This is a genomic window from Globicatella sulfidifaciens DSM 15739 (assembly GCF_900167405.1).
GTDB classification, from domain to species: domain Bacteria; phylum Bacillota; class Bacilli; order Lactobacillales; family Aerococcaceae; genus Globicatella; species Globicatella sulfidifaciens.
In genome coordinates, this window is record NZ_FUWO01000003.1 from 118,914 (window position 1) to 163,316 (window position 44,403).

Annotated in this window: 35 protein-coding genes; 29 read left to right on the forward strand and 6 right to left on the reverse strand. The window is 34.6% G+C overall.

All coding sequences use genetic code 11. The features are described 5' to 3' along the window. Positions 1-512 precede the first annotated feature (512 nt). The 8 genes from B5D12_RS02675 (at position 513) to recD2 (ending at position 12,447) form a co-directional block, all read left to right on the forward strand. Positions 513-1,310 (forward strand): hydroxymethylpyrimidine/phosphomethylpyrimidine kinase, encoded by a 798-nt coding sequence (locus tag B5D12_RS02675; RefSeq protein WP_078755373.1) that lies wholly within the window; start codon positions 513-515, stop codon positions 1,308-1,310. Continuing rightward, positions 1,300-1,806, forward strand: a complete 507-nt coding sequence (locus B5D12_RS02680) for an ECF transporter S component (protein ID WP_078755374.1) — start codon at positions 1,300-1,302, stop codon at positions 1,804-1,806. The genes B5D12_RS02675 and B5D12_RS02680 overlap by 11 nt, the downstream gene beginning before the upstream one ends. 15 nt (positions 1,807-1,821) lie before the next feature. Continuing rightward, positions 1,822-2,379: a TIGR01440 family protein gene (locus tag B5D12_RS02685; RefSeq protein WP_268762600.1), complete on the forward strand. Its 558-nt coding sequence runs from the start codon at positions 1,822-1,824 to the stop codon at positions 2,377-2,379. A 333-nt stretch (positions 2,380-2,712) separates the two neighbouring features. Continuing rightward, on the forward strand, positions 2,713-4,158 hold the full coding sequence (gndA, locus tag B5D12_RS02690) for an NADP-dependent phosphogluconate dehydrogenase (protein WP_078755375.1): 1,446 nt from the start codon (positions 2,713-2,715) through the stop codon (positions 4,156-4,158). Between the two features lie 169 nt (positions 4,159-4,327). Then, positions 4,328-5,029: a response regulator transcription factor gene (locus tag B5D12_RS02695; RefSeq protein ID WP_078755376.1), complete on the forward strand. Its 702-nt coding sequence runs from the start codon at positions 4,328-4,330 to the stop codon at positions 5,027-5,029. A 2-nt stretch (positions 5,030-5,031) separates the two neighbouring features. Continuing rightward, positions 5,032-6,549, forward strand: coding sequence for a sensor histidine kinase (locus tag B5D12_RS02700; protein ID WP_078755377.1), 1,518 nt, complete (start codon positions 5,032-5,034; stop codon positions 6,547-6,549). A gap of 137 nt (positions 6,550-6,686) precedes the next feature. Beyond that, a complete protein-coding gene (locus B5D12_RS02705) occupies positions 6,687-8,837 on the forward strand; it encodes an ATP-binding cassette domain-containing protein (RefSeq protein WP_078755378.1) in 2,151 nt (716 codons plus the stop codon). Positions 8,838-9,846: 1,009 nt separating this feature from the next. After that, the gene (gene recD2, locus B5D12_RS02715; protein WP_159443840.1) at positions 9,847-12,447 is read left to right on the forward strand and encodes an SF1B family DNA helicase RecD2; all 2,601 of its coding nucleotides are present in this window, start codon (positions 9,847-9,849) and stop codon (positions 12,445-12,447) included. Between the two features lie 94 nt (positions 12,448-12,541). On the opposite strand, the gene B5D12_RS02720 is transcribed toward recD2, so the two are convergent. After that, a complete protein-coding gene (locus tag B5D12_RS02720; protein ID WP_078755380.1) occupies positions 12,542-13,477 on the reverse strand; it encodes a diacylglycerol/lipid kinase family protein in 936 nt (311 codons plus the stop codon). A 315-nt stretch (positions 13,478-13,792) separates the two neighbouring features. On the opposite strand from B5D12_RS02720, the gene smc reads away from it, so the two are divergent. The 11 genes from smc to B5D12_RS02775 all read left to right on the forward strand — a co-directional run bounded on the left by smc (position 13,793) and on the right by B5D12_RS02775 (position 28,636). Beyond that, positions 13,793-17,350 carry a chromosome segregation protein SMC gene (smc, locus tag B5D12_RS02725; RefSeq protein WP_078755381.1) on the forward strand — a complete coding sequence of 1,186 codons (3,558 nt, stop codon included), beginning with the start codon at positions 13,793-13,795 and terminating at the stop codon, positions 17,348-17,350. Between the two features lie 24 nt (positions 17,351-17,374). Continuing rightward, a complete protein-coding gene (locus B5D12_RS02730) occupies positions 17,375-18,184 on the forward strand; it encodes a Cof-type HAD-IIB family hydrolase (RefSeq protein ID WP_078755382.1) in 810 nt (269 codons plus the stop codon). A gap of 14 nt (positions 18,185-18,198) precedes the next feature. Next, positions 18,199-19,218: a signal recognition particle-docking protein FtsY gene (gene ftsY, locus B5D12_RS02735; protein ID WP_078755383.1), complete on the forward strand. Its 1,020-nt coding sequence runs from the start codon at positions 18,199-18,201 to the stop codon at positions 19,216-19,218. 777 nt (positions 19,219-19,995) lie between these two features. Continuing rightward, entirely contained in the window at positions 19,996-20,919 is a 924-nt protein-coding gene (locus B5D12_RS02740; RefSeq protein WP_078755384.1) for a metal ABC transporter solute-binding protein, Zn/Mn family, read from the forward strand. A gap of 65 nt (positions 20,920-20,984) precedes the next feature. Next, the gene (locus B5D12_RS10605) at positions 20,985-21,362 is read left to right on the forward strand and encodes a pneumococcal-type histidine triad protein (RefSeq protein ID WP_407645204.1); all 378 of its coding nucleotides are present in this window, start codon (positions 20,985-20,987) and stop codon (positions 21,360-21,362) included. A 481-nt stretch (positions 21,363-21,843) separates the two neighbouring features. Then, positions 21,844-22,713: a ZinT/AdcA family metal-binding protein gene (locus B5D12_RS02750; RefSeq protein ID WP_078755386.1), complete on the forward strand. Its 870-nt coding sequence runs from the start codon at positions 21,844-21,846 to the stop codon at positions 22,711-22,713. Between the two features lie 191 nt (positions 22,714-22,904). Next, the gene (locus B5D12_RS02755; RefSeq protein WP_078755387.1) at positions 22,905-24,653 is read left to right on the forward strand and encodes a M3 family oligoendopeptidase; all 1,749 of its coding nucleotides are present in this window, start codon (positions 22,905-22,907) and stop codon (positions 24,651-24,653) included. Continuing rightward, positions 24,646-25,152, forward strand: a complete 507-nt coding sequence (locus B5D12_RS02760) for a GNAT family N-acetyltransferase (protein WP_078755388.1) — start codon at positions 24,646-24,648, stop codon at positions 25,150-25,152. The genes B5D12_RS02755 and B5D12_RS02760 overlap by 8 nt, the downstream gene beginning before the upstream one ends. Before the next feature lie 599 nt (positions 25,153-25,751). Then, positions 25,752-26,546: a pyruvate formate-lyase-activating protein gene (gene pflA / locus B5D12_RS02765; protein WP_078755389.1), complete on the forward strand. Its 795-nt coding sequence runs from the start codon at positions 25,752-25,754 to the stop codon at positions 26,544-26,546. Beyond that, positions 26,533-26,994: a PTS sugar transporter subunit IIA gene (locus tag B5D12_RS02770; protein WP_159443841.1), complete on the forward strand. Its 462-nt coding sequence runs from the start codon at positions 26,533-26,535 to the stop codon at positions 26,992-26,994. The genes pflA and B5D12_RS02770 overlap by 14 nt, the downstream gene beginning before the upstream one ends. A gap of 334 nt (positions 26,995-27,328) precedes the next feature. Continuing rightward, the gene (locus tag B5D12_RS02775; RefSeq protein ID WP_234982896.1) at positions 27,329-28,636 is read left to right on the forward strand and encodes a nucleobase:cation symporter-2 family protein; all 1,308 of its coding nucleotides are present in this window, start codon (positions 27,329-27,331) and stop codon (positions 28,634-28,636) included. A 131-nt stretch (positions 28,637-28,767) separates the two neighbouring features. On the opposite strand, the gene B5D12_RS02780 is transcribed toward B5D12_RS02775, so the two are convergent. Continuing rightward, on the reverse strand, positions 28,768-29,451 hold the full coding sequence (locus B5D12_RS02780) for a GntR family transcriptional regulator (RefSeq protein ID WP_407645205.1): 684 nt from the start codon (positions 29,449-29,451) through the stop codon (positions 28,768-28,770). Between the two features lie 222 nt (positions 29,452-29,673). Between B5D12_RS02780 and citG the strand changes: the two genes are divergently transcribed. Beyond that, complete coding sequence (gene citG / locus B5D12_RS02785; protein ID WP_078755391.1) at positions 29,674-30,543, forward strand: triphosphoribosyl-dephospho-CoA synthase CitG; 870 nt, start codon at positions 29,674-29,676, stop codon at positions 30,541-30,543. Between the two features lie 30 nt (positions 30,544-30,573). Continuing rightward, positions 30,574-31,839 carry a DUF1576 domain-containing protein gene (locus tag B5D12_RS02790; RefSeq protein ID WP_078755392.1) on the forward strand — a complete coding sequence of 422 codons (1,266 nt, stop codon included), beginning with the start codon at positions 30,574-30,576 and terminating at the stop codon, positions 31,837-31,839. 201 nt (positions 31,840-32,040) lie between these two features. Here B5D12_RS02790 and citC read toward each other — a convergent pair whose 3' ends face one another. Next, positions 32,041-33,081, reverse strand: coding sequence for a [citrate (pro-3S)-lyase] ligase (gene citC / locus B5D12_RS02795; RefSeq protein WP_078755393.1), 1,041 nt, complete (start codon positions 33,079-33,081; stop codon positions 32,041-32,043). 200 nt (positions 33,082-33,281) lie between these two features. On the opposite strand from citC, the gene B5D12_RS02800 reads away from it, so the two are divergent. From B5D12_RS02800 to queA, 8 genes are all read left to right on the forward strand, one after another. Continuing rightward, the gene (locus tag B5D12_RS02800; protein ID WP_234982897.1) at positions 33,282-33,536 is read left to right on the forward strand and encodes a hypothetical protein; all 255 of its coding nucleotides are present in this window, start codon (positions 33,282-33,284) and stop codon (positions 33,534-33,536) included. Between the two features lie 407 nt (positions 33,537-33,943). After that, the gene (locus B5D12_RS02805) at positions 33,944-34,759 is read left to right on the forward strand and encodes a TIGR00282 family metallophosphoesterase (RefSeq protein ID WP_078755394.1); all 816 of its coding nucleotides are present in this window, start codon (positions 33,944-33,946) and stop codon (positions 34,757-34,759) included. 22 nt (positions 34,760-34,781) lie between these two features. Next, a complete protein-coding gene (mutS, locus tag B5D12_RS02810; RefSeq protein WP_078755395.1) occupies positions 34,782-37,346 on the forward strand; it encodes a DNA mismatch repair protein MutS in 2,565 nt (854 codons plus the stop codon). 38 nt (positions 37,347-37,384) lie between these two features. Continuing rightward, positions 37,385-39,424 (forward strand): DNA mismatch repair endonuclease MutL, encoded by a 2,040-nt coding sequence (gene mutL / locus B5D12_RS02815; RefSeq protein ID WP_078755396.1) that lies wholly within the window; start codon positions 37,385-37,387, stop codon positions 39,422-39,424. Positions 39,425-39,437: 13 nt separating this feature from the next. Continuing rightward, positions 39,438-39,875, forward strand: coding sequence for a peptide-methionine (R)-S-oxide reductase MsrB (msrB, locus tag B5D12_RS02820; RefSeq protein WP_078755397.1), 438 nt, complete (start codon positions 39,438-39,440; stop codon positions 39,873-39,875). Between the two features lie 6 nt (positions 39,876-39,881). Beyond that, positions 39,882-40,493 carry a Holliday junction branch migration protein RuvA gene (gene ruvA, locus B5D12_RS02825; protein ID WP_078755398.1) on the forward strand — a complete coding sequence of 204 codons (612 nt, stop codon included), beginning with the start codon at positions 39,882-39,884 and terminating at the stop codon, positions 40,491-40,493. Between the two features lie 15 nt (positions 40,494-40,508). Beyond that, entirely contained in the window at positions 40,509-41,522 is a 1,014-nt protein-coding gene (ruvB, locus tag B5D12_RS02830) for a Holliday junction branch migration DNA helicase RuvB (RefSeq protein ID WP_078755399.1), read from the forward strand. A gap of 3 nt (positions 41,523-41,525) precedes the next feature. Next, complete coding sequence (gene queA / locus B5D12_RS02835) at positions 41,526-42,560, forward strand: tRNA preQ1(34) S-adenosylmethionine ribosyltransferase-isomerase QueA (protein ID WP_078755400.1); 1,035 nt, start codon at positions 41,526-41,528, stop codon at positions 42,558-42,560. 304 nt (positions 42,561-42,864) lie between these two features. Here queA and trhA read toward each other — a convergent pair whose 3' ends face one another. The 3 genes from trhA to B5D12_RS02850 form a co-directional block, all read right to left on the reverse strand. Beyond that, positions 42,865-43,518: a PAQR family membrane homeostasis protein TrhA gene (trhA, locus tag B5D12_RS02840; RefSeq protein ID WP_078755401.1), complete on the reverse strand. Its 654-nt coding sequence runs from the start codon at positions 43,516-43,518 to the stop codon at positions 42,865-42,867. Further along, positions 43,499-43,960 (reverse strand): DUF1836 domain-containing protein, encoded by a 462-nt coding sequence (locus B5D12_RS02845; protein WP_078755402.1) that lies wholly within the window; start codon positions 43,958-43,960, stop codon positions 43,499-43,501. Before B5D12_RS02845 ends, trhA begins: the two co-directional genes overlap by 20 nt. A gap of 233 nt (positions 43,961-44,193) precedes the next feature. Continuing rightward, on the reverse strand, positions 44,194-44,403 hold a 210-nt coding region (locus B5D12_RS02850; protein ID WP_143412026.1), incomplete at its 5' end, for a zinc ribbon domain-containing protein.

Sequence of the window (44,403 nt, forward strand, 5' to 3'; positions counted from 1 at the left end):
AAATTTTGTTAAGAATATTGTTCATTAATTAATAGCGCAGTGGTTGAGTGGCCTCAAACTGCGTCTTTAATGAGGTTAAAGATAAATTTGGTAAACTTAATCAAGTTATTGTTATTAAATTAAAAGCGCAGTGGTTGAGTGGTCTCAATCTGCGTCTTTAATGAGGTTAAAGATAAATTTGGTAAACTTAATCAAGTTGTTGTTATTAAATTAAAAGCGCAGTGGTTGAGTGGCCTCAAACTGCGTCTGAATGACTTGTTTGAGGCTTACTCAACTTTGCGGGGGTAGGCCGACGAAGCGAAAATCATTTGATTTCCTACTTTTGGTCCACTCCCAACTTTGCGGGGGTGGACAGACAAAGCGAAAATCATTTGATTTTCTACTTTTGGTCAACTCCCAACTTTGCGGGGGTAGGCCGACGAAGCGAAAATCATTTGATTTTCTACTTTTGGTCCACTCCCTTAAAAGAAAATGTGCTATAATGAAAATATTATTTACAAAGGGGGGAGAGAATGGATACAGTAGTCTTAACAATAGCTGGTTCGGATACTTGGGGTGGTGGCGGTATTACTACAGATATCAAGACCATTGAACAAGCAGGGAGTTTTGCGGTTAATGTGATTACTTGTATCGCAGTTGAGAGTCGTGATAGTTCTTTTGAAATTGTTTCTTTGCCTGCTAGTTTAATTAAGCAACAGCTTCAAACGATTGCGAATTCGTATCAATTATCAGCCATAAAGATCGGTTTATTAAACGATGCCATAACGATTGCGATAGTCAAAGAATTTATTGAAACTCAAGATTGTCCGATTGTGATTGATCCTGTAATGGCTTTTAAGGAGTCATCGAAGGAAATTAAGCAAATTAGATTAGAAATGATTGACTTAATGAAATCAGCGACAGTCATTACACCTAATTTAACGGAAGCAAAGATTATTGCTGAAAGTGGTGACATTGAGAATCAATTGATGCTGGCAGATGAAGCTAAGAATATCTACTCGATTGTGAAAACTCCAGTATTGATTACCGGTGGTGCGCGCTTTCCAAGTGAAAAAGCTGTGGATGTTTTATTTGATGGCGAAAAGGTGCACTTTTTTGAATTACCTAAATTAGACACCTTAAATATACATGGAGCCGGCTGTGCATTATCTTCAATGATTGCAGCTCAATTAGCAAATAATGAAAAACTCGAGCAAGCAATCGAAAATGCTAAACACTTTGTATATCAAGGAATCAATCAAGGTTTATCTTTACCATCCGGTGATGGGGGAAATATTTGGAATAGAATAGGGGATATAAATGAGAAATAAATTTGATGTTCGTACATTAACATATTTAGCAGTCATTACAGCAGTAACTTTAGTTTTGTCATTATTAATTATTATACCCGTTCCTGCTACTAATGGATTTGTTACAATATTAGATGCCGGAATTTATTGTGCAGGTTTAGCCTTTGGTTCATTGGGTGGGGGAGTCGTAGGGGGGCTCACTGGCCTATTAATCGATTTAATTTCAGGATATACTATTTGGGCACCGTTCTCACTTGTTATTCATGGATTACAAGGATTGGTTTATGGCTTGATTATTGAAAAATATGGAAACGACAATAAAAGCATGTTGTTTGCTTTAGCAATCGCTGGCTTGATTATGGTTGGCGGCTATGCTATGGCCAATGAATTCTTATATGGTGGCGGCGTAGGATGGGTTTCAATCCCAAGTAACATTGTACAAGTTGGCTTTGGTAGTGTCGTTGTGATGCTTGTAAAAAATAAATTTTTATCGATATTAAAAGTATACTCTCATTAGGAAGCAGGATCAGAATTGAACTTAGAACAATTACAAGAAAACTTAAATGAAATTATGGACAATATTATTGAAAAGGCAAATTTAAAAGAAAATGATGTCTTTGTTTTAGGATGTTCAACAAGTGAAGTGATGGGGCATCAAATTGGTAAACATTCTAGTTTAGAAATTGGTGAGTTGATCGTTCAAACACTTTTAAATAAGTTAAATCCATTAAACGTTCATTTAGCGGTTCAAGGCTGCGAACATTTAAATCGTTCATTGGTTATTGAGTCAGAGGTAGCTGAAAGTAAAGGCTATGAAGAGGTATGGGTCAGACCAAGTCTTCATGCCGGAGGCGCTGCTTCGGTATCAGCTTTTAAATTATTTAAAAATCCGATTGAAGTGATGGCAGTACAAGCAAAAGCCGGCATTGATATTGGCGATACTTTTATTGGGATGCATGTAAAATCCGTTCAAGTACCGATTAGACCGACGATTAAAACTTTAGGACATGCTCATGTGACAGCGGTCACTTCTCGTCCACGTTATGTTGGCGGTCCTAGAGCCATCTATGAGGGAATAGAAATAAAATAAGAGAAGGATAAAGACCTTCTGACAATTGATCAGCAGGTCTTTATGTTTAAAAGAAACTATTTAAACTGTATATAAATGATATAACTAGCGAAACTAACATGGTTAATACCATTGCGATTGAAATAAAACGGACAATTCGATCCATTTTCGATAATTTTTTATTATTCTTATTTGATTGAAACATTGCATTATCTCCTTTATTGATGACACTACTATTATATTATAAACGATTAAAAATATAAACCAACTTAAGTTGGATTTTTTGCATTAAGCTTTAATATTTACTGAAAATTTGGTAAAATAAATGAGAAATAATAACTAGGAGGCAATTACATGTCAAAACAACAAATTGGTGTCGTAGGTATGGCCGTTATGGGACGTAACATCGCATTAAATATTGAAAGCAGAGGGTATTCAGTAGCCTTATTCAACCGTACAGGTTCGAAAACAACCGCAGTCATAGAAGAAAATCCTGAAAAAAACTTGAAAGCAACTTATTCAGTTGAAGAATTTGTTGATTCATTAGAAAAGCCTCGTAAAATTTTATTAATGGTTCAAGCTGGTAAAGGGACAGATGCAACTATTGAATCATTATTACCACACTTAGATAAAGGGGACATTTTAATCGACGGGGGTAATACTTTCTATAAAGATACGATTCGTCGTAGTGAGTATTTAGCTAACTCAGGCATTAACTTTATTGGTACTGGTGTTTCTGGTGGTGAAGAAGGGGCATTAAAAGGACCTTCCATTATGCCAGGTGGACAAAAAGAAGCTTATGAATTAGTAGCGCCAATCCTAGAACAAATTTCAGCTAAAGCTGAAGAAGATGGCAAACCATGTGTGACTTACATTGGACCAAATGGTGCAGGACATTATGTAAAAATGGTTCACAATGGTATCGAATACGGTGATATGCAATTAATTGCGGAATCATTTGATATTTTACACCGTGGCTTAGGCTTATCGGTTGCTGAAATAGGAGATATCTTTACAGAGTGGAATGAAGGTGAGTTAGATAGTTTCTTAATGGAAATTTCATCTCAAATTTTAAAAACAAATGATCCTGAAACAGATAAACCAATGGTTTCTGTCATTATGGACCGTGCGGGTAATAAAGGAACTGGTAAATGGACTTCACAAAGTGCATTAGATTTAGGTGAGCCTTTATCATTAATTACTGAATCAGTGTTTGCACGCTTTATTTCAAGTCAAAAAGACCAACGTGTGCATGCAAGTACGATTATTCCAAATGTCGATGCTAAATTGGAATTAGATGAAACAGCTCGTAAAGAATTAATCGAATCCATTCGTCAAGCATTATACTTTAGTAAAATTATGAGCTATGCTCAAGGTTTTGCTCAAATGCGTGAAGCAAGTGAAACATACGACTGGAATTTACCTTATGGCGAAATCGCGAGTATTTTCCGTGCAGGTTGTATTATTCGCGCAAAATTCTTACAAAAAATTACCGACGCTTACGAGAAAAATCCTGAATTACCAAACTTAATGCTAGATGACTATTTCTTAGAGATTGTCTCTAAAAATCATGAAGCAGTTCGTCATGTGGTATCAGTGGCGATTGCAGCGGGCATTCCAGTGCCAACCTTCTCAGCAGCGATTGCTTATTATGATTCATATCGTTCAGAAGTGTTGCCGGCTAACTTAATTCAAGCTCAACGTGATTACTTTGGTGCTCATACTTATAACCGTGTTGATAAACCAGGTACATTCCATTTCCACTGGAATGAAGTGCGCGAAGAAAAATTAGAAGATTAATTATTTTTAACTCTCGGGAGTCCAAATTTGATAATTTGGGCTCCTTTATTAATATAATGCGCTTAATTATTAGAAAATATTAGGTTTTCAGTAATAAATGGTGGAACTTTGCTACAAATTTGTGTAATATAAAGACGAAGAGATTAAAAAATGATAAGGAGGACATAGTATGTCTGAAGATAAAAAACAACGTGTTTTAATTATTGAAGATGAAAAGAATCTCGCACGCTTTGTTGATTTAGAATTGCAACATGAAGGCTACGAGACTAAAATTTGTAATGACGGTCGTAGTGGATTAGAAGCCGCCTTAGAAGAAGATTGGGATGTTATTTTATTAGACTTAATGTTACCAGAATTAAACGGACTCGAAGTATGTCGTCGTATTCGTCCAGTTAAAGATACGCCGATTATCATTATGACTGCCCGTGATTCAGTGATGGACCGTGTTTCTGGTTTAGATCAAGGAGCGGATGATTATATCGTCAAACCATTTGCCATTGAAGAACTATTGGCGCGTTTACGTGCATTATTCCGTCGAATTGAATCAGAGGAGGAACAACGTTCACCACAACATCCAACAGTTACCTATCGTGATTTAGTCATCGAAAAAGCTAATCGAATTGTGCGTCGTGGTGATGAAGTGATTGATCTGACAAAACGTGAATATGAATTATTATTATTCTTAATGGAAAACTTGAATATGGTTATGTCACGTGAAGTTTTATTGGATGAAGTTTGGGAATATAAATCAGAAGTGGAAACCAATGTGGTCGATGTTTATATCCGTTACTTACGTAATAAGATCGACTTACCAAATAAGGAAAGTTATATTCAAACTGTTCGTGGTACTGGTTATGTTATGAGAACGTAAAGATGAATATTAGAAAATGGTTTAAAAGAGAACAACCCATTTCCCTAAAATGGAAATGGGGCGTTTTATTATTTTTAGGTTTCTTTGTTATCGCCTTAACGACCTTAAATTTTAATTATTATTATTATCATCAAGAACAACGCTCAGCGATCAAAGCCGTTTATCAAGAAAATTTTGACCGCATGACTGAGTATATTCAAGCCTTTGATTACTTATATCAAAGACCATCAATTACTGATTTAGATAATAAACCACTTAATAGCAATCAACAATCACAAAATATCTCGAAAGAACTGTACCAGTATATTAGCACCGGTTTAAATGATGATTTAACAATACGCTTATTTAATGAGCGCAATCAATTAGTCTTCAGCAATAGACATTTGGATGTCCCAACGGTAGAGAGTAACAAACAATTAGTGGAAACTGAAATCAAAGATGTCCTCAGTTATGTTGGTCGTACTACAATCCGTTCGACCCAATCAGGAGAAAATTTAGGTGTCTTGGAATATATTGTGCAACCACAAGCCTTAATTGAACTGGAAAAGAATCAAAGGCATATCTTTTTTATTTCAATACTCGTACTGTTATTGGTAGCAGCTGTAGTTGCCTTTGTATTATCGCGTCTATTTTTACGACCGCTAAATTATTTAAATAATGCTTTAGATTTGGTAGAAGAAGAGAACTTGTCTGAAATGCGCATGCGACGCCCACGTTCGACGGATGAATGGAGTGATTTGACTTTACATATTAATCGCATGCTAGATAAAATTGATTTGTATGTCAGAAATCAAAAACAATTCGTAGAAGATGTTTCTCACGAGTTAAGAACACCGGTCGCAATAGTGGAAGGCCATTTAAAATTATTAAATCGCTGGGGTAAGGATGATCCAGAAATATTAGAAGAGTCCATTTCTGCTTCTTTACAAGAAATATCAAGGATGAAGGGCCTTGTGCAAGAGATGCTTGATTTGATGAGGGCAGATCACGCAGAAATGGATTATAAAGACGAAATTACGGAGGTCTATTCGACCATCAGACAGATTCACAGCAATTTTGTGATGCTTTATCCGGAATTTAATTTTTACTTAGACAGTGAGAAGAGTCCTGATGATTTGTATATTAAAATGTTTCGTAATCATTTTGAACAGTTACTTATTATTTTAATTGATAATGCGGTTAAATATAGTCAAGACCGTAAAGAAATTCATCTTTCTGTCAGTACTAGTCTTTCCGAAATTGAAATTGCCATTCAAGATTTTGGTGAAGGTATGTCTGAAGAAGATAAAGAGTGCGTTTTTAGTCGATTTTACCGTGTCGACAAAGCACGATCGCGTGATAAAGGTGGTAATGGACTCGGTTTAAGTATTGCTCAACAATTAGTAAAAAGCTACAAGGGCTCAATTAAAGTCGAAAGTGCACTAGGTCATGGCTCTATTTTTTATGTCACTTTTCCAATCTTAACCGACCAACGGCAAATTTATAAGAGTAAACAAAAAGCAATTCGAAAAACATTATAGTATCTTGTGAACAATAACCTTCTGTTAAAATATAAAGTAGAAGTGATTTCATATATTTTATTTATCAAAAGTTATTGTTCAATTATTTTTTTAGATTTTAATTGATTTAAAATTGCTTTTTAAAAAGGGGTAAGAACATGATTGAATTTCGAAAAGTAACAAAAACTGAAAAAGAAGCACTAATTTTGGATGGCGCTAGTTTTTCCATTAAATCCCCTGGTAAAATATATACAATTTATTATGACGATGAAGCCCAAAAAGATAACTTATTGGGAATCTTATTTGGGTTAGACAGTTATTTTGAAGGGGATTATTTACTTTTCGATCAAAATGTTCATGATTTTTCTGAAGAGGATTGGCACCGTGTCAGGAATCTGGAGATGCAAATTGTTTACCAGAATCAAAAATTAAATGATTTAATGACAGTGTGGGATAACTTAGCAAAATTAGGTTTATTTCCTGAAGAAGAAATTAATGAACAACTTGTTGCCTTATCTTTAGAAGATGTAAAATATAAAAGAGTTTCGGAGTTAAGTACCTCTGAAAGAATGAAACTAGCCATTGCTCGCTCACTGTTACTTAAACCCAAAATCTTATTATTAGATGAACCGACTAATGGCTTAGAGTTGAATAATATTCATTATTTAATGCAATATATTCATCATTTAAAGGAAAAAGGGTTAACGATTATTATCTTAAGTAATAATATGTCCGTTATTGAAAATTCTGATGATATTTTTCAGTTTAAAAATCATAAAATTGTTAAAATTAAATCTAGTGATGAAGTGACACAACCTATTGCTGAAACGTGTAAAAAAGCAAACATTGTCAAGAAAACACCTTATTTGCAAGCTTCTTCACTATTGCAAGCTAAGAGACTTGAGAATGTTTTAATGTTAGTTCCAGTAGCAGTTGTATTTTCGCTATTGTTTATGTTATTTAGTTTGCAATTTAGTCGCATAACCAATCGTTTTGAAGGCCTTTTTTCAACTGTTACTGAAAATACGATTGTAATTGATACGGGGGAATTAATCCCCAATGCTCAAAGGGTGTTGTTTGGTAATGGAACAACGTCAAAACTTTCAGATGGATCTAAATTATACTTTTCTAACGAAGATATTGATAATGTAAAAAATATCAAAGGAGTCGAATCAGTCGTTAATACTGATAAAAATCTATTTTTAGAAAAAAATCCTGAAGGTTACGGTTTAAATTTAATCTATAATCAAGATCAATTGTCCAACCAAATTAAAAATCAATTCAAATATAAAAAGGGCGAATTTTATATTGGCTTTGGCTTTAAAATGCTCACAGTACCTAAAGAAGCCAGTAGCAACTTTAATCCGGAACAATTAACTATTATCGAAGGGGAATACCCTGATGATGATTCAAATCAAGTTTTAGTACCTGATTTATTTATTCAATCTTATTACCAGCATCAAGATTATCATAATGTGGTGGGAGAAACCGTTTCTTTTGAGACTGTTTCAGTTGATAATCAATTGGATGTCAAAAAGAGTGATTACATTATTTCTGGTGTTTATCATTTAGATACTTCCAATACGAGTGAACTTTACTTCCCTATATATGTTCCTTGGAGTCATTTTCTTATTAATATTGAAAGAGATAATCTGATGGATTATTATAATTCTTTAAAAATGATGTACAATTCAAGTGGATTGGTGAAGGGCATTAATACTGTTGAAATGTTCAATTCTTTTGAGGAATTTGAAAAAGCTTATGGTTCAGGTTATGCCACCATGATTATTGAGTTAGAATCTGACGCTGATCAGCAAGTAATTGCGGAAGAAATTGAAAGGTTATTTCCTCAATACGTACAATTAAGTCATCATAGTTTTAAAAACGGAACAATTGCTGAAGATTATCAAAGAGAGAAACTCAGATTAATTGGTATTTCTAGCTTAGTATCTTTAGTATTAGGTTTATTATTAAGTCTGTTTAATCGTCAATGTTTTAAGAGACATACCGACCAATTGGCGATTCAATTTAGTTTAGGTTATTCACGAGGTGAAGTTCAACGGATACTCATCTACGAACAGTTAATTCTGTTTTACCTCAGTTTTTTATCTGCGTATATCCTATCAAGCGTCATCTACTTAATTCACTTTAAAAACACTTTATACCTAAATGGTATCAATCAATTATTTAATCCAGTTGTTATTGCGACATTATTTTTTTTAGTCAATATCTCTTTACTGGTGGCGCTAATATGGAATGTTACTAGAGTGAAAGAAAAACAATTGTATAACTCTTTATTAGGAAAATAAAATGCAAAAGTTTTCAATGAATAAATTGAGAGTTCTTTCAAGAGGTGAATTGTATTTTGAAAGGATTGGTCCTTAATTATTTAATTTGCGACTCCATCATGGGAGACAAGCAATGGTTTTGAATTTTAACTGAACCTTGTCGATATCATGATCCCAATCTTCTATACTGACAAATTTGAAGAAAAGTTTAATTAAAATTGTATTGTAGAGAGAGAAGATAATTTGAATAATAGCGGATGATTTATGAAGAATTTAAGTAGGAAAAAGTTTCTACTGGGAATAGTAAATTTTGTTGTTTTATTACTTACTGCCAATAGACATCTTTGAAACTTACACTAATCTAAGACCAACTGGACTGGTTTCTATCTTTATCTGCCCAATGATTGGCCTGGCAAGATTGATATTGGGGATTAAAGAAAAGGACGGGTTATTTATAGTATTGAACCTACTTTTAATTTTAATACTGCCGCTCATCATGTTTGTAGGGCAGATGCTAGGAGCAATGTAATCAGCATCAGAAGGTAATAATGGTTCTTTTTAAATGGGTGTGGGTCATGAAATTGGCTCTTTGTCAAATAGTGCGAGTTTTAAAATTTTGGGTCTTTATCATATGGTGTGGATCACGGAATTTTTGGTCGTTCAACATGTTGAGGTTGAACGGCTTTTTTTATCTAATTTGCGCATAATACCAATATTTTACTAAACAAATAATAAATTTGGCTCTACAACTTTTTGTGTGGACCCACAAGAAATAGGCTATTGATTGTGGTATCCAAAAATATTTAGTGGAGTAAGAAAGTCAAAGTTCAAACGCTTTATTTTATAGCTCAGTGATGAATAGTCTCAATCTGTGTCCTAATATCTAAGTTGAGTCTTATTTAATGCAGCGAGGACGGGTAGATGAATTAAAATTTAATCGAATTTTGACTTCTTGGGCACTCCATAAATATTTCTTTCTTAATTTTACTATTAGATATGTTATAATATTGCTTATATGAGGAGGTGCATGATGGACGAAGTATTAATTGTGGGGACAATTGACGCTATTTATTTTGAAAACCCAAGTAATTTATATAAAGTGGTTCGTATTAACGTAGACGATGAATTGTCAAATGCTTTGACAGCAGAAGAATTAGTTATTACCGGTCAATTTGCGACGCTACATTATGATACTAATTATGAGTTCTATGGTCATTTTACTAACCATCCAAAATACGGTGAACAATTCGCTGTGACGCGTTATCAACAACTAGCCCCTACCTCAGAGCAAGGTTTAATTGATTATTTATCTAGTGAACGGTTCCCCGGAATTGGGATTAAGCTTGCTAAAAATATCGTTGATGCATTAGGTATGGATGCGATTGATATTATTGTTGCGGATCCTAATGCTTTGAAAAAGGTTAAAGGTTTAAACCAAAAAGTTCAAGTATCTTTAAGAGAAAACTTACTTAAACACCAAGGCACGGAGCGCGTGTTTATGCAATTATTTGAATGGGGTTTTAGTCCTAAATTAGCAGATAAGATTTATCAAAAATATAAAAGTTCAGCGATTGAAAAGATTAAGGAAAATCCCTATGAACTGGTTGAATCCATCGAGGGGATTGGCTTTAACAAAGCCGATAATTTGGCTGAAAAATTAGGATTTGCAGCGGATTCGGTTGATCGCATCATCGCGGGCATTTATACGGTCGTTAATGAACACTGTAATAATAATGGCGATACCTATATTGAGCGCGAGGCTTGTTTAATAAAGAGTCGTGAAATGTTAGAAAATGCTCGTCCTTTTTTATTAGATGACAGTTTAATGAATTTAGCCTTAGATAAAGCGATTTTAGAAGAACGCTTGATGAATTTAGCTGAAGGCATTATGATACCGAGTTTATATTACGCTGAGGTTGGCATTGTATCGAAATTATCCAATCATTTACAATATGCAACAACTGATTATTTTGATGAAGCGGATATTGATTCAGCATTAGCAGAAGTGATGGAATTAAATGCTATTCAATACGATGAACAACAACAAGCGGCGTTAAAATTGGCGATTAATTCACCAATGTCTATTATTACCGGTGGTCCTGGAACGGGAAAAACAACTCTTGTAAAAGGACTGATTCATCTTCATGCTACCTTACATGAGTATTCATTAGAAGATTTGAAACATAAACCAGATTTTGCCCCGATATTATTAGCGGCACCTACGGGAAGAGCTTCAAAAAGAATGAATGAGATGACAGATTTACCTGCTATGACCATTCATCGTATGTTGGGATTCAATCGCGATTCTGACTATGAAGACTTTTCAGCTCAAGAAGAGTTAGAAGGCAATCTTTTGATAGTAGACGAGATGTCGATGGTCGATACTTGGTTAATGAATTGGTTACTACAAGCAGTACCATATAATATGCAAGTAGTCTTCGTAGGAGATAAAGACCAACTGCCATCAGTAGGTCCAGGGAAAGTTTTTAATGACTTAATAGCCTCTAAATGTTTACCTACAATCCAACTCAACACCATTTATCGGCAAAACGAAGGCAGTACAATTGTTGAATTAGCTCATAGCATTAAGAATGGAGCTTTACCGGATAACTTTCTAGAAAAGCAAAATGATCGTTCTTTTATTCGTTGTCAAACCGATCAAGTAGCACATGTCGTGCAAACGATTGTTGCGAAAGCCCAAAATAAACATTTTGATGGCAATAATATGCAAGTGCTAGCCCCGATGTATAAAGGGGCAGCCGGTATTAATGAATTAAACACTCAATTACAAGCCATTATGAATCCAGCTAAGAAAGGTAAAAGAGAAATTCAATATTTCGATACGGTGTTTAGAGTAGGCGATAAAGTCTTACAATTAGTTAATAATGCTGAAGCCGATGTGTATAATGGTGATATTGGTAAAATAACAGCCATCATGACGGGGGCAGAAACAGATTCAAATGTAGAAGAGATCATTGTTTCCTTTGATGAACGTGAATTAACTTATAAGCGTAGTGATTTAGATCAATTAACTTTAGCTTACTGTTGTTCAATTCACAAATCACAAGGGAGTGAATATCCCTTAGTTATTCTCCCATTGGTTGATATGTATTCACGGATGTTGAGAAGAGACCTGCTTTATACAGCTATCACGCGGGCAAAGACCAGTTTAGTAATGGTCGGCAATCCTAATAGTTTTTATAAAGCGACTACTGCTAATATCATTCCTAGACAAACATTTTTAAAGGACTTATTAAAAATAAAATTTGCCAATGAAACGGTAGCGTACGAAGATGAAGAAGGGAATTTATTAACCATTCCATCTGAAACAGCTACACCTAATGGTCAACATAATGAAAATACAGTAGAAACGCTTGAACAATTAACTTTAACACCTACAACAATTGATGATACAAAGCTTAAATCAGAAGAGCATGCGAAATCAGATTCACTCGAGGCCAAACATCATCAAGGTTTAACAACTGATGAGGACAATTCAAAAAAAGCGCTAGTTTCTGATGTAGAGCCAAGGCTTAATTTAAATGAATTATCGGAAGAAACAATTTGGTTAATTGACCCGATGATTGGTATGGAAAACCTATCGCCTTATGATTTTATGAAAACAAAATAAAAAAAGAAACTTGTTTCATACTAGCATGACTCAATTAGCAACAGAAGGTGCTAAAAAGGTCATAAAGCTAGGAGAAGCAAGTTTCATTTTTCTATTAAAGGTAAAATGGATATTCAGTTAAAGTCAAGGTCAAATGTGCTTGATCTTTATTAAGCAGTTCACCATCGACTTGACTAAGAATCGGTTCTTCAATTTGAATCGTTACTTTTTCACCTTTTGTGTAAAAATAGTGTTCAGCAGTCGGTGTGGTTTTGCTGACTAATATTTGCCACATTAATTTGAGTAAGTTAATTGGCTTAACGTTTTTAATAGCAACCACATTGATAATCTTTTCATCGGCTTTGATATCATTGGATAGCTGAATACCTCCACCTAAATAGGGTGAATTCATTAACGAAATTAACTGACAGTCCTCAAGCTGAATTGTTTGATTATCAACTGTTAATTGCACATCAAAATGGTCTAATTTACTAACAGCTTTAAAGACATTAACCAAATAGGCAAACTTTCCATTAAGAAATTGACGGAAAAAAGCATCTTGAGGCATTGTATTGACTTCGTAAATAACTTTACCATCAAAACCAAAACCTAAACTATTTAAGACAACATCAGTATTTTTTGTAAGATGATTATACGATTCAAAGATGGGTACTGTCGTTATATTTTTATGTATCAAGTATTGTTGTAATGTTGATTCTACCGAAGCATTTGGCGACCACGTCCGTTTAAAATCATTGCCAGTACCGGCGGCTAAATAGATGATAGGGATGGTTTGCTTGGCTTTTTTTAAAGTTGCTACAACTTCATGTAGGGTCCCATCGCCACCTACCACTATAATCGTATCAAGTGTTCGTTGTTCAGCTTTAGCTAAAATTTGTTGGGTTAATTCAATTGAATGTCCTTTATATTCTGTCGTTAGTGTAATGAAAGGAGCACGAAATTTTCTTAAGTAGTCTTGAGCTTGATTTAATACGTCGGCACCATTGCCGGATCCAGCTTGAATATTGGCGATAATATATAGATGATTCATCTGATTCCCTCTCAACTTTCTTCAGTTTCCTAATTTAAAGTATACAAGATTATGGTTAATATGCAAGAAAACCAACATAAATCCAGCGATGAACTAAAGAACTTAAACCATCTTTTTTAAAGCCGCGAAAATTTTATCAGTAGAAATTTTTAAAGAGTATTCGAGATTTATTAGTGGCAGCCAGTGAGGGGGAGGCGAGAAGGGATAGTGGTTAAAGGTTTATCTCAACTTTTCTCCTGTCTCTAATAGTGTGAAGTCCTAGCGTTTATGTTATAATAACCTAGATTGAAATTTGAAAAAATTGGAGGTGATATCATGTATTTAGCACGTGTTGAGATGACTGGGTTTAAATCATTTGCTGATAAAACGGTCATTGAATTTGACAAAGGATTAACTGCTGTTGTGGGGCCTAACGGGAGTGGCAAAAGTAATCTTTCAGAAGCCATTCGTTGGGTTTTAGGAGAGCAATCTGCTAAGAGTTTGCGTGGTTCTAAAATGGAAGACGTTATTTTTAACGGGACCCAAGACCGTAAGGCTGTTAACCTAGCTAAAGTTACCTTAGTGCTGAATAATGAGGATCGCTATCTAGATTATGATTTTAGTGAGATTAGTATTACTAGAAGTTATAATCGTAATGGTGAAAGTAATTATTATATTAACAATGAGTCAGTACGACTAAAAGATATTGTCGACTTACTATTAGACTCTGGATTAGGAAAAAATAGTTTTGCGATGATTTCTCAAGGGAAAGTCGAAAGTATTTTTCTCAATAAGCCAGAAGAGCGACGGTCTATTTTTGAGGAGGCCGCCGGGGTGCAAAAATATCAGTTTCGTAAAGCTGAAGCAGAACGTAAATTGATTAAATCTGAGGACCATTTAAGTCGTGTTAAAGACATTATTCATGAATTAGAAGGTCAAATTAAGCCGCTTAAAAAACAACGTGAAACAGCTTTGAAATATCAAACGTATCAAGAGGAACTATCTAGTTTAGAAATTTCACTATATACTCATCAAATTGAACAAAATCGTCTAAAATGGGATGAAGCTCAAGAGAAACTATCCAATGTCGACCAAGCCATTCAATTGGATGAGGAAGAATTAACCCGTTTATCTGAAACAATTAATGAACAACAACAAATGTTGGACGATTTATTAATCTCAATTGACCGTGAAAATGAAACTCATCAAGAACTCGTTCGAAAAGTTGAACAAGCCAAAGCAAAATATCAGATGCTCCAACAGGAACTGCAATTCAATCAGGCCAATACGGATGAAAAAACTTTACAATTTGAAAATCAATTGGTTCAAAAAGAACGTATTCAAGAGGACTTAGCAAAACAAAATACGTCTAAAGTGACGCTTGAAACCGAAATTGTACAATTAACAGATAAAATTAGTCAGCTTGAAACAGAACGTAAACTGGCAGCTGGTTTATCGGATGATCAAGTTGAAACACTAAGAAGTGAAATGATTCAATTTTATCAATCTGAAGCAAGTGCAAAAAATGAAGTAAACCAATTAGAACAACAAATTGAACAACAAACAATGCGTTTGAAACGTGCTAAAAATAAACACCAAATGTTAAAAGAAACATTAGCCTCTAGTGAAACTGAATTAAAAGAATTAGAAACGTCACTCGAATTAAAAGAGGCGACCCAAAAAATGCAAAATGAACATCATCAATCACTGCAACAAGAATGGCAAACCCTTCAACAAAAGCGTAATCAAATTCAAAAGGAATTATTTGCGATTGAACGTCAAGTCAATACGTTGAATGTACGTGTTAACTCACTAAAACAAATGCAAGAGCAGTATGATGGCTATTATGGTGGGGTAAAATTCATCATGCAACATGCTAAAGATATTGGTGGTATCAATGGTACGGTGGCCGAGTTGATCCATGTTAAGCCTGAATTTCAATTAGCGATTGATACAGCCTTAGGCGGTTCATTACAACACATTGTAGTTGAAGATGATCAATCTGCACGTAAGGCAATTGCTTATTTGAAAGAGCATCGTGCTGGGCGAGCAACCTTCTTACCAAGACCGAATATTAAAGGCCGTTCAGTTCAAGATTATCATTTGCAAACAGCACAAAAACATGCGGGCTATATTGGGATTGGTCATCAATTGGTAGCATTTGATGAGATTAATCAAGCCATCATTGAAAATTTATTGGGCAATACTATTGTGATGGATACAATTGTCAATGCTCAAAGTTTATCTAAACAATTAAGACATCAAGTAAAAATCGTTACCCTAGAAGGCGATATTTTAATGCCAGGTGGCTCCATAACCGGTGGTCGTCAACGAAACCAACAAACTTCGATGCTAAGTCGCCAAACTGATTTAGAAAAGGCGCTAATAGAATTAGAGGCTGCTACTAACAGTCAAAAGTCAATGATTACGAAAATTGATCAAATAGAAGAATTGGAACAAAGCGTGCGTGAAAATGGTGAGGCGAGTCTTAATCAAGTCAATCAAATTAACCATGAAGTAAACCAACAAAAACAAGCTTTACAACAATTTGTTCAACAAGTAAAAATTAATCAAAATGAACTGAAAGTAGCACAAATGGATATTGATGAAGCGGAGCAGTTTATCAATCAATCACAAGCTAAATTAACCGAAGCGCAAGAAACCATTCGGTTAATGACGCAAAAGATTGCGGAAGGTACTCAGCAATTGGAACAAATGAATGTATCGCAAGCAGACCGTCAAAAGAAAATTGAACAATTAAATCATGAATTGTCACAACTCAATACCGAAAAAGCAGTTAAACAATCTGAGTTAAGACAAATTAAAACTCAAGTAGAGCAACTTACTGCACAACTCGTTCAGTTAAACGAATTTATTGAAAATTATCAAAATAATCAATTAAGTAGTGAGCAAGATTTAAATCAATTGAAAGAAACCATTATGGAAGTAGAATCGCAAATCGAAACTTTAAATAATGAGTTGGTTGAACATACGACGAAGCTTGATCAAAGCAAACAAAATCGTAGTGAATGGAACCAAAATTTACGCGATTTAGAAAATAAGAAGGTAAAAATTCAACAACAACAACAAGCGCAATTTAAATTACAAGCAAAATTACAAGCTCAAATTGAGAAATTTAAAGAATTGATTGATAACCATCTAAATTATTTAAATGAAAATTATCAATTAAGTTATGAAGCGGCTAGTCAACAAGCCCAAACAGATTTAGCTATTTCAGAAGTGTCCAGTCGCGTTAAAGAATTAAGAAAAGCAATCGATAATTTAGGACCGATAAACTTAGCAGCCATTGAAGATTTTGAAAATTTAAATGAGCGTTACACTTATTTATTAGAACAACAAGAGGATTTATTAACAGCGATGGGACAATTACAAGATACGATGGATGCGATGGATGCAGAAGTTATTAAACGATTTAGTGAATCCTTCCATCAAATTAATCACCAATTTAAGCGTACCTTTAAATCGTTATTTGGTGGAGGGGAAGCATCATTAGAATTGACGGATCCTGACAATTTATTAACCACTGGGGTTGATATTATTGCACAACCACCTGGTAAACGTAAACAAAATCTTGCTTTATTATCGGGGGGAGAGCGCGCTTTTACAGCCATTGCTTTGTTATTTGCAATTTTAGAGACCAAACCCGTACCGTTTTGTGTATTGGATGAGGTAGAAGCGGCCTTGGATGATGCGAATGTGTATCGATACGGAGAATATTTACAACAATTTACTGAAAATACACAGTTTATTGTGATTACGCACCGTAAAGGTACGATGGAACATGCGGATGTACTATATGGTGTTACCATGGAACGTTCAGGTGTATCGAAATTGGCTTCTGTACGTTTGAGTGAATCCAATATTGAGGAATAATAACGAAAAGGAGTGCTTAACAAGATGATGAAATTAATCGCCATTGACTTAGATGGAACATTATTAAATAGTGACGGCAATATTTCAAAAAGAAATATCCAAGCGTTGCATGATGCGCATCAACAAGGTGTAAAAATTGTTTTATGTACTGGACGTCCTTATTTATTGATGAAAGATTTTGTTGAGGAAATTGGTTTAAATTCAACGGAAGATTTTATTATTACCTTTAATGGTGGTCTCGTTCAAAAAGCGGCTAATGGCGAAGTGATTAAACAGCACACTTTGTCGCAAACCGATATGCAAAAATGGTATAATGTAACTAAAGATTTGGCATTACCATTTAATATTATTGATGCTGAACATGTCTATGAGCCACCGTTTTATCCAGAAAACCATCCGTCGATTTATTTTAATAATCGTAAAAAGACCATTGCAAAGACTCAGGACTTCGCAACTTTTTCAAAAGATCATCAATTTAATAAGTTTGTAGTATGTTGTGAACCTAAGTATTTAGATGAGCAAATTTTAAAACTACCTTCAGAGTTAGTCAGTCAATATTCTGTTTTTAAGTCACAAACTAATTTACTTGAAATTGTAGCCCCTGGTGTAACTAAAGGAAATACGTTAAAAGAATTAGCCGACTACTTAAAGATTGAACCAAGTGAAGTGATGGCAATCGGTGACCAAGAAAATGATTTATCGATGATTGAATTTGCTGGAGTTGGGGTGGCGATGGGCAATGCTGTACCCCAAGTGACAGCTAAAGCTGATCATATTACCGCAGACAATAATCATGATGGTGTCGCGGAAGCAATCTATCAATTCATCAAATAAAAGGAGGAATTCTAATGGGATTATTTGACCGTATTCGTCGTGCCTTTACCGGTGAAGATACCGTTATAAAAGAAATAGAACAACCCGTTGAAGATCAAATCGTTTTTGATACGTATGACAAGGGGATGGAGAAAACACGCAAAAACTTCTCAGATCGTATCAATGATTTATTTAGTAGCTTTAGAGAAATTGATGAAGAATTTTATGAAGACCTTGAAGAGGCTTTTATCAGTGCGGATGTTGGTTTTCAAATGACCATGGCGTTAACGGACGCAATTCGTGACGAATTAGAGGCCCGTAATGTCTATAAGGCCAATGATGTTAAACAAGTCATGTTAGAGAAAATGGTGCAAATCTATGAAAAAGATGACCAAGAGCGTAATGATATTCGTCTTAATCCAGATGGGCCAACGGTTATTTTATTCGTTGGTGTCAATGGTGTGGGTAAAACGACTTCTGTCGGAAAAATTGGTTATCAGTTAAAACAAGAAGGGCATAAAGTACTGTTAGCTGCCGCTGATACTTTCCGTGCGGGTGCGATTGAACAATTGAATGTCTGGGGCGAGCGTTTAGGAATTCCTGTTGTTACAGGAAAAGCTCAAAGTGATCCAGCTTCAGTAGTTTTTGATGCGGTGAAAAAAGCTAATGAAGAACATTATGATTATTTATTAGTGGATACTGCTGGACGTTTACAGACTAAAGCGAATTTGATGCAAGAATTAGCCAAAATTAAACGCATCATTGAACGCGAAAACCCTAATGGTGTTCAGGAAGTTTTACTGGCTCTAGATGCAACGACTGGTCAAAATGCGTTAATTCAAGCAAAACAATTTAATGAAACGACTGAAATTACAGGATTAGTATTAACCAAATTAGACGGTACCGCTAAAGGTGGCGTGGTCCTTTCAATTCGTTATGAATTAGATATACCGGTTAAATACATCGGTTTAGGTGAAAAAGCAACGGATTTACAAAAATTTGATGCGGAACAATATATGTACTCATTAATTAAAGATGTTTTAGAACAACAGTAATAAGTGAGGTTAAATTTTATTTATGCTGTGTCAAAATCAATTACTGATATGAAGCGTTTCTATGGATAATGTTAAATAAATCCTGGGGAATAATAGAAGAGTAGACAAGAACTAGCTAATCAATCGCGCTCACTTTGTTTGCTTACCCTGACACCGTTGAATGATTAAAAACTAGTTTAAAGACACTGTTTAAAACCATTTAATTGCTGCGTTATAAATTAATCAGATGGATTAAAGTGATATTTTCGAAGTGTTTGTCCTGTCATTTACAAATAACGACAGGGAGTGGGCAAGAAGTAGAAAATTAAATAATTTTCGCTTCGTCTGCCCACCCCCGCACAGTTGAGTAGGTCTCAAACAAGTCGTTTAGACGCCATTTGAGACCACTCAACCACTGCGCTTTGAATTAAATAGATATGGCTGAGCAGAATTTAAAAAGTTTTTGCCCAGCTTCTTAATTATTTTAAATGTACATCACAAGCATAAAATTAGATGAGTAATAATAATACCAATGAGGTTGAGTAGGGAAATAGTACTGCTCAACCTCATTTATTTTAAAAGTTTAATCATTTATTATAGAATAGGATTGACAGTTAAAAGAGTATTTGTTACGATTCTATTCGTTAAACTAGGAGCTATCGTGTTATCCGGTCATTCTTTTTAAGACCGATTATTCAGTAATGTAACACCATAAACAAGCAATAAGATTAATAGCCGGTTTTTAATGATTTTCACGTTAGTAAAAATCTTTAACTATATAGTACAAGGAGGATTTACATGAAAAGAATGAACGTATTTTTAGGCAGCATTTTATTGTTATTAAGTACAATGCTACCAACAACAATGGTTCAAGCAACAGAAAATAAATTAAATATTGTCACCAGTTTTTATCCTATTTACGCCATTACATCTGAGGTAGTTGGTGATTTGCATGAAGTACGTATGATTAATTCAGGGACAGGCATTCATGGGTTTGAACCATCCGCATCTGATGTGGCGGCAATATATGATGCGGATATTTTTATTTACCATTCTAAATCACTGGAATCTTGGACCAAAAATTTAGAAGTAAATAAAGGCAATCACCCTGTGCAAATGATACAAGCATCAGAAGGCTTAGATTTTAAGACAGTAGAAGGTTTAATCGATGACGGTCATGATCATGGCGAAGAATCCGATTTACACGGCAATACTTATGATTTACATTCCTGGCTCGATCCAATTGAAGTGGGAAATGAAGCCAAATTAATCGCCCAATCATTAGCCAAAATTGATCCTGAAAATGCTGACATTTATACGCAAAATGCAGAAAAAATCGCCAAAGACGGTGAGGCATTAGTTGAACAATATCAAGCAAAGTTTAATGAGCTTGATAATAAAACCTTTTTAACCCAACATACAGCTTTTTATTATTTAGCTGAACGCTTTGGATTAAAACAACTTGGGGTAACTGGTATTTCGGCAGAAAAAGAACCAAGCGCCAAGCAATTAAATGAAGTGATGACGTTTGTTAAAGATTATAATATTAAGATAATTTTTGTTGAACCTAATGTGAGCGATAAAATAGCTCAAATCATCTCTACTAATACCGGGGTAGCAATCGCGGTATTAAATCCATTAGAAAGTGATCCCAAAAATGATTTGTCCTTCTTGGAAAATTATGAGCAGCAATTAAAAACTTTAGTGGAAAACTTACAATAGGAATCAGTATAAAAAAGTATTATATCACTTTACTTGCATTTTTCTTATTATCGATTGGTTCGCAACTGTTCCATGCTAAGATTAATTATATTGAATCGAATGACAATGAGACCACTGTCAAACAGCTGCAAGAAAATAGTGACATTGATGAAGTAGCTTCCATTAATCAAGTAGAAGGGATTGCTTCAGAACAAATAATTATTCAAATAAGTGAAGAAGGATTTGTTTCCTCACATGGTAATCATTATCACTATTATAATGTAGCGGTTCCTTATGATGCTGTCTTTGGCGAAAAAACATTAGTACCGGCGGAATATCAATTGAATGACGCTGATATCGTGTATGAAATAGAGCATGGATTTGTTGTCAAAGTTGATGATAAATTTAAACTTTATTTTAAAATATCGAAACCGTCACGTCGATTCGTTCAGATGATGAAGTGATGTTACAAGCTAAAGGGATCAAACTAATCGATGCAAAAATATTCAACTGTTAAAAGAATTATATCAATTACCTGTATCGAAAATAGTTTACTCAACTGAAAAAGTGAAACGGATGTATTAAAAGAAGAATCAACTAAAGAGGGTCTGGTCGTTTATTTATTTTAATCAAGGGTATGTTATTTTAATTAATCAGACATTTTATGTTTTTAATCAATCTGTTGTTTCTTCAGCCATCTTTTCAAATAAGTTATTAGTTGAAAAGGACTATCAATTGGATAAAGACAATATTATTAAGGAAATTGAAGAGGGTAAAATCGTTGATAATAATGGTCAGTTGATGATTTATTGGCACGAGCGAAGTAATCTAATAATATTAAATAAATATCAGTTAAAAGAAATAATTACGATTTGTCTTGACAAACCGTTTTTATTTTCATAAAATCTAAAAAGTAATAATTACATTATTAGAGGAGGATTTATTTTGAAGAAAAAGTTAATGAGTAGCATGTTAATCTTATCATTGTTAGCAGGTGTTGAGTTAATGCATTATCCAGCATTGACGATTATGGCAGAAGAAAGTAGTTCACAAATGTCCGAGGAAGAAGAACATCACGACCATGACCACGACTATGAATTCGAATTTGATGCTTCAGCTGTTGTAGCGAAGGAAGGTGACGCTTATATTTTAATTCATAGCGATCACTATCATAAAATAAATGCGAGTGAATTAAGCGAAACACAAATTAAAGCCGCTGATGAACATTTAGCAGATCATCCTGAATTAGCAGAAGAATATGAGCAAAAGCAAAATATTTATAACGGATATTTTGAAGATGATCAAGTAGAAGATCGTACTTTAGAAGATTGGACAGGTGAATGGCAGTCTGTATTACCGTATTTAGAAGATGGTACTTTAAAACCAGTAATGGAGATGAAAGCTCGTAAAGAAGGCGCAACTATGTCGGCTGAAGAGTATACAGAGTATTACCAAAAAGGGTATGTAACGGACGTCGATGAAATTGTTATCAAAGATAATCAAATGAGTTTTACTTCTGGAAATACAACCGTAACAGGAACTTATAAATATGATGGGTATCAAATACTTACTTATGAAAAAGGGAATCGTGGCATTCGTTATTTTTTTACCAAAGAATCTGGTGACGAATCAGCACCACAATCCATCCAATTTTCTGACCATAATATTAGTCCAACGCCAGACTTAACTCATTACCATATTTATATGGCTGATATGAGTCATGAAGAATTGCTAGAAGAGATGGATAATTGGTCAACATTTTATCCTGCAGGTTGGAATGCCGGACAAATTTTAGCTGATCAATTGAATCATTAAGATGATATCACCGTTGATGATTACGTCGTATTAAATAAATGGGGGTAGGCAGACGAAACGAAAATCAATTGATTTTCTAATTCTGGCCAACTCCCGTTTTTAATCGTTAACTAAGAAAATTAATTCTAAAAAATGTTTTTTCTTTCAAAAAAATGTATAATAGAACTAAACTTTTTTGAAGGAGTGATCGTATGAACGGCCAATGGTCATTAAAAGAATTATATTTAGGCTATGATACACCTGATTACCAATCAGATTATACAAAACTTGAGGAAACACTCAACCAATTGTCTAATATGGAATTAACAGATAATTTAGCGACAATTAAAAAGGTCATTGATTTATTAGAGATTCAATCTGATTTAACACGTAAACTTTATGCCTTTTCAAGTTTACAATTATCAACTAATACGACCCATGAACCAAGTTTAACAGCTATCGCAAAGTTAAGAAAATTACTTTCAAACCATGCCAAAACCAATGCGCGTATCGATAGGTTTTTAGGTAATATTAAAACGGATATTACTCAAGACGAAAAATTGGCACAGTATCAATTTTTATTTGCAGAACTAAAACAACAAGCTACTCATTTATTATCAGATGAAGTTGAAGAAGTGATTGCGACCATGAATTTGAGTGCCGGTCAGTCTTGGAGTCAATTACAAAGCTTTTTAACCTCAACGGTTGAAACAGAATTTAATGGTGAAAGTTTGACCTTGAGTGATATTCGTAATTTAGCTTATGCAGAAGATTCAGCGACACGTAAAGCGGCTTATGAAGCGGAATTAGCGATGTATGAAACGATTAAAGAACCCGTTGCTTTTGCACTCAATAACATTAAGTCCCAAGTCAATGATATTTCTCGTTTAAGAGGTTATGAGAGTGCATTAGAGGTGACCTTGGAACAATCACGTATGTCAAAAGCGACCTTGGATGCTTTAATTGCAGCTATAAAAGATGCTTTACCGTCATTCCAAAAATATTTTAAACATAAAGCCGGTTTATTAGGTTATTCAAATGGTTTACCATTTTATGAACTATTTGCTCCGATTGGGGAATCAGTGGCTAAGAATTTTACGGTTGATGAAATGAAAGAGTATTTAGTTGAGCATTTTAATAAATTTGCACCTGACTTGGCTGAATTGACGACTGAAGTTTTTGATAAAGAATATGTTGATTTATTCCCACGCAAAGGAAAAGTAGGTGGCGCATTTTGTTCAAATTTAACGCCAATTAAACAATCACGTATTTTAATGAACTTTGACGGTAATTTACGTAATGTGGTCACGATGGCCCATGAATTAGGTCATGCTTATCATGGATCAATTATTCAGGAACATTTACCATTAAATCGTTCTTATACGATGCCAGTAGCAGAAACGGCTTCTACTTTTAATGAAAACATCATTATGAACACCGTTATAGCTGAAGCTGATGATAAGGAAAAAATTGGTTTGTTGGAATCATTAATTAGTGATGTAGCCCAAATTGTCGTTGATATTTTATCACGTTATATCTTTGAGACGACTGTTTTTGAAAAACGTCATGATTCATTTTTATTCTCAAAAGATTTAGAAGCGATTATGTTGGAAGCTCAAGACCAATCTTATGGTGAAGGTTTAGATTCTGAATTCCGTCATCCATTTATGTGGCTATGTAAAGGACATTATTATTCAACCGGTTTAAGTTATTATAATTTCCCATATGCTTTCGGGGGATTATTTGCGAAAGGTCTTTATGTGCAATATCAAAATGAACCAACTGGATTTGTTGAGAAGTATCGTGAGATGCTTTATGCTACAACCGTTGGGACTGTTGAAGAGACCGCAGCTAAAATGGGCATCGATGTTACAACCAAAGATTTCTGGACATCAGCTTTAAAAGAATATGAAAACATGATTGAAGAGTTTATTCAATTAACAAGGGATATCAATGATTAGAAAATGTGAAGTTAAAGACTTACCCAATCTAAGAGAAATTGCGATAGAAACCTACAGGGATACCTTTTATCAAAATACTTCTGATGAAAATCTGGCACTTTATTTTAAAGAAGCATATAATTTAGACACTTTAAAACAAGAAATCGAAAATCCTTTATCAGAAGTATATCTATTAGAATCAGATGGTGAGATTGTTGCTTATTTAAAACTTAATATTGAAGCTGCTCAAACGGAGCCGATGGGGGAAGAAACGTTAGAAGTTCAAAGAATCTATGTTTTAAAGGAACATAAACGCAATGGCTACGGTAAACAATTAATGCAATTAGCTGAAACCAGAGCCCGTGCTTTAGGTAAAAAGAGCATTTGGTTGGGCGTTTGGGAACATAATGAAGCGGCTAAAGTTTTTTATCAAAACCATGGCTTTGAACATGTAGGGGAACATCGCTTTTTGGCTGGTAATCAAGTTGATATTGATTGGATTATGCTCAAACACATTTAGTGATGATGTTTTTATAGAATACAAATAGTGAAAAAGAAGAAAATCATATCTTGTTTAATGATAAATAAGATCGGGCAGAAATATTTTAAACTGTCCCTAAGAGTAATATTACTTTTTAGTTACTACTGAATAGGGGAGGTTTCATTGTTTCTGTTCGGTCTCTTTTTGATTAATAGTAGAGAGGATAAAGTTTGTGAGATTTGCAAAGTCAATTGAACAAGCACATAAAGACAAAGTAAATTTTCTGCTTTATGTCTACACTCAACTGTTACGGGGTGGGCAGACGAAGCAAAAACAATCATTTTTCTACTGCTTGCCACACCCCAATGTCAGTGCGAAGTTTTAGATAAGTCACTCTTTTAAATTTCTGACTAAATTATCGGTCATCCTTAATCATTTGTAAAAAACCTTGATTTACTATTTCTTTAAGTAGTGGTATCAAGTAATCTGCTTTTGAATATAACAGACTTATTAAACTGTACTAATTTAATAAAAATAATTAATGAAAAGGCTTGAAGCGATTTCGTTATGTGATATAATTTAATTATAGAAGACTATTACATTTATTAATAACAGCTTAGGACAAGGAGGATTTTATAATGACAGAAACAGTAACTCCTGTCGTTGGACATGTTCATTCTACTGAAAGCTTTGGTTCAGTGGACGGTCCAGGAATTAGATTTATAAGTTTTATGCAAGGATGTCGGATGCGTTGTGAGTTTTGCCATAACCCAGATACTTGGAATACCCGAGGAGGGAAAGAGTATACTCCACAACAATTATTTGATGAAGCAATTCAATACCAAGCTTTCTGGGGAGAAAAAGGTGGCGTGACAGTCAGTGGTGGTGAACCATTACTACAGATTGATTTTCTAATTGAATATTTCAAGCTATGTAAAGCGAATGGTGTTAATACAACATTGGATTCTTGTGGGGCTCCTTTTACACGTAAAGAGCCATTCTTTAGTCGTTTCCAAGAATTAATGAAGTATACTGATTTAATTTTATTAGATATTAAACATATCGATCCTGAAGGACACCGAAAATTAACGGGACATCCTAATGACAATATTTTAGATTTAGCTCGTTATTTAAGTGAAATTAATCAACCCGTTTGGGTTCGTCATGTTCTAGTACCAGAAAGAACGGACTATGATGAGTATTTAGAGCGATTAGGTGCTTTTGTAGCAACTTTAGATAATGTGTTAAAATTTGAAGTATTGCCTTATCACAAATTAGGGGTATATAAATATAAAGCTTTAGGTATTAAATATCGTTTAGAAGGGATCGAACCGCCTACAGCTGATCGTGTTGAAAATGCTAAACGTATTTTAAATACCGAAAGCTACCAAGGATATTTAAATTATAAACCTAAAGAATTTGCCGGTTATTAAAATAAAAACTCTTTGTTATCGGATTGATATTGCGAAAGTAAACGATCCAGTATTTGGTGGAAAAATCATGGGTGAAGGATTTGCCGTTCAACCAACAAATGGCAATGTCGTATCTCCAGTTGATGCAGAAGTTGTGATGATTATGGATTCAAAACATGCGGTTGGTTTAAAAACAGCTGATGGCTTAGAATTATTAATTCACATGGGTATTGAAACCGTTCAATTAAATGGGGGAGGATTTGAATTATTTGTTCAAGAAGGCGACCAATTAAAAGCTGGTGACGCTGTTGCCCAAATGGATTTAGATTATATTTTAAATGAAGGCAAACAAACCGATGTCATCGTTGCCTTAACCAATACCCCAGATATGGTGAACCGTACGATTATTGAAGATGAAAAATCAGTAGAAGCAGGTTCATCTATCGGTCAAGTTGACATCAAAGCTTAGTTTAGATATAAAGATTATCATAATTATGTGGGGTAGTCTTGTTAATATAAAAGTATAATTTAAGACAAAAGAGTGAAAACCACGAAGCATCCACTTCGTGGTTTTTTGATTACTCGTAGTATTAATCAATTTTGAAAAATGTAGTTTCTGGTCATTGATTGGATTAAGCATATACTCATTTAGTTGTTAATATTGAATCATTTGAATTTACGTAAAAAACACGAACATTCTAATTGAAAACAGGTTTATTATTAATAATTTGATTGAAGAACTTCAATAATATGGTTATATTATTATTTGTTGATTAAACAAATATTTTTTATGAGGTGTAAGTGTGGAAGAGAAAACAATCGTATCCCCAGAAGATAAGCTATTATATGGTATTAATGATGTGCCACCGATGGGTGTGACTATTTTATTAGCGTTACAACATATTTTAGCGGCCTTTGCCGGGATTATTGCTGTTCCTTTAGTTGTCTGTAGTGTATTAGGATTTGATGTTCAAACTACTTCGATCATGGTTAGTGCTACCATTTTTGCATCAGGAATTACTACATTTATCCAATCAAAAGGGGTAGGTCCAGTTGGATCGAGAGTTTCAGGCATGATGGGAACGGACTTTACTTTCGTGAATCCATCCATTAGTGTAGGAGCTAAATTCGGCATAGCCGGGATTGTTGCAGCAACCATTACAGGTTCTTTAGTTGAAATTATTTTAAGTCGTTTTATTAAACCCTTAATGAAATTTTTCCCACCATTAATTACTGGGACAGTTGTTTCATTAATCGGGATTACGTTATTACCTGTTAGTATGGATTGGGCTGCTGGTGGTGTTGGCGCTGGTGATTATGGTTCAATAAAAAATATTGCGGTTGCTTTTGTGATTATGGTCTTTACTTTATTTTTAAATCATTATGGTAAAGGGATGTGGAGTACAGCTTCTGTCTTTATTGGGATGGTATTTGGTTATATCGTTTGTATTCCTTTAGGAATGGTTGATTTAGATTCCGTAAAAGATGCTGCTTGGTTTGCGTTTCCAAATGTATTACGTTACGGTTTTAAATTTGATTTAGCTTCAACGTTATCATTTGTACCTGCCTATGTGGTATCTTTAATTGGTACAGTGGGTATTACGATGGCGATTGGGGAAGCATCAGGTGAGAAATTACCAAGTGAACGTGCTGCTAGTGGTGTATTAGCTGATGGTGTTGGTTCAATGATTTCTGGCTTGTTCGGTGGTGGACCGAATACCGCTTTCTCGCAAAACGTTGGTTTAATTACATTAACTAAAGTGGCAAGTCGTCACGTGATGGTGGTTGCCGGGATTATTTTAGCTATCTTAGGTGTTTTTCCTAAATTATCAGCATTAATCTCTGTTATGCCTCAACCAGTTTTAGGTGGTGTAGGGGTCATTATGTTCGGTTTAGTAGCTGCTCAAGGGATTAAAACTTTAGCGCAAATTAAATTAGGCGACCGAGAATTATTAATTATTTCCGTTGCATTTGCCTTAGGGATTGGCGTAACGGTTCGTCCTGAATTATTAGAAGGTTTACCGAATGCACTACAAATGTTATTATCTTCTGGTATTTCTACCGGTACGTTAGCAGCCTTAATCTTAAATGTTGTTTTAAAAGAAAAGTAATTTAATAATATAAAAATAGGGAGTGGACAAGTTTTTCTTGTCCACTCCTTATTTCATTAGGAAAGTTATTGGATAAAATGTAGTTAATAAGCCGTTAGCTTTATTAAGAAAACGGTGTCACTTTTGAAAAGTTAATTGATATTTCGACGTTTCATTTCATTTAAAATAAATTGTTTAGAATTTTCTAGATGTTCACCAATAATCAATTCAATTTGATCTTTATCACGATTTTTCATGCCACGATAGATTAACCAGTGTTCTTTTAAAGCTAAGTCTCGGCGATCAGACGAACGAATCGATAAGTCACGAAAATAAAGTAAATATTCAGATAATTTAGTAACGATTGATTTCAAACGAACCATTTTACTTTTCTCCCAAATAAAATTGTTGAAATCAGAAAAATTTTGTAAAACTAAATCAATCTCATTGGCATCATTATATTTTTCACCCGTTAATAATAGTTGTTTTAACTCTTCGAAATCCTCATCCGTCATTTGATCATAAGCTTTAACGGTCGCAAGGGTATCTAAGGCTTTGCGAATATCATAAATTTCAAAGGCATCTTTAATGGTAATTCCTTTAACAATCCGTCCTACTCGAGGAATATGTTCAACTAATTTTTCTTTTTCTAATTCTAATAGGGCATAGCGCACAGGGGTACGACTAATATTTAATTTTTCAGCTAATTCCTTTTCATTAATGCGTTCACCCGCAGGGATTTCCCCAATAATAATGGTTTTACGTAATGCCTCATAAACGGAATCTTTCAAAGGAATATCTTGAGAAACTAAAATATTGGATTTGATAATATTAATTTGTTGTGGCGTAATCAAAACAATCACCTCTCTATTTAAATAAACATCTTCGTTTAAATAATATCTCAACTGTGTTTTTATTGTTTTTTAAGACAATCACAATTAAAATCGTTTATAATGAACATAAGATTAATTTTAATTAAGCGTTTTAAGGATTAACTCTTATTATTTTAACATAAATCATTATAAAAACATATAATTTAGGAAAGAGAGAGCAGATAAATGAGCAATATTTGTGAGTTGATTGCGTCACATGCTGAAAAAGCTTTGTTAGTAGAAGTGATGTTAACGCCCAAACCAGGGTTAGTTGATTGTATGAATAGTGGCGCGCATTCAGATATGAGTTATTTTACTTTTATTGAAAGTACGAAAGCATTGACGCCATTTTTCAAGCAGTATGTACAATTGGGAGTGGAACATCAAGGCAATTTACAACAATTATTTATGAAAGCTCGCCAAATGGGTGTGAAAGCCGAGCAAGCGATGTTACAAGCTACTAAGGGGGTTAATACTCATAAGGGTGCTAATTACTCTTATGCAACGATTTTAACGGCTTTAGGGTATTATTTAACGCAACATCCCGAAAAAACAACCTTTAGTGCACAAGATACCGAAGCAATCCTATCGTTATCAGAACCAATGACCTATGATTTTTGGCAATCAGAACTAGCACAATTAAAAAATAAAACAGAGTCGATTACTAATGGGGAGCGTATTTATTTAGATTATGGTTTAACAGGGATTAAAGGCGAATCGATGAATGGCTATCCTTTATTGAGAGAGACGGTTTTGCCTTTTACTAGAGAATTATTGAATTATACAAATAATTGGCAATATGTCTTATCCAAAGCGCTATTATTATTAATATCTCAAGCCGAAGATACTAATATCATTCATCGGGGAAATTATGAGATATGGTTGAATGTTAAAGCGAAGGCTGCATCTTTATTAAAAGAATTAAATGAGGATAATTTTCAATATTTAATTAGTCAATGGGACCAAGAATTGATTGAACAAAATTTGAGTCCGGGTGGTGCTGCTGATTTATTATCGATAGTCGTATTCTTTTTATATTTGGAAAAAATATTGTAAGATATAAAAAAAGAATGAGGAGGTACCAAGGTGAAGTTAAATAAATCGCTACTCAATAGGCGAGAATTTTTATTAATTATTACTTTATATACATTTGTATTTGCGCTATTTATTCCTGAAGAATTGAGCGTTTTACAGATGTATTATCAATTAATCATGTCCCAAACTAATTTATTAACAGATTTTATTGAAATAGCTGGTTTTAGAGCAACTTTCTTTAATGTGAGCCTTCATAGTCTCGTTATTTACTTGCTTTTACTGTGGAAGGGTCAGCGTTATCTAACTAGTTTTGAATTAGGTGTAATAGGATTATTTTTAGGACATGCTTTTTTTGGAACACACATCATTAATATACTGCCAATTATTTTAGGGACGATGTTTTACTATTATAGTATGAATCATGAAAAAGAGTATCGCTTGGTAAGTATCCTAGCGACTGCTAATGCACCCTTGGTTAGTTCAATTTATTTGGATAGTGTATTTGGTCCTTATCGTTGGCTTTTAGCGATGGCGGTAGGATTTGTTATAGGAAGTATTTCAGTTAAAATTGCCAATCAATTTGTCCAATTCCATAAAGGATATACGCTATATAATTTTGGGTTTACCATGGGGGTCATCGCCATGTTTATTAGTTTTATATTCCCGTATTTCGATATGAATGTGGAAATTAATTTGTTTCAAGATAATGAGTATGCGATCAATTATTTTGAGTTTTACTTTTGGGGTTGGCTAATCCTTTTAGCAATTATTGGGTTATACCGTCAAAAAGTTCAATTTAAAGATTTATGGTCTTTTATCAAAATAAAAGGAAATTTTTACCATAATCAATTTCGGTATTTTAGAACCTCTACCTTAACACTTAATATGTTAATTAATGGTATTGTCTTTTATATGTTACTTAAGTTGATCAATGTTTCTTTAAATGGGCCAATAATCGGTGCAATGTTAACGGTTATTTTATTTGGTGCTGTTGGGAAAACAATATTAAATTCATTACCGATTAGTTTAGGGATTATCTTTTCAGTTTATATTTCCGGTAGTTCATTTAATAATACCTATATTGTATTAGCGTTATTATTTAGTACGGGATTAGCACCAATTTCTGCTCGTTTTGGACCATTATGGGGCTTTATTGCCGGGGTACTACATTTCCACATGGTTGAAATTAGTGGTCAGCTTCATCTAGGGATGAATATTTATAATAATGGTTTTGCTAGTGGTTTTGTAGCAGCGATTGTCATTCCTATTATCGAATTGATTGGCGAGTGGAAAGACTCTATATTAAATCCATCGTAAATACGAGTTCGAGTATAGAACTATCAAGGAATACTTCTTTGGTTAAGAGTCAAGAATTTATGTGAAAACATGGCTTGAAGGAGACGAAAATGTCTTTTTCAAGCCATGTTTATTTTTTATTAGTGTGCAAAGGAGGGGGTTATTGTACGGCTCAAATCCGCTACTTCTAATGTCTGTGAGATAAATAAGGACTATCAATAATTAATGATGTTGGTTATCCTTAATGGCTTTAATATTGCGAATAATCGTATGAGCTTCAGGGGATGTTAAATAGTCAAAAGTGGTACTAGACACTGATTTTTTTACAAAATCCCAGTCATCCTCTTTAATGGCCGTTCTAACTTTTGAAGCACTGATTGCTTGTTTAGATTCATCTTGTTTACGTTCAATAACCGTTAATCGAAGAGGGGAGTCTTGAAAAACATTTCTCATCATTTGGTTATAAATGTTTGTCATTTGACTATATGGCTCTTCACCCACAAAGCGATCAGTAATACCTAAGTGTTGGGCAATTTTCATAAAGATACTTGCATCGACCATCGCTTGGCTTTCAATGACACTTTGTTCATCTTTTTGGAAATAGCCTGGAAAGGTTGCTTGGCTAATAATATAATGCCCAGTTGGTACAATCATCACATTCGGTAGGTGTGCTATTCCTTTTTCTACTAAGTCTTTTCTAACAGCATAGGGAAAAACACTCGCATCTTCCTCAAGTAAAAATAGATATACCCAATCAAATTTAGCCGCAACAGTTTCAACTAAATATTGGTGTCCCAAAGTAAAGGGATTACAATTCATGACGAGAGCCGCTTTCGTGCCAGACTCTTTTTTAAATGGGATGAGTGAGTTTAAATAGTGATCAAATCCTTTTTGTTTATTTTCTAAAAAAGTAATACCATTTTCTGTTTGCACCAGTTTATGAAATCCTAGTTGTTCAAAAAAATGCGCAGAATCGTTTTTAGTATAGACAAAAAGATGAAAAACCTCTTGATAATAAAGTTGATGAATTAAATGGGTAATAATTTGATTCATTAACCCTTCACCTTGATAGCGATCATCAATTGCTATGCAACGTAAAGTGTTGCGATAATAACTACCAGTCGCAATCATCTCATCTTTATCATTAAAAATGCCACAACTATAGTCAATATTTTGATCGAGACGTATACCTTGTTGATTTAATAATGTTACCATTTTATTTTTTTGTTCTTTTGTATATAAAGTGGTTACTTCATAATGCATCGTCATCATCCTTTCAATATTAGAAATCAGCATTAGAAATCAGCGTATTGGTTATCTTTATCTTATCAAAAATTTGTAAGGAAGCGTATTATTTATGATAGAAATACGATAAAAAAACACGGTGTCTAAAAAATATTTTGAAAGTTGAGAAAATATTCATTCAATGAGATACTAGAATTACTAACAATGTATAAAGAGGAGTGACGATCATCGAGAAGATTTACTTAGCCGGAGGCTGTTTATGGGGTGTTCAATACTTTTTTAAAGAAATTTCGGGGATTCATCATGAAGATGCGGATAAAATCAGAGTCGAGGTGAAGCCTTTAACAAATTATATTGCCAGCGCTTTGATTCATCAAAATCACTTAGATATTTATCCCGAAGATCGTTATTTATGTCATTTACCAACAGCTGTTTTGAACCGGTATCGGAAAACGCAACCTGTTCAAGATTGAAAATTATATTCATGTTATTAACTATTAACACCAACCAAATCGAAATAGCAATAATTCACAACTCAACATGATGTCAATCTAAGTACAAACTAGAAGGGGATAGGCAAACGAAGTGAAATTTCTTTGATAAACTACCTCTGACCAACTCTCAACTATACGGGGAGGCAAACGAAGTGAAAATCATTTAATTTTCTACTTCTGTTCTACTTCCAACTGTGCGAAGGGGAGGACAGTCGAAGTGAAATTTAATTGATTTTCTACTTCTTACCAGGTCCCAAATGTACGGGGGATAGGTAAACGAAACGAAAATCATTTAATTTTCTCTTTTCTATTCCACTCACTTTCTTTATTTTTCTCGCAAAGATTGATAAAATAGAGAGAATGAAAAAATTAGAAAGAGGAACATAATGAAAATACTGTTCATAGGTGATGTTGTAGGTAAAAAAGGCCAAGCAGCTTTAAAGGAATTTTTACCGGAGTTAAAACAAACGCATCGTCCGCAAGTGACAATTATTAATGGCGAAAATATCTCAGACGGAAAAGGAATTTCAGAAAAATTATACAAATGGTTATTGACGATGGGGGCTAATGTCGTGACATTAGGTAATCATGCTTGGGATAATTATGAAATTTATCAATTTATTGAAAAAGCCCAATGTTTAGTTCGACCCATTAATTTACCAAAAGGCACTCCAGGACAAGGAATTACTTATCTTAAAGTGAATCAACAAAAATTAGCGGTTATTAATGTTTTGGGAAGTGTTTTTATGAATGCTTGTATTGAACCCTTTACTTATTTACCTGAAATAATCGAGGAAGTGCGTAAAGAAACCCCCTTTATTTTTATTGATTTTCATGCAGAGGCTACCAGTGAGAAACAAGCCTTAGGTTATTTACTCGATGGGAAAGTTTCAGCCATCGTTGGCACCCATACTCATGTACAAACCAATGATGCGCGTATTTTACCTAAAGGGACAGCGTATCAAACGGATGTTGGAATGACCGGGACATTAGATAGTGTTATTGGCTTTAATCACCAACAAGTCGTACAAAAGTTTTCGACTCATTTACCGATGCGATTAGAACAATCAGAGACAAATGAATTATTATTAAGTGGCTGTGTAATTGAGTTAGATAACCAAACAGGTTCGGCCTTAAGTATTGAACCGATTTATATGACAAATCAAAAACGATTTAAAACACGTAAGTATCGTCATGTATAACTAGATAGAAAGGAGAAATCGTATGGCAAAACAATCAGCCCAAACCCCTATGATGCAACAGTATAATGATTTAAAAGCTCAACATCCTGATGCGTTCTTATTTTTTAGATTAGGCGATTTCTACGAACTATTTAATGAAGATGCCATTGAAGCTTCAAAAATATTAGAAATTACCTTAACTTCACGTAATAAAAATGCAGACAATCCAATTCCTATGTGTGGGGTTCCACATCATTCTGCGAAAGACTATATTCGAAAGTTAGTGGAAGAAGGTCACAAAGTTGCGATTTGTGAGCAACTAGAAGATCCTAAATTAACGAAAGGGATGGTCAAACGCGATGTGATTCGTGTGGTGACACCCGGAACGATTCTTGAAGATGAAGCTTTAGTTGGAAAAAAAAATAATTATTTGGCCTCATTTGTTTACGAAGCGGGTCAATATTATATCGCTTATGTAGATGTCTCAACAGGTGAAATCCGTCTAACGACGACGGCTAATCAAGATTTATTTATTAATGAATTAAGGGCTATTGAAGCAAGTGAGATTGTTTTAAACCAAACTTTAGACGAGAATTTTAAAACTCAATTAAAGCAACAAGTTACTAGTTACTTCACTGAATTTAATCCTACTGAACCTCTATCCATTAAACCTTGGACCTTAACAGATGCTACCTCAGCTGAAGAGAAAGTATTAACTTTTTTATTCCAATATTTAATGAGTGTGCAAAAACAATTGAATGACTTTGTTCAACCCGTTGAGCGCTATGAAATTAGCGATTTTTTACAAATGAATCATTATACGAAATCACAATTAGAGTTAACCAAATCATTGCGTACCCAACGTAAAAAAGGGAGTTTATTATGGTTATTAGATAAGACCAAAACAGCGATGGGCGGACGACTTTTACAACGTTGGTTAGATAAACCTTTACTTAGTCAGTCAGCCCTTGAAGTTCGTCATCAAAAAGTTGAAATATTAAAAAATGCTTATTTTGAACGTTTAGAATTGGTCGATTACTTAGCGAATGTTTATGACTTAGAGCGTTTAGTGACGAAGATTAGTATGGGGCATGCCAATGCCCGTGATTTGGATCAATTACGTTACTCTTTAAGTCAAATTGGTCCCATTAATCAAGTGCTATCGGCCATTCAACAATCTTTAACCGTGCCAGTCTTTGATTTATTACCTTCATTTGATGAATTGTATACTTTAATTAATTCACAATTAGTGGAAGAACCCCCGATTTCGGTTACTGAAGGTGAGCTGATTCGTGACCAAGTGAGTCAAGATTTAGATCGCTTTAGAGATGCATTAACGAATGGTCATCAGTGGTTAGCGGAATTACAACAGCGGGAACGTGAAAAAACAGGGCTCAAAACGTTAAAAGTGGGATTTAATAAAGTCTTCGGATATTATATTGAAATTAGTCGTCTACAAGCGGCTCAATTAAATGATGATCGTTATGAGCGTAAACAAACTTTAGCGAATAATGAACGGTTCATCACTGAGGAACTGAAAGAATTGGAAACGACTATTTTAACAGCTCAAGAAAAATCGGTTAACTTAGAATATCAACTGTTTACTCAATTGCGAAAAGATGTTTTACCTTATATTCCCGGCTTACAAGCATTAGCACATCAAATCGCGGCTTTAGATGTTTTGGCGAACTTTGCAGCACTTAGCGAAGAAGAAAATTATGTGCGAGCAGCTATTAGTCAAGAAGAGGGTTACTTTAAATTAACAGATAGTCGTCATCCCGTAGTAGAGCATTTAATTGGCCAATCTAAATTTATTCCGAATGATTTATTGATTACTAATGATCAAAAAATGTTATTGTTAACCGGTCCGAATATGTCCGGTAAATCAACTTATATGCGACAAGTCGCGTATTGTGTGATATTGAACCAAATAGGTTGTTTTGTCCCTGCCAAAGCAGCAACACTACCAATGGTCGATAAAATATTTACGCGAATTGGTAGTTCTGATGATATTTCTACTGGTCAAAGTACCTTTATGGTGGAAATGATGGAAACTAATACCGCTATTCGAGGCGCAACCGCTAATAGTTTGTTACTATTTGATGAATTAGGTCGTGGAACGGCTACTTACGATGGTATGGCGCTGGCTGAAGCGATTATTGATTATATTGCCAATGAAGTGCAAGCAGCAACCATTTTCTCCACGCATTATCATGAGTTAACTACATTAGTAGAAAGGTTATCTGTTTTAAAAAATATCCATGTTGGTGCGATTGAACAAGATGGCAAAGTCGTGTTCCTTCACAAAATTTTAGATGGTCCAGCGGATAAGAGTTATGGTATTCATGTAGCCCAGTTAGCTGGTTTACCTGATTCCTTAATATTACAGAGTAGGGAAGTATTAACACAATTAGAACAACAAGCGCCAACTAGAACCAGTGCTGATGCTATCCCTTTATTTGATGAACGGATTTTTGATGCAACTACAACTTCAAATAATTCAGAAAACACCGCGGTCATTGATGAATTAAAACAACTTGATCTTAATCAAATGACACCTATTGAAGCCTTAACGACTTTAATGCAATTACAAAATAAAATAAAATAAAATAGTTATAGAATTACATTTGTTAGGAGGGATAAGCGATGGGAATCATACGACAAATGCCCGATCAATTAGCTAATCAAATCGCTGCGGGTGAAGTTGTCGAAAGACCAGCATCCGTCGTGAAAGAATTAGTTGAAAATGCCATTGATGCTAGAAGTACTAAAATATTGATTGAATTAAAAGAAGCTGGTATTCAACTTATTAGAATTAGTGATGATGGAATTGGAATGGAACAATCAGACTTACTCATGTCGGTCTTACCGCATGCGACTAGTAAAATATATGATGTCCACGACTTATTCCAAATACAGTCTTTAGGTTTTCGTGGTGAGGCGCTTGCTAGTATTGCGTCTGTCAGTAAAATGACTATTGAATCAACCTTTAATCAAATGACCGCCGCTCCGGCTAATCAAGGCTATTTTATCAAAGTTCATGGCTCGGAAATCGTTGAAGAAGGGGTCACCGCACCACGTCCGGGTAGCGTCATGACTGTTGAAAGTTTATTTTATAATACACCGGCCCGTTTAAAACATTTGAGTAGTTTAAAAACTGAAATTCGTCATATTTTAAATTTTGTGCAACAAATTGCTTTAGCATACCCGATGATTCGCTTTACTTTAATAAATGATGGCAGTCAAATCTTTAGTTCTTATGGAACGGGTGATTTAAGACAGGCGATTGCGAATGTGTATCAACCCTCGATCGCGCGTCAACTCATTCCCATAGAAGCAGAAGATGAAGACTTTATTATTAGTGGTTATGTATCGCCGCCCCAATTAACGCGGACGTCTAAGTATTATATTCATTGGTTAATCAATGGACGCGTTATTCAAAGTTATCCCTTAACCCAAATGTTATTAAAAGCATATGGGCGACAATTAATGATTGGCCGTTACCCAATAGCGATTATCAATATTGAATTGGATCCTCAATTAGTCGATGTTAATGTGCATCCTACCAAGCAAACAGTTCGCTTAAGTAAGGAGTCCGAGTTAGGTGCTTTATTAACCCGAGCTGTCAATAAAGTTCTTGAAGAGATTAACCCAGTACCGCAATTACAAGTAGAAGATGTTCCAGGGTTTAAAACAACACGAACGAAAGAGAAAATTCAGTATGAAGATTTGCCTTTTGATTTAACCGCTCGACCAACAGATAAAGATTCTCAATTGGATTCAAATCTGACGGTAGAACCATCACAATCAAATCATGATGAAAATAACGAAAGATATGGTAAAATTGATGAGTCAACAGAACACTACGATAATGAGCGAAATGAACATCATAATCCTATTGAAAAACCAGAAACATCCGTTACTAATTCAGAGGATATTCGTGATATGTCGTCTATGGCAGATATTGACCCATCTTCACATGAGTTAACCAATCATCAGGCATCGTTATCAGCTAGTAATAATTCAGATTTTAAGGCTAATCAATCAGCGTTAACACCGACTTGGGATACCCAAAAGGTTCCTTTTTATGATTTAAGATATGTCGGTCAAATTCATGGTACCTATTTAATTGCTGAAAGCGAAGAGGGATTTTATTTAATTGATCAACATGCGGCGCAAGAAAAAATACGCTATGAACGATTGATGAAAAACGAACCAACTGAATTTGATCAACAACATTTATTATTACCTTTTGTTTTTCATTTTTCACCAGCGGAATCAGCAGTAGTAGAGTCATTACTTGAACGTTTTGAGGCATTAGGGTTAAGCTTATCTTCATTCGGCCCCAATACTTATCAATTAGAAAGTTATCCAAATTGGTTAAATGAAGATCAAGTAGAAAAGACCGTTCATGATTTAGTCACTTTATTAGATGAAGAACCTAATTTAACGGTAAATCAATTATTAGAAAAATCGATTATTATGCAAAGTTGTCGCGGCGCGATTAAAGCTAATCATTACTTGAGCGAAATCCAAGCACAAGCTTTAATTCGTGAGATGGCTGACTTAGAAGATCCATATCATTGTCCTCACGGTAGACCGGTTTTTGTTGAATTTAATCAAACGACACTAGAAAAATTATTTAAGCGCATTATGGATGTTCATGAGAGTGGCCATCGGGCTTAGAGGAGGAAATAAAATGGCAAAAAAAGAATTTGAAGACAAATTAAATGAATTAACAGAGTTACAATATAAAGTGACACAAGAAAATGCAACTGAAAGACCTTTTACGGGTGAATACGATGATTTTTACGAAAAAGGGATTTATGTGGACATCGTCAGTGGGAAACCCTTATTCTCAAGTACTGATAAGTATGATGCGGGATGTGGTTGGCCATCATTTTCACGTCCAATTCAAGAAGCGATGTTAACAGAGCATGTTGACAATACTTTAGCACGTACCCGTACAGAAGTGAGAAGTTCAAGTGCTGATTCGCATTTAGGTCATGTTTTTGAAGATGGCCCTCAAGAATTAGGTGGTTTACGTTACTGTATTAATTCCGCAGCATTACGTTTTGTGCCATTAGCTGAAATGGAAGCACAAGGTTATGCTGACTATATTCAATATGTGGAGTAGAGTGAAATGTATGAATATTTAGTTGGGAAGCTGACGCACATTGCTCCCACTTATTTAGTGCTTGAAGTCAATCAAATTGGATACCGTGTCCTAGCACCAAATCCGTTTAAATATGCTTCAAAACGAGATCAAGAGATAAAAATTTATGTGGAACAAGTGGTTAGAGAAGATGCCCATACCTTATATGGTTTTAATGATCAAGAGGAAAAAGCTTTATTTTTAACGTTAAATAAAGTTTCAGGAATTGGTCCTAAAAGTGCCTTATCAATTTTAGCAGCAGACGATCATCAAGGTTTAGTCCAAGCGATTGAATCAGGGGACAGTAATTATTTAACAAAGTTTCCAGGAGTCGGTAAAAAAACGGCCCAACAAATTATTTTAGACCTTAAAGGCAAATTGGGTGATTTATTGGATCATAGTGAGCCTACACCAACAGCAACCGAAACGATGGTGGCAGGTACCCATACGCAATTAATGACCGAAGTAACCGAAGCATTAGCTGGTTTAGGTTATTCTCAACGCGAAATTAAACGCATTGAAAAACCATTAGCACAAGCACAATGTCAAACGACACAAGAAGCGTTAAGTTTAGCATTTAAATTATTATTAAATAAATAGAAAGGGAGCGCCTGTATGGAAGAAGAACGCTTAGTCTCTGGCGAAAAATTAGCCGAAGACAGTCAAAATTTTAGTTTACGACCTCAATATTTACATGAGTATATTGGGCAATCACAATTAAAAGAAGAATTGGCTATTTATATTCAAGCGGCCAAACAACGTCAAGAAGCCTTAGACCATGTCCTCCTTTATGGGCCTCCTGGATTAGGTAAAACAACGATGGCAATGGTGATTGCTAATGAATTGAATGTTGGTATTAAAACCACCAGTGGTCCTGCTATCGAACGTCCGGGGGATTTATTAGCGTTATTAAATGAATTAAATCCTGGTGATGTCTTATTTATTGATGAAATTCATCGGATGCCGCGTTTAATTGAAGAAGTCCTTTATTCAGCAATGGAAGACTATTATGTCGATATAATAATTGGTCAAGGGACAACGGCTCACCCAGTGCATTTTGAGTTGCCACCTTTTACTTTAATTGGTGCGACCACTCGTGCGGGGATGTTAACTCAGCCTTTACGTGATCGTTTTGGGATTATTGCCCATATGCGTTATTATGAAACGGATGAACTTAATTTAATCGTTAATCGTAATGCCGAGGTTTTTAATACCAAAATAGCACCGGACGGTGCCTTAGAAATTGCCCTAAGAAGTCGTGGCACACCACGTATTGCCAATCGTATTTTAAAACGAGTACGAGACTTTGCGCAAGTTGAAGGGGACGGTCGCATTACCAAAGAGCTAACGCAAAGAGCTTTAAAAGTCTTAGCCATCGATGATAAAGGCCTTGACCCGATTGACCGTAAATTATTGAGAACTTTAATCGAAGAATATAATGGTGGCCCTGTCGGAATTGGGACGCTCGCCATCAATATTAGTGAAGACAGTGAAACAGTGGAAGACATGTATGAACCTTTCTTATTACAAAATGGTTTTATTAGACGTACTCCAAGAGGTCGTGTCGCAACGGAGTTAGCTTATACTCATTTAGGCTATCCATATTTACTAGAAAAAGAGGATTATTAATTAATGTTAACTACAAAAGATTTTGACTATGAATTACCAGAAGAATTAATCGCTCAAACCCCCTTGAATGATCGGAGTTCTTCAAGATTATTAGTATTAGACCGTGAAACAGATGAACTAACAGACACTCATTTTACTGAGATTATTGATTATTTAAATCCAGGTGATGCTTTAGTTGTTAATGAAACACGCGTTATACCGGCTCGTATCTTTGGTGTAAAACCGGATACTGGTGGGCATTTAGAAGTATTATTATTGAATAATACCGAAGGGAATCATTGGGAATGTTTAATTAAACCGGCTAGAAGAGCGAAAGTGGGGACCGAAATTCATTTTGGCGACAATGCACAATTAAAAGCGACGGTCACCAAAGAATTAACCCATGGTGGTCGCATGATTGAATTTCATTATGAAGGAGTTTTTCTAGAATTATTAGAAACTCTAGGTCAAATGCCCTTACCCCCGTATATAAAAGAACGCTTAGATGATCCTGATCGTTATCAAACAGTTTATGCCAAAGAAAATGGTTCAGCCGCTGCACCAACAGCAGGGCTTCACTTTACTCCGGATTTACTTGAGAAAGTAAAAGCTAAGGGAATTGAAATTATTCCATTGGTCTTACATGTTGGATTAGGAACCTTTCGTCCGGTTACAACCGATAAAATAGAAGAACATGAAATGCATGCTGAATACTATATGCTAAGCGAAGATTCAGCGGCTAAAATTCGTCAAGTACAAGCAAATGGTGGCAAAATTACCGCCGTCGGAACGACGAGTGTTAGAACCTTAGAAACGATTGCCTCGGAACATAATGGCGAAATCGTCGCAAGTTCTGGCTGGACTTCCATTTTTATCTCACCAGGTTATCAATTTAAAGTGGTGGACCATTTAATCACGAATTTCCACTTACCACAATCAACTTTAGTGATGTTAGTGAGTGCTTTTTATGATCGTGAAAAAATCTTAAAAGCCTACGAACATGCGGTAGCTGAGAAATATCGTTTCTTTAGTTTTGGCGACGCAATGTTTATTAAATAAGAGAATATAAAAAATAAGCTTTTTAACTGGATTCAAACTCTAAGAGTAGAATTTAGCTAGAAAGCTTTTTTGTTGGGAGTAGACCAGAAGTCGAAAATTGAATAATTTTCGCTTTGTCTGTCCACCCCCGCACAGTTTGAGGCCACTAAACCACTGCGCTTTTAATGAATAAGCACTAATTTGACTGAATTTTTCAAATTTATGTTCAATTTCATTAAGACGCAGTTTGAGGCCACTCAACCACTGCGCTTTGAATTAAATAGATATGTCTGAACAGAATTTAAAAAGTTTTTGCCCAACCTCTTTAAATCATGAAGTAGACTATTGCAACATAGTGGGCCACAGAAGCTAAAATAATAAAGAAATGCCAAATCATATGGAAATATGGTTTTTTCTTAGCATAGAAGAGTGCGCCAATAGTATATAACACTCCACCTAAGACCATTAAACCTAAAAACATAGGAGTCGTATGTTTAATGACATCAGGTAGGATAAAGACTACTAGCCATCCCATCAATAAATATAAGAAAAGGGAAAATTTTTCATTAACTTTTTTAGCAAATATTTTATACAAAATACCAAAAATGGTGATTCCCCATTGTAGGACAATGATAGCAATACCTAACCAACCCCCAATTAAGGAAAGGGCGACAGGTGTATAACTACCGGCTATCGCAATAAAAATCATACTGTGGTCGATGATGCGCATAACATACTTATGAGGTGAACCATAACTCATAGAATGATAAATGGTTGAAGCTAAAAACATTAAAAATAAACTGATTGTAAAAATAGACATCCCCACGATGGCCATGACGTCATAATGTACATAAGCATAAATCGCGGTTATCGGTAAGAGGATTAACATGGCTAGAGCCGCTACACCATGCGAAACACTATTACCAATTTCTTCACCAAATGATAGTTGAATACTGGGTTTAAATCGTGTCATGTTCATTATTTTTTTCTCCTTTATAGTCTGTAATAAGAGCTTGTGTTTGATAATATAAGATGACTGTTTGACAAGCTGATTGAATAATAGCTGGGACTTCCATTTCATTGTCTTGATCTTTAGCTAAACATTTGACAAAACTATTATATAATGTTTCCGAATCATAATCTTCACTCAACATCTTCAGTGTTTGACTGATATGTTGAATAGGAAATACATTTTTAAGGAAGGTTATCGCAATCAGTCTAGCGACTTGGCTTTTACGGTATTTTTTTTTAATTGGCTTTTCAATATGATGATGTTTGACATAATTATTAATCATTGAAGCTGTTAATCCTTTTTCTTCCGACAATGTGGGTTCTACTATCAAATCATTGATTAAAATTAAAACTTGGTCTAAATATAAATCTAAATCAGGCAATTGATGCCAATACGGTAACTTTATCATATAAAATTGCCACCTCCTTACACCTAGTCTTTATAACTAGATTGTAAAGTTGTCATAATCCAAAGTCAAGTAAAGAGTATCAACTACTCCCTGTTAAAACAGAGAGTTTGTCCTAAACATAGTGGTTGTACAAATGATGTCATATCTCCAACCGTTTAAAGACACTAAGGGATGGTTGACTGGCACCCCATCAATAAGCAGTCTGTAGACACTTACTGAATATTGTTTTATGTTTAATAATTTTGTATTGGCACAACTTTTTCAAACCGCGGGTTTTTCTCACTCGACAGATATCGGTGACCCAATTCTTTAATATTGATAGCTGCCACACGGTCATCATTTGATTGATACCCACAATTCTGACAAGTAAACAAGTGCTTATCTTGTTGTCTATTAGCTTTATCAATTGATTCGCATTTTGGACAACGTTGGGACGTAAATTG

Coding starts and splice junctions, on each gene's coding strand:
- B5D12_RS02675 (WP_078755373.1), top strand. CDS start 513: ATGGATACAGTAGTCTTAACAATAGCTGGTTCGGATACTTGGGGTGGT.
- B5D12_RS02680 (WP_078755374.1), top strand. CDS start 1,300: ATGAGAAATAAATTTGATGTTCGTACATTAACATATTTAGCAGTCATT.
- gndA (WP_078755375.1), top strand. CDS start 2,713: ATGTCAAAACAACAAATTGGTGTCGTAGGTATGGCCGTTATGGGACGT.
- B5D12_RS02695 (WP_078755376.1), top strand. CDS start 4,328: ATGTCTGAAGATAAAAAACAACGTGTTTTAATTATTGAAGATGAAAAG.
- B5D12_RS02700 (WP_078755377.1), top strand. CDS start 5,032: ATGAATATTAGAAAATGGTTTAAAAGAGAACAACCCATTTCCCTAAAA.
- B5D12_RS02705 (WP_078755378.1), top strand. CDS start 6,687: ATGATTGAATTTCGAAAAGTAACAAAAACTGAAAAAGAAGCACTAATT.
- recD2 (WP_159443840.1), top strand. CDS start 9,847: ATGGACGAAGTATTAATTGTGGGGACAATTGACGCTATTTATTTTGAA.
- B5D12_RS02720 (WP_078755380.1), bottom strand. CDS start 13,477: ATGAATCATCTATATATTATCGCCAATATTCAAGCTGGATCCGGCAAT.
- smc (WP_078755381.1), top strand. CDS start 13,793: ATGTATTTAGCACGTGTTGAGATGACTGGGTTTAAATCATTTGCTGAT.
- B5D12_RS02730 (WP_078755382.1), top strand. CDS start 17,375: ATGATGAAATTAATCGCCATTGACTTAGATGGAACATTATTAAATAGT.
- ftsY (WP_078755383.1), top strand. CDS start 18,199: ATGGGATTATTTGACCGTATTCGTCGTGCCTTTACCGGTGAAGATACC.
- B5D12_RS02740 (WP_078755384.1), top strand. CDS start 19,996: ATGAAAAGAATGAACGTATTTTTAGGCAGCATTTTATTGTTATTAAGT.
- B5D12_RS02755 (WP_078755387.1), top strand. CDS start 22,905: ATGAACGGCCAATGGTCATTAAAAGAATTATATTTAGGCTATGATACA.
- B5D12_RS02760 (WP_078755388.1), top strand. CDS start 24,646: ATGATTAGAAAATGTGAAGTTAAAGACTTACCCAATCTAAGAGAAATT.
- pflA (WP_078755389.1), top strand. CDS start 25,752: ATGACAGAAACAGTAACTCCTGTCGTTGGACATGTTCATTCTACTGAA.
- citG (WP_078755391.1), top strand. CDS start 29,674: ATGAGCAATATTTGTGAGTTGATTGCGTCACATGCTGAAAAAGCTTTG.
- citC (WP_078755393.1), bottom strand. CDS start 33,081: ATGCATTATGAAGTAACCACTTTATATACAAAAGAACAAAAAAATAAA.
- B5D12_RS02805 (WP_078755394.1), top strand. CDS start 33,944: ATGAAAATACTGTTCATAGGTGATGTTGTAGGTAAAAAAGGCCAAGCA.
- mutS (WP_078755395.1), top strand. CDS start 34,782: ATGGCAAAACAATCAGCCCAAACCCCTATGATGCAACAGTATAATGAT.
- mutL (WP_078755396.1), top strand. CDS start 37,385: ATGGGAATCATACGACAAATGCCCGATCAATTAGCTAATCAAATCGCT.
- msrB (WP_078755397.1), top strand. CDS start 39,438: ATGGCAAAAAAAGAATTTGAAGACAAATTAAATGAATTAACAGAGTTA.
- ruvA (WP_078755398.1), top strand. CDS start 39,882: ATGTATGAATATTTAGTTGGGAAGCTGACGCACATTGCTCCCACTTAT.
- ruvB (WP_078755399.1), top strand. CDS start 40,509: ATGGAAGAAGAACGCTTAGTCTCTGGCGAAAAATTAGCCGAAGACAGT.
- queA (WP_078755400.1), top strand. CDS start 41,526: ATGTTAACTACAAAAGATTTTGACTATGAATTACCAGAAGAATTAATC.
- trhA (WP_078755401.1), bottom strand. CDS start 43,518: ATGAACATGACACGATTTAAACCCAGTATTCAACTATCATTTGGTGAA.
- B5D12_RS02845 (WP_078755402.1), bottom strand. CDS start 43,960: ATGATAAAGTTACCGTATTGGCATCAATTGCCTGATTTAGATTTATAT.